34 protein-coding genes and 1 pseudogene are annotated in these 49,152 nt (G+C 74.9%); 23 read left to right on the top strand and 12 right to left on the bottom strand.

Going from position 1 to position 49,152, the window contains the following annotated elements; translation table 11 throughout:
• The first annotated feature begins 239 nt into the window (after positions 1 to 239).
• The 3 genes from ACWGSR_RS28480 (at position 240) to pepN (ending at position 5,304) form a co-directional block, all read left to right on the top strand.
• Entirely contained in the window at positions 240 to 1,256 is a 1,017-nt protein-coding gene (locus tag ACWGSR_RS28480; protein ID WP_376245943.1) for an aspartate-semialdehyde dehydrogenase, read from the top strand.
• 86 nt (positions 1,257 to 1,342) lie between these two features.
• A complete protein-coding gene (locus tag ACWGSR_RS28475) occupies positions 1,343 to 2,674 on the top strand; it encodes a TerD family protein (protein ID WP_453570279.1) in 1,332 nt (443 codons plus the stop codon).
• Between the two features lie 53 nt (positions 2,675 to 2,727).
• A complete protein-coding gene (gene pepN, locus ACWGSR_RS28470) occupies positions 2,728 to 5,304 on the top strand; it encodes an aminopeptidase N (protein WP_453570276.1) in 2,577 nt (858 codons plus the stop codon).
• Between the two features lie 95 nt (positions 5,305 to 5,399).
• Here pepN and alc read toward each other — a convergent pair whose 3' ends face one another.
• From alc to ACWGSR_RS28455, 3 genes are all read right to left on the bottom strand, one after another.
• Positions 5,400 to 6,524: an allantoicase gene (gene alc, locus ACWGSR_RS28465; protein ID WP_376245952.1), complete on the bottom strand. Its 1,125-nt coding sequence runs from the start codon at positions 6,522 to 6,524 to the stop codon at positions 5,400 to 5,402.
• A gap of 145 nt (positions 6,525 to 6,669) precedes the next feature.
• Positions 6,670 to 7,596, bottom strand: coding sequence for a LysR family transcriptional regulator (locus tag ACWGSR_RS28460; protein ID WP_376245955.1), 927 nt, complete (start codon positions 7,594 to 7,596; stop codon positions 6,670 to 6,672).
• Positions 7,597 to 7,605: 9 nt separating this feature from the next.
• A complete protein-coding gene (locus tag ACWGSR_RS28455) occupies positions 7,606 to 8,604 on the bottom strand; it encodes an EamA family transporter (protein WP_453570272.1) in 999 nt (332 codons plus the stop codon).
• 153 nt (positions 8,605 to 8,757) lie between these two features.
• Between ACWGSR_RS28455 and ACWGSR_RS28450 the strand changes: the two genes are divergently transcribed.
• Positions 8,758 to 9,300, top strand: a complete 543-nt coding sequence (locus tag ACWGSR_RS28450; protein WP_453570269.1) for a MarR family winged helix-turn-helix transcriptional regulator — start codon at positions 8,758 to 8,760, stop codon at positions 9,298 to 9,300.
• Between the two features lie 93 nt (positions 9,301 to 9,393).
• Here ACWGSR_RS28450 and ACWGSR_RS28445 read toward each other — a convergent pair whose 3' ends face one another.
• Genes ACWGSR_RS28445 through ACWGSR_RS28435 form a run of 3 tightly spaced genes read right to left on the bottom strand, consistent with a single transcriptional unit; the run spans position 9,394 to position 12,090 of the window.
• The gene (locus ACWGSR_RS28445) at positions 9,394 to 9,621 is read right to left on the bottom strand and encodes a hypothetical protein (protein ID WP_366374733.1); all 228 of its coding nucleotides are present in this window, start codon (positions 9,619 to 9,621) and stop codon (positions 9,394 to 9,396) included.
• A gap of 20 nt (positions 9,622 to 9,641) precedes the next feature.
• Entirely contained in the window at positions 9,642 to 11,891 is a 2,250-nt protein-coding gene (gene malQ, locus ACWGSR_RS28440) for a 4-alpha-glucanotransferase (protein WP_453570266.1), read from the bottom strand.
• A 1-nt stretch (position 11,892) separates the two neighbouring features.
• Positions 11,893 to 12,090 carry a hypothetical protein gene (locus tag ACWGSR_RS28435; protein ID WP_376245967.1) on the bottom strand — a complete coding sequence of 66 codons (198 nt, stop codon included), beginning with the start codon at positions 12,088 to 12,090 and terminating at the stop codon, positions 11,893 to 11,895.
• Between the two features lie 234 nt (positions 12,091 to 12,324).
• On the opposite strand from ACWGSR_RS28435, the gene ACWGSR_RS28430 reads away from it, so the two are divergent.
• Complete coding sequence (locus tag ACWGSR_RS28430; RefSeq protein ID WP_453570262.1) at positions 12,325 to 15,480, top strand: beta-N-acetylglucosaminidase domain-containing protein; 3,156 nt, start codon at positions 12,325 to 12,327, stop codon at positions 15,478 to 15,480.
• Positions 15,481 to 15,584: 104 nt separating this feature from the next.
• Here the strand turns inward: ACWGSR_RS28430 and ACWGSR_RS28425 are convergent, their stop codons facing one another.
• Positions 15,585 to 16,148 carry an HNH endonuclease gene (locus tag ACWGSR_RS28425; protein WP_366374738.1) on the bottom strand — a complete coding sequence of 188 codons (564 nt, stop codon included), beginning with the start codon at positions 16,146 to 16,148 and terminating at the stop codon, positions 15,585 to 15,587.
• A 244-nt stretch (positions 16,149 to 16,392) separates the two neighbouring features.
• On the opposite strand from ACWGSR_RS28425, the gene ACWGSR_RS28420 reads away from it, so the two are divergent.
• From ACWGSR_RS28420 to ACWGSR_RS28335, 18 genes are all read left to right on the top strand, one after another.
• Positions 16,393 to 17,469 carry a mechanosensitive ion channel family protein gene (locus tag ACWGSR_RS28420; protein WP_376246831.1) on the top strand — a complete coding sequence of 359 codons (1,077 nt, stop codon included), beginning with the start codon at positions 16,393 to 16,395 and terminating at the stop codon, positions 17,467 to 17,469.
• A 196-nt stretch (positions 17,470 to 17,665) separates the two neighbouring features.
• Positions 17,666 to 18,880, top strand: a complete 1,215-nt coding sequence (locus tag ACWGSR_RS28415) for an ROK family transcriptional regulator (protein WP_376246828.1) — start codon at positions 17,666 to 17,668, stop codon at positions 18,878 to 18,880.
• 37 nt (positions 18,881 to 18,917) lie between these two features.
• The gene (locus ACWGSR_RS28410; protein WP_453570257.1) at positions 18,918 to 20,264 is read left to right on the top strand and encodes an ABC transporter substrate-binding protein; all 1,347 of its coding nucleotides are present in this window, start codon (positions 18,918 to 18,920) and stop codon (positions 20,262 to 20,264) included.
• Positions 20,265 to 20,280: 16 nt separating this feature from the next.
• Positions 20,281 to 21,279, top strand: a complete 999-nt coding sequence (locus ACWGSR_RS28405; RefSeq protein ID WP_453570254.1) for a carbohydrate ABC transporter permease — start codon at positions 20,281 to 20,283, stop codon at positions 21,277 to 21,279.
• 3 nt (positions 21,280 to 21,282) lie between these two features.
• Positions 21,283 to 22,155: a carbohydrate ABC transporter permease gene (locus ACWGSR_RS28400; protein ID WP_376246819.1), complete on the top strand. Its 873-nt coding sequence runs from the start codon at positions 21,283 to 21,285 to the stop codon at positions 22,153 to 22,155.
• A 7-nt stretch (positions 22,156 to 22,162) separates the two neighbouring features.
• Entirely contained in the window at positions 22,163 to 23,428 is a 1,266-nt protein-coding gene (locus tag ACWGSR_RS28395) for a 6-phospho-beta-glucosidase (RefSeq protein ID WP_376246816.1), read from the top strand.
• A complete protein-coding gene (locus ACWGSR_RS28390; protein ID WP_376246813.1) occupies positions 23,419 to 24,429 on the top strand; it encodes an N-acetylglucosamine kinase in 1,011 nt (336 codons plus the stop codon). The genes ACWGSR_RS28395 and ACWGSR_RS28390 overlap by 10 nt, the downstream gene beginning before the upstream one ends.
• Before the next feature lie 322 nt (positions 24,430 to 24,751).
• Positions 24,752 to 26,209 (top strand): hypothetical protein, encoded by a 1,458-nt coding sequence (locus tag ACWGSR_RS28385; protein ID WP_453570249.1) that lies wholly within the window; start codon positions 24,752 to 24,754, stop codon positions 26,207 to 26,209.
• 11 nt (positions 26,210 to 26,220) lie between these two features.
• Positions 26,221 to 27,267 (top strand): glutamate ABC transporter substrate-binding protein, encoded by a 1,047-nt coding sequence (locus tag ACWGSR_RS28380; RefSeq protein WP_453570246.1) that lies wholly within the window; start codon positions 26,221 to 26,223, stop codon positions 27,265 to 27,267.
• A 60-nt stretch (positions 27,268 to 27,327) separates the two neighbouring features.
• Positions 27,328 to 28,623, top strand: coding sequence for a coiled-coil domain-containing protein (locus ACWGSR_RS28375; RefSeq protein ID WP_376244248.1), 1,296 nt, complete (start codon positions 27,328 to 27,330; stop codon positions 28,621 to 28,623).
• Between the two features lie 59 nt (positions 28,624 to 28,682).
• Positions 28,683 to 31,235, top strand: coding sequence for a tetratricopeptide repeat protein (locus ACWGSR_RS28370; RefSeq protein ID WP_453570334.1), 2,553 nt, complete (start codon positions 28,683 to 28,685; stop codon positions 31,233 to 31,235).
• Between the two features lie 2 nt (positions 31,236 to 31,237).
• On the top strand, positions 31,238 to 32,566 hold the full coding sequence (locus ACWGSR_RS28365; RefSeq protein ID WP_453570242.1) for a PP2C family serine/threonine-protein phosphatase: 1,329 nt from the start codon (positions 31,238 to 31,240) through the stop codon (positions 32,564 to 32,566).
• Positions 32,567 to 32,621: 55 nt separating this feature from the next.
• A complete protein-coding gene (locus ACWGSR_RS28360) occupies positions 32,622 to 33,938 on the top strand; it encodes a VWA domain-containing protein (RefSeq protein ID WP_376244254.1) in 1,317 nt (438 codons plus the stop codon).
• Positions 33,939 to 33,979: 41 nt separating this feature from the next.
• Positions 33,980 to 35,299 carry an FHA domain-containing protein gene (locus ACWGSR_RS28355; protein ID WP_376244257.1) on the top strand — a complete coding sequence of 440 codons (1,320 nt, stop codon included), beginning with the start codon at positions 33,980 to 33,982 and terminating at the stop codon, positions 35,297 to 35,299.
• Between the two features lie 83 nt (positions 35,300 to 35,382).
• Positions 35,383 to 35,787 carry a globin gene (locus tag ACWGSR_RS28350; protein WP_453570238.1) on the top strand — a complete coding sequence of 135 codons (405 nt, stop codon included), beginning with the start codon at positions 35,383 to 35,385 and terminating at the stop codon, positions 35,785 to 35,787.
• Between the two features lie 242 nt (positions 35,788 to 36,029).
• Positions 36,030 to 39,392 carry an FtsX-like permease family protein gene (locus tag ACWGSR_RS28345; protein ID WP_453570235.1) on the top strand — a complete coding sequence of 1,121 codons (3,363 nt, stop codon included), beginning with the start codon at positions 36,030 to 36,032 and terminating at the stop codon, positions 39,390 to 39,392.
• Positions 39,392 to 42,418, top strand: a complete 3,027-nt coding sequence (locus ACWGSR_RS28340; RefSeq protein ID WP_453570232.1) for an FtsX-like permease family protein — start codon at positions 39,392 to 39,394, stop codon at positions 42,416 to 42,418. Before ACWGSR_RS28345 ends, ACWGSR_RS28340 begins: the two co-directional genes overlap by 1 nt.
• The gene (locus tag ACWGSR_RS28335; protein WP_453570229.1) at positions 42,415 to 43,419 is read left to right on the top strand and encodes an ABC transporter ATP-binding protein; all 1,005 of its coding nucleotides are present in this window, start codon (positions 42,415 to 42,417) and stop codon (positions 43,417 to 43,419) included. The genes ACWGSR_RS28340 and ACWGSR_RS28335 overlap by 4 nt, the downstream gene beginning before the upstream one ends.
• Before the next feature lie 91 nt (positions 43,420 to 43,510).
• On the opposite strand, the gene ACWGSR_RS28330 is transcribed toward ACWGSR_RS28335, so the two are convergent.
• The 5 genes and pseudogenes from ACWGSR_RS28330 to ACWGSR_RS28310 form a co-directional block, all read right to left on the bottom strand.
• Positions 43,511 to 44,182 carry a hypothetical protein gene (locus ACWGSR_RS28330; protein WP_453570226.1) on the bottom strand — a complete coding sequence of 224 codons (672 nt, stop codon included), beginning with the start codon at positions 44,180 to 44,182 and terminating at the stop codon, positions 43,511 to 43,513.
• Positions 44,179 to 44,604 carry an acyl-CoA thioesterase gene (locus tag ACWGSR_RS28325; RefSeq protein ID WP_351968643.1) on the bottom strand — a complete coding sequence of 142 codons (426 nt, stop codon included), beginning with the start codon at positions 44,602 to 44,604 and terminating at the stop codon, positions 44,179 to 44,181. The genes ACWGSR_RS28330 and ACWGSR_RS28325 overlap by 4 nt, the downstream gene beginning before the upstream one ends.
• A gap of 7 nt (positions 44,605 to 44,611) precedes the next feature.
• Entirely contained in the window at positions 44,612 to 46,276 is a 1,665-nt protein-coding gene (ettA, locus tag ACWGSR_RS28320) for an energy-dependent translational throttle protein EttA (protein WP_053648792.1), read from the bottom strand.
• 406 nt (positions 46,277 to 46,682) lie between these two features.
• Positions 46,683 to 48,152 (bottom strand): Cys-Gln thioester bond-forming surface protein, encoded by a 1,470-nt coding sequence (locus ACWGSR_RS28315; protein ID WP_453570222.1) that lies wholly within the window; start codon positions 48,150 to 48,152, stop codon positions 46,683 to 46,685.
• 437 nt (positions 48,153 to 48,589) lie between these two features.
• Positions 48,590 to 48,956: pseudogene (locus ACWGSR_RS28310) on the bottom strand (single-stranded DNA-binding protein); the annotation flags it as partial.
• Positions 48,957 to 49,152: the final 196 nt, after the last annotated feature.

Genomic DNA, 49,152 nt, shown 5'->3' with positions numbered 1-49,152 from the left:
GGTGGCGCCCCGCACCCCCCCGCGCCCCCCGGGCGGGCCCCCGGGCGGGGTGTTTTGGGGCGCCCACCCCCCAACCCCGGGGGTGCGGGGGGGGGGGGGGGGGGGGCCCCCCCCCCCGCCCCTCCTCCGTTTCCGTCCCGGACCTTGGACAATGGATTGGACAAGGCGACCGTGGTCGCCCGCATGATGGACGAGCAGCACCCCCGCCCATACGTCCCCATGAGCACGGAGGAGTCCCCGTGAAGGTCGGAATCGTCGGAGCCACCGGTCAGGTCGGCACAGTCATGCGCACCATCCTGGCCGAGCGGAAGTTCCCGCTCGACGAGCTGCGGCTCTTCGCCTCCGCCCGCTCCGCCGGCACCGTCGTGGACGGCATCACGGTCGAGGACGCCTCCACCGCCGACTACACCGGCCTGGACATCGTGCTCTTCTCCGCCGGCGGCGCCACCTCCAAGGCCCTCGCCGAGAAGGTCGCCTCCCAGGGCGCCGTCGTGATCGACAACTCCTCCGCCTGGCGCCGCGACCCCGAGGTCCCCCTCGTCGTGTCCGAGGTGAACCCGCACGCGGTCAAGGACCGCCCCAAGGGCATCATCGCCAACCCGAACTGCACCACGATGGCCGCGATGCCGGTCCTCAAGCCGCTCCACGAGGAGGCCGGCCTCGTCGCCCTCGTCGCCACCACCTACCAGGCCGTCTCCGGCTCGGGCGTGGCCGGCGTGGCCGAGCTGGACGGCCAGGTCAAGGCCGTCGCCGAGGGCGCCGCCGCGCTCGCCCACGACGGCGGGGCCGTCGACTTCCCGGAGCCCGGCGTCTACAAGCGCCCGATCGCCTTCAACGTGCTGCCGCTGGCCGGTTCGATCGTCGACGACGGCTCCTTCGAGACCGACGAGGAGCAGAAGCTCCGCAACGAGTCCCGCAAGATCCTGGAGATCCCGGAGCTCAAGGTCTCCGGCACCTGTGTGCGCGTCCCGGTCTTCTCCGGCCACTCCCTCCAGGTCAACGCCCGCTTCGAGCGTCCGATCGGCGTCGAGCGCGCCCACGAGCTGCTGAAGGGCGCGGAGGGCGTCGAGCTCTCCGAGATCCCGACCCCGCTCCAGGCCGCCGGCAAGGACGCCTCGTACGTCGGCCGCATCCGCGTGGACGAGACCGTCGACAACGGCCTCGCGCTCTTCCTCTCCAACGACAACCTGCGCAAGGGCGCGGCGCTGAACGCCGTGCAGATCGCGGAGCTGGTCGCGGCCGAGCTGAAGGGCTGAGACCCCGCGGTACGCGTACCGGAGGGGCGGTCTCCCGTTGTGGGGAGCCGCCCCTCCGGCGCGTCCGGCCGTGCCAGAGTTCCCCCATGAACCGGATACCCGAGGGGGACGGCGTGCCGGTGCCCCCGCAGCCCCTCCATGTGGCGATCGGCTGGCAGACCGGGCACGGGGTGCCCGACGTGGACGTGTCGGCGCTGCTCCTGGGCCCCGCGGGGCGGGTGCGGGGCGACGCCGACCTGGTCTTCTACAACCACCCCGAGCACCCCTCGGGGGCCGTGCGGCACCTGGGCAGGTCGGCGCCCGGCGCGCCCGGCAGCCGGGCCGCCGACTGGCTGTGGCTGGACCTCGCGCGCGTGGAGCCGGACGTGGGCCGGCTGGTGGTCGCCGCCTCCGTCGACGGGGGCGGCTTCGGGCGGGTGCCCGGCCTCGACGTGCGGGTCACGGACGCGGCGGGGGCGCCCGTCGCGTACCGGGTGGTCAGGGAGGCGACGACGGAGACCGCCTTCGTCTTCGGCGCGTTCCACCGGTGGGGCGACGGCTGGCGGTTCCACGCGGGCGGCCGGGGGTACGGCTCCGGGCTCGCCGGGCTCGCGACGGACTTCGGCATCGTGGTGGAGCCCCCGCCGCCCCCGATCCCGGGACCGGGGTACGTGCCGCCGGCGGCTCCCCCGGCGCACGCGGTCCCGGCGGCTCCGGGGTACGCGCCGCCTTCTGCGTATGCGGCCCCGGTGGCCCTGACAGCCCCGGCGGCCCCGGTGGCCCCGGTGGCCCCGGCCCGGGAGTACCCGGAGTACCCGGAGTACCCGGATCACCGGGAGTACGAGCGCCCGGCGCCCCCGGCCCCGCCCGTCCCGTACGGCCCCGAGTTCCGGCCCGCCGTGTACCAGGGGCGCGGCAAGGAGACCGTGCACTGCGACCCGGGGCTGCCCGCGGGCTGCTGGGTGCTCCTGGAGGTGGAGTCGTACCACTCGCTCCTCACCACGGTGCAGTCCTGCGACGCCTACGGGCGGGCCGAGGACTCCCTGCTCATGGCGTACGAGGACGACGTCCGGGCCCGGACCGTCGCCCTCGTCCCGCGCTCCCGCCCGCTGACCCTGCGGGTGGACGCCGACGCCCCCTGGACGCTGCGGGTCCTCCCGCTCTCCCACGCGCGCCGCTTCGACAGCCACGTCGAGGGGATCGCGCACGACCTCGTGGTCTACGAGGGGCCGCCCGGGGTCCTCGACTTCCTGCACCACGGGGAGGGCCACTTCGCCGTGCACCGGCACGCCCCGCCGGAGGACCCGCTCCACGACGACGAGGAGCGGATCCAGCTGGTCAACGAGATCGGCGAGGTCCGGGTGAGCGCCCCCGTGGCGGGTCCCGGGCTGCTCCGGATCAGCGGCGACGGGCCGTGGAAATGTGCCGTGCGCCGCTGAGCCGCCGCGTGGAAGGATGGGGCCAATCGTCATGAAACAGAGGAGTTGACCGGGTGCCTGGTACGAACCTGACCCGTGAAGAGGCCCGGCAGCGGGCGGCGCTGCTGACCGTGGACGCGTACGAGGTCGAACTCGACCTCTCCGGTGCGCAGGAGGGCGGCACCTACCGGTCCGTCACCACCGTCCGCTTCGATTCCGCCGAGGCGGGCGCCGAGACCTTCATCGATCTCGTCGCACCCGCCGTCCACGAGGCCGTCCTGAACGGACACGCGCTGGACGTCGCCGCCGTCTTCCGCGACTCGCGGATCGCCCTGCCGCACCTGCGGGAGGGCCGCAACGAGCTCAAGGTCGTCGCCGACTGCGCGTACACCAACACCGGTGAGGGCCTGCACCGCTTCGTCGACCCGGTCGACGACCAGGCCTATCTGTACACCCAGTTCGAGGTGCCGGACGCGCGGCGCGTGTTCGCCTCCTTCGAGCAGCCCGACCTCAAGGCGACCTTCCAGTTCACCGTGAAGGCCCCGGCCGGGTGGAAGGTCATCTCGAACTCTCCGACGCCGGAGCCCAAGGACGGCGTCTGGGTCTTCGAGCCCACGCCCCGGATCTCCACGTACATCACGGCCCTGATCGTCGGCCCGTACCACTCGGTGCACTCGGCGTACGAGAAGGACGGGCAGACCGTCCCGCTCGGCATCTACTGCCGTCCGTCGCTCGCCGAGTTCCTCGACGCGGACCACATCTTCGACGTCACGCGCCAGGGCTTCGACTGGTTCCAGGAGAAGTTCGCGTACGACTACCCGTTCGCCAAGTACGACCAGCTCTTCGTGCCGGAGTTCAACGCGGGCGCGATGGAGAACGCGGGCGCGGTCACCATCCGCGACCAGTACGTCTTCCGCTCGAAGGTGACGGACGCGGCGTACGAGCGGCGGGCCGAGACCATCCTGCACGAGCTCGCCCACATGTGGTTCGGCGACCTCGTCACCATGGAGTGGTGGAACGACCTGTGGCTGAACGAGTCGTTCGCCACCTATACCTCGGTCGCCTGCCAGGCCGCCGTGCCCGGCACCCGCTGGCCGAACGCCTGGACCACCTTCGCCAACGCGGAGAAGACCTGGGCCTACCGCCAGGACCAGCTGCCCTCCACGCACCCGATCATGGCCGAGATCAACGACCTGGAGGACGTGCTCGTCAACTTCGACGGCATCACGTACGCCAAGGGCGCCTCGGTCCTCAAGCAGCTCGTCGCCTACGTCGGCCAGGACGAGTTCTTCAAGGGCGTGCAGGCGTACTTCAAGGCGCACGCCTTCGGCAACACGCGCCTGTCGGACCTGCTCGGCGCCCTGGAGAAGACCTCGGGCCGCGACCTGACCGCCTGGTCGAAGGCGTGGCTGGAGACGGCCGGCATCAACGTCCTGCGCCCGGAGATCGAGACCGACGCGGACGGCGTCGTCACCGCCTTCGCGGTCCTCCAGGAGGCCCCGGCGCTGCCCGCCGGCGCCAAGGGCGAGGCCGTCCTGCGCCCGCACCGGATCGCGATCGGCTTCTACGAGCTGGACGAGACCGGCCGCCTCGTGCGCACCGACCGCCTGGAGCTGGACATCGCGGCGGCCGGACGGACCGAGGTGCCGCAGCTCGTCGGCAAGGGCCGTCCGGCGGTCGTCCTCCTCAACGACGACGACCTGTCGTACGCCAAGGTGCGCCTGGACGACGTGTCGCTGGCCAACGTCACCGAGCACCTGGGCGACTTCGCCGAGTCGCTGCCGCGCGCGCTGTGCTGGGCCTCGGCCTGGGACATGACCCGCGACGGCGAGCTGGCCACCCGCGACTACCTGGAGCTGGTGCTCTCGGGCATCGCCAAGGAGTCCGACATCGGCGTGGTGCAGTCGCTCCAGGGCCAGGTCAAGGCGGCGCTCGACCTGTACGCGGCGCCGGAGTGGCGCGAGGCCGGGCTCTCCCGCTGGACCGAGGCGACGCTCGCGCACCTGCGCGCGGCCGAGCCGGCGAGCGACCACCAGCTGGCGTGGGCGCGCGCCTTCGCGGCGACCGCCCGCACCCCGCAGCAGCTCGGCCTGCTCGCGGCGCTCCTGGAGGGGCGCGAGACGATCGAGGGCCTGGCGGTGGACACCGAGCTGCGCTGGGCGTTCGTGCAGCGGCTCGCGGCGACCGGGGACTACGACGAGGCGGAGATCGCCGGCGAGCTGGAGCGCGACCGCACGGCGGCGGGCGAGCGGCACGCGGCGACCGCGCGGGCGGCCCGTCCGTCGGAGGAGGCCAAGGCCGAGGCCTGGGCGTCGGTCGTCGAGGACGACAAGCTGGCGAACGCCGTGCAGGAGGCCGTGATCGGCGGCTTCGTCCAGTCCGACCAGCGCGAGCTGCTCGCCCCGTACACCGCGAAGTACTTCGGGGCGATCAAGGGCGTCGCGGAGACCCGCAGCCACGAGATCGTGCAGCAGATCGTGGTCGGTCTCTACCCGAGGCTCCAGGTGTCGCAGGAGACGCTGGACGCGACGGACGCGTGGCTCGCGGAGCACCAGCCGGCCCCGGCGCTGCGGCGTCTGGTGACGGAGTGCCGCGCGGGCGTCGAGCGCGCCCTGAAGGCGCAGGCGGCGGACTCGGCGGCGGCGGTCTGAGACCACCGGCAGGCCGTACGTGAGTACGTGAGTACGTGAGTACGTGAGAAGGGGCGCCCTCCCCGGTGGGGCGCCCCTTCTCCCCGTCCTGGCGGTCAGCCGCCGAGGGCCGTGAAGCGGGCGCGCAGATCGGCCGCGCCCTGCTCCGTCAGCGTGCCGTGGAGGCGCATCCGGGCGACGCCGCCGTCCGGGAAGGCGTCCAGGCGCACATGGGTGACCACGGCCCGCGCGGGCAGCTTGAAGCGGTGCGGGGTGTCGGGCTGGAGCCGGGTCCTGGGGATGATCTCGAACCACTCGCCCGTCTCGCCGTTGCGGCCCTGGAGGGCGATCCAGCCCGCCGAGTTGCCCTTGAGGTAGGCGGTGTCGATCTCGACGGCGCGGACGGCGCCCTGGGCGGCGAGCCGGAAGCGCACCCAGTCGTTGGTGTCGCGGACCCGGCGGCGGCGGTTCTCCCAGCCGTCGTCCATCTTGCGGGAGGTACCGGGCAGGATGATCTGGGTGGGCGAGGAGTAGAACCGGTCCGAGGCGTCCTCGTACGTGCCGCCGTTCAGCACGGAGACCAGGTCGAGGGTGCCGAGGAGCTCCAGCCACTCGGGGTCGGGCACGACCTCGCCGTGGACGCGGAGGCGGGCGACGCCGCCGTCGGGGTGCTGGCAGAGGCGGACGTGGGTGAAGCGGCGCTCGACGTCGATCGCGAAGCCGTTGGCGGCGTGGCCCCGGACGGGGGTGGGCGGGACGAGCTCCTCCCACTTCGCGTCGAGGAGTTCGGCCGGGCTCGGGCTGCCCTCGACGGCGGCGGCCTGGACCGACACCTTCTGCGGGTAGTTGCCCCGGAAATGGGCGGTGTCGACGACGATCCCCCGGACGACGCCGGGGGCGCCGAGGCGGACGATCGCCCAGTCGTGGTCCTCGGGGGCGGGGAAAACGTTCCCGGCGTCGGCGCCCCGGCGGCGGCGGGTCTCCCAGCCGTCCATGATCTTGCCCTTGTGGCCGAAGTGCTCGGGGTCGAAGACGGCGCGCTCGCGGACGAGGAGGTTCTCCCGCTCGGCGAAGAACTCGTCGTTGGCGGCGACGACCCCGGCGCCGAGGCGGCGGTCGGCGAGGTCGACGAGCTCGGTGAAGGGGAAGTCCCCGGTGCGGTAGTCGGCGTAGGGGTCTCCGCCGGAGTAGGGGGCGGCGTCGTTGGCGTGCGGGTCCTGGTTCTCGTCGAAGCTGCTCATGGACCGACCTTCCCGCGTCCGCCCCTTCCAGGTCCATCGAATGTTTTCGATGATTCCTTTCAGCTGTGCTGAACGGTTTCGCGTTCCGCCGCCGCCCGCCGGTCAGTCGTGCCGGACGGTCTCGCGTCCCGCCGCCGCCCGCCGGTCAGCCGTGCTGAACGGTTTCGCGTCCCGCCGCCGCCCGCCGGAGCGCGGCGAGGACCCGGGCCACCGCCGGGCCCTCCTCCGCCCCGCTCCGCACCGCCGCGACGACGTGGCGGCGCGGCTGGTCGGCGGAGAGGACGCGCATGACGACCCCGGTGCCGCCCCGGCGTTCGGCGGAGGCCATGCGGGGCACGAGCGCGACGCCCATCCCGGCCTCGACCATGGCGAGGATCGCGGTCCAGCCCGAGGCGCTGTGGGCCTGCTCGGGCGTGAAGCCGGCGGCCTCGCAGGCGGCGGTGGTGATCTCGGACCAGGGGCCGGAGCCGCCGTAGATCCAGGGTTCGGCGGCGAGGTCCGCGAGCCGCAGGCCGGGGGCGCCGGCGAGCGGGTGCCCGGCGGGCAGGGCCACGTCGAGCGGATCGGCGAGCAGCGGCGTCCGGCCGAACTTGGGGTCGCGGGCGGAGGGCGCGTGGGCGGCGAGCGAGAGGGCGAGGTCGACCTCGCCGGCCGTGAGCAGTTCGTACGCCTCCGCCGCCTCGGCCTCCCGGACCCGGACGTCGAGCCGGGGGTGGGCGGTCCGCAGGTGTCGTACGGCGGGGACGACGAGCGCGGGCACGGCGGTGGGGAAGGCCGCCACCCGCACCCGCCCGGCCTCGCCCCGCAGATGGGCGTCGAGTTCGGCGTCGGCGCGCTCCAACTGCGCGAAGACCGCCTCCGCGTGGCGCAGCACCAGATGGGCGGCGTCGGTGAGCCGGACCCGGCGGCCCTGGGCCTCCAGGAGCGTCACCCCGAGCTGCTTGGCGAGGTTGGCGAGCTGCTGCGAGACGGCCGAGGGGGTCATGAGCAGGGCCTCCGCGGTCGCGGTGACGGTGCCGCGGTCGCGGAGGGTGCGGAGGATCCGGAGCTTCTTGATGTCCCACTCGGTCATGGGCGCAACCTATCGGGGCGCCTCGCAGACCTCCGGTTCGGCCGAGGCCTCCGGTTCGGCCGAGGCCTCCGGCTCCTTCCGTTCGCCCGCGCCGAAGACTTCCGCCGGGGGCCCGGGCGTACGGGGGGTGAGCTGGCCCGCCAGGGTGGCGCCGAGGGCGATCGCGACGCCGAGGAGCTGGACCGGGCCGAGCGCCTGGCCGAGCGCCGCCCAGCCGATGATCGCGGCGGTGACCGGCGAGAGGGGGCCGAGGAGGGTGACCGAGGAGGCGCCCAGCCGCTCGATGCCGCGGAACCAGAGGACGTACGAGACGGCGGTGTTGCCGAGCGCCAGGTAGGCGTAGCCGGCCAGGTTCGTACCGGTCAGGGCAGGCGGGGCGCCCTCGGCCAGGAGGGCGAACGGCAGGATGACGAGGCCGCCCGCGGTGAGCTGCCAGCCGGTGGCGGCGAGGGCGCCGACGCCCTCGGGACGGCCCCAGCGCTTGGTGAGGACGACGCCCGCCGACATGGAGAGGGCGGAGAGCAGTCCGGCGACCACGCCGACCAGGTCGAGCGCCGCCCCCGCCTTCAGGACCACGAGGCTGACGCCGAAGGCCGCGGCGACGGCGGTGACCAGGGACCTGACGGTGGGCCGGTCGCCCAGCAGGAGGGCGGCGAGGCCGACGACGAAGAGCGGGCCGACGGAGCCGACGACGGCGGCGACCCCGCCGGGGAGCCGGTAGGCGGCGAGGAAGAGCAGCGGGAAGAAGGCGCCGATGTTGAGGGCGCCGAGGGCGGCGGCCTTCCCCCACCAGGCGCCCTTCGGGAGCGTGCGGGTGAGCGCCAGGAGCAGGAGTCCGGCGGGCAGGGCGCGCATCAGACCGGTGAAGAGGGGCCGGTCGGGCGGCAGGAACTCGGTGGTGACGTAGTAGGTGGAGCCCCAGGAGATCGGGGCGAGGGCGGTCAGCGCGACGAAGGCGGCCTTGCGGGACGCGCCCGTCTCGCGGGACGTGGTGGTCTGGTGGGACATGCGGGTTCCCCCTGGGTGCGAGTGCCGGTGCGCCGGGGTGCGGAGACCCCGGATTCGCTTGGCACTAATTAACTTAGCACTAAGCTATTTACTCGCAAGGTTTTTCTGCCGGCCGCCTCGTACGGGAGCCGTGCGGAAGGGGAGACTGGGCGCATGGACACGAAGACCCCCGGCCCCGGCCGAGCCGACGGCCCCGGACCCGGCCCCGCCCACGACGCCGTCGACGCCATCACCGACCAGTGGGCGGCCGTCCGGCCCGACCTGGACACGGTCCCCATGGCCGTCTTCGGCCGGATCTACCGGCTGTCCGACGCCATGGGCGACCGGGTGGCCCGGGCGTACGCGCCCCACGGCGTGGCGCGCGGGGAGTTCGACGTGCTCGCGACCCTACGCAGGTCGGGGGCGCCGTACACGCTCTCGCCGCGCGAGCTGTCCGCCACGCTGATGATCACCACGGGAGGTATGACGGGCCGCCTCGACCGCCTGGAGAAGGCCGGGCTGCTCAGCCGCAGCCCCGACCCGAACGACCGGCGCGGACTGCGGGTCACCCTCAGCGAGCGCGGCAGGGAGCTGGTGGACCGGGCGGTCGCGGACGGCCTCGCGGAGCAGCGGGCGGCCCTGGAGGCGGCGCTCGGCGCGGAGGAGGCGGAGCAGCTGGCCGGGCTGCTGCGCAGGCTGCTCGCGGCCACGGTCTGACGAGGGCGCGGGCGCGCGAAGGCGCCGCACGGTACGTCGGTACCGTGCGGCGCCCTCGACGAAGACGGAGGAAGGAGTCGCTCCTTCTCGGAGTTACGCCTTCTTCGACTTGTCGAGCACCATCACCAGGCCGGTGATGACCAGGAACAGCGCCAGCGGGGCGGCCACGAACAGGCCGAGGGTCTCGATGACCTCCAGCTTGGGGGCCGGGTCGTCACCGTCGTCGCGGGTGAGCGCGAGCGCGGGGGACGACATGAGCAGCATCATCAGCGTCGTACCGGCCGCGACGGCGCCGGCGCGCAGGGCGTTCTTCTTGTCCACGGTGCAAACGTAGCGAACGCCTAAACGCGCCGCGCGCCCGGGGGTGCCGTACGGGCGTGCAGCTCGCTCAGGAGGGCGTGCGCCCGGGGCGAGGCGGCCAGCCGCTCCAGGGTGAGCGGCTGCCCGTCGGGGCCCGCGACCGGCAGCCGCCAGTTGGGGTACTCGTCCCAGGTGCCCGGCAGGTTCTGCGGTCTGCGGTCGCCCACGGCGTCCGGCAGCCACACCCCGACCATCCGGGCCGGGGTGGCGAGCAGGTACCGGTGGACGGCCCGGATCTCGGCCTCCTCCCCCGGGCCCTCCGGGAGCAGCCCGAGCCGCTCGAACAGGCCGCGCCACTCGGCGGTCTCGGCCCGGTCCGCCACCCGCGCGCGCTCCAGGTCGCCTGGGAGCAGCCCGAGCCGGTGCCGCAGCACGACGTGGTCGCCGGAGAGCCGGGCCGCGGTGGAGGGCAGGTCGTGGGTGGTGGCGGTGGCCACGCACTCCGCGCGCCACTCCTCCGGGGGCAGCGGGTGGCCAGTGCCCGTCCAGTCCCGCTCGAACCAGAGCACGGAGGTCCCGAACACCCCGCGCCGGGCCAGCTCCTCCCGGACCCCCGGCTCGACCGTGCCGAGGTCCTCGCCGATGACCAGGGCCCCGGCGCGGTGCGCCTCCAGGACGAGGACGGCGAGCATCGCCTCGGCGTCGTACCGGACGTACGTGCCCTCGGTGGGCTCGCGGCCCTCCGGCACCCACCAGAGCCGGAAGAGGCCCATCACGTGGTCGATGCGCAGCGCGCCCGCGTGGCGCAGGAGTTCGCGCAGGAGTCCCCGGTACGGGGCGTAGGCCGCGGCGGCGAGGGCGTCGGGCCGCCAGGGCGGCAGGCCCCAGTCCTGGCCGCGGGAGTTGAAGGCGTCGGGCGGGGCGCCGACCGACATGCCGGCGGCGAAGGCCTCCTGGCCGGCCCAGGCGTCCGAGCCCTCCGGGTGGACGCCGACCGCCAGGTCGTGGACGATCCCGACCGCCATCCCGGCCTCGCGGGCGGCCCCGGCCGCATCCGCGAGCTGCCGGTCCGTCAGCCAGGCGAGCCGGCAGTGGAAGTCGACCCGGGCGGCCAGGGCCGGATCGGCGCGCACGGCCGCCTCCGCCGCGCGCGGGGTGCGCAGGGCGTCGGGCCAGGCGCGCCAGTGGGGGCCGTGCCGCTCCGCGAGGGCCTGGTAGGTGGCGTGGTCCTCCAGGGCGCGGCCCCGCCCGGCCAGGAAGTCGTGGAAGTCGGCGCGCCTCCCGGGGCCGAGCTCCACGCTCGCGAGGAGCAGCTCCAGGGCCCGCCGCTTGACCTCCCAGACCGCGTCCCGGTCGATCAGGGCCCCCTTGCCGAGGACCCGCTCGCGCAGCTCGGCCGCGTCGGCGAGGATCCGGTCCAGCTCCTCGCGGCGCTCGGGGCCGATCAGGGCGTACTCGGGGATCTCCTCGATCCGCAGGTGGACGGGGTCCGGGAAGCGGCGCGAGGAGGGGCGGTACGGGGAGGGGTCGGTGGGGGCGCCGGGCACGCCCGCGTGGAGCGGGTTGACCTGGACGAACCCGGCGCCGTGCCGCCGGCCCGCCCAGGTGACGAGCTCGCGCAGGTCGCCGAGGTCGCCCATGCCCCAGGAGCGGTCGGAGAGCAGCGAGTAGAGCTGGACGAGCAGTCCGTAGGCGCGCCGGTCCGGTCCGGGCACGCGCGCGGGGCTCACGATCAGGGTGGCGGTGGCCGTGCGCCCGTCGGGGGCCTCGGCCTCGACCGCGTGGACGCCGAGGGGCAGCCCCGACCAGTCGTCGCCGAGGACGACGGCGCCGTCCTCGGTGGTGACCTGGAGCCGGGTGCCGGGCGGGAGGTGGGACGGGGGGCGGAGGGAGTCCCCGTACGCGCCCGTTCCCTCGCGCGCGCCGGCGACCGGTCCTTCGCCCGCTTCCCCGCGTACCTCCGCGACCGGTCCTTCGTCCGCTCCCCCGCCCGTCCTCCCGCCCGTTTCCCCGAGCGGGTCGGTGCCGGGGGCGCGGTCCCCGCGCGTGCCGGGGTCCTCGCTCCCGGCCCCGGTCCGCCAGTGGACCAAAGTCGGGGGCAACAGGCTCTCCCGGTCGGCCCGTTCCGCCGCCGCGAGGGCGGCCGCGACCGCCTCCGGCGTGGACGCGTCCACGCCCAGGGCGGCGAGGACGGCCACCACGGTGGCCTCGGGCACGGGCACGTCACCGCCGTCGGCGGGGCCGTGGACGGTGGCGACGCCGTGACGGGCGGCGAGACGGGCCAGGGTCACTTCACACTCCGGGGGACTCCGGGCCGCCCGCGTTGACGGGGGCGGTGGGTTCGCTGGTCAGGTGGGCCTCCGCGGTCAGCGGGGGCTCGCTGGTGAGGGGGGACGCTTCGGGCAGGGGCGGCTCGCTGGTCAGCGGTTCGCCGACGGGCGCCGTCTGCTGCGGAATCCGTATCCGTCCGTGGCGGGCGGTCGTGGTCACGGGGGTCTCCCGGTTCGTCTCGACAGGTGGGACCTGGACAACGACTGAGACCTACCCACCGCACCTCGTTTTACCGGCGCGAAGCGGTGGAGTGGCGTCACCCCGCCGACGACGCACCGGGCAAAGCCGACACATCGGCCATGCGCATTGACACTCGCGTACGACGGGTGGTGGGCTCGTGACCCACTCGTGACCAACCGGCGGAGCGGCCGGCCCCGCCGAAGGGAGACACCCGTGCACCTCGGGCGCAGGAAGCGGACGGCGACAGCCGTCGCCGCCGCGGTCATCGGCGGCCTCCTCGGCGGCGTCCCCGGCGCGGCGCAGGCCCTCCCGAGGGTGCCCGCGGCCCCGGCGGCCCCCACGCCCGCACGGACCCCCGCCCCTCCCCCGGCGGACGCCGTCCGGCAGGCCCCCGCGCGCGTGCCCGCCGTCTGGCCCCGGCCGCAGTCCCTGGCGGCCGCCGGGCCCTCCGTACGGCTCGGGGACGAGGTGACGCTGCTCGCGGACGCGGACGCCGATCCGTACGCCCTCGACGCGCTGCGCGGGCTGCTGCGGGCGGCCGGGGTGCGGACCGTCCACACCGGACTCCCGGGCCGGGGCCCGGTGGTCCGGGCCGCCGGGCCCGCCGGGGAGGGCGCGGAGGAGGCGCTGACCGCCCTGGGCGTGCCCGAGCGCCTCGACCTGCCGCGCGGCGGCTACCGGCTCGCCACGGGCCGGTTCCGGGGGCGGGACACCGTGGTCCTGGACGGGGTCGGCGAGGACGGCCTGTTCCACGCCGTGCAGACGCTGCGTCAGCTCCTCGGCTCCGGCCGGGAGGTGCCCGGGGTCGTCGTCCGGGACTGGCCCGGCACGGCCGAGCGCGGTGTCACCGAGGGCTTCTACGGGCGCCCGTGGACCCTGGAACAGCGGCTCGGGCAGCTCGATTTCCTGGGCCGGACCAAGCAGAACCGCTATCTGTACGCGCCCGGGGACGACCCGTACCGCCAGCTCCAGTGGCGGGAGCCCTACCCGGCCGCGCAGCGGGCGGAGTTCCGCGCGCTCGCGGAGCGGGCCCGGGCCAACCACGTGACGCTCGGCTGGGCCGTGTCGCCCGCCCAGTCCATGTGCCTGGCCTCGTCCGCCGACGTGGCGGCGCTGACCCGGAAGCTCGACGACATGTGGGCGCTCGGGGTGCGCTCCTTCCAGCTCCAGTTCCAGGACGCCTCGTACGACGAGTGGCACTGCTCGCGGGACGCCGACGCCTTCGGGCGCGGTCCCGAGGCGGCCGCCGCCGCCCACGCGCGCGTGGCGAACACGGTCGCCCGGCACCTGGCCGAACGGCACCCGGACGGCGAGCCGCTGACGGTGATGCCGACGGAGTACTACCAGGACGGGTCGACCGCGTACCGGGCGAAGTTCGCCGAGGCGCTGGACACGGGCGTGCGGGTGGCGTGGACCGGGGTCGGCGTCGTGCCGCGCACGATCACCGGCGGCGAGCTGGCCGGCGCCCGGAAGGCGCTGGGCCATCCGCTGGTCACCATGGACAACTACCCGGTCAACGACTACGCGCAGGACCGGCTGTTCCTCGGTCCCGCGACGGGCCGGGAGCCGGCCGTGGCCGCCGGTTCCGCCGCCTTCCTCGCCCACGCCATGGAGCAGGCGGCGGCCTCCCGCGTCCCGCTGTTCACCACCGCCGACTACGCCTGGAACCCGAAGGGCTACCGGCCCGAGGAGTCCTGGCGGGCCGCCGTCGACGACCTCGCGGGCCCGGACCCGGCCGCCCGCGGGGCGCTGCGGGCGCTCGCCGGGAACGGCGCCTCCTCGATCCTCGCCCCGGCGGGCGAATCGGCCTATCTGAAGCCGCTCCTGGCCGCCTTCTGGGAGGCGCGCGGCGGCGCGGACACGCGCGCGCGTGAGGAGGCGGCGCGGGGGCTGCGGGACGCGTTCACCGTGATGCGGCGGGCCCCCGAGCGGCTGGCGGGCACCGCGGGCGGTGCCCTCGGCGACGAGACGGGGCCGTGGCTGGAGCAGCTCTCCCGGTACGGCCTGGCGGGCGAGACGGCGGTCGACATGCTGCTCGCCCAGGGGCGCGGCGACGGCGCGGCGGCCTGGCGGGCGCAACGGGGGCTCGAAGAGCTGCGGAAGGCCCTGGGCACGAGCCGGGTGACGGTCGGCGCGGGGGTCCTCGACCCGTTCCTCACGCGCGCGCTGAAGGAGACGGCGGCCTGGACGGGCGCCGACCGGGCCCCGGCGGCGCGGGCCGAGCGGGCCACCGGCTCGTACACCGTGCGGCTCGACCGGGCCCGGTCCGTGGAGGCCCTGACGGTCCTTGCCGCACCGGGTCCGGAGGGCGGCCGCGCGGGCACGGACGCGCGCGTGGAGGCGTACGTCCCCGGCGAGGGCTGGCGGCCGCTCGGCCCGCTGTCGCCGTCGGGGTGGACGCAGACCGATCTGAAGGGGCTGCGGGCCGAGGCGCTGCGGGTCGCGTGGAGCGAAGGGGGCCCGGCCCCCGAGGTGCGGTCCCTGGTGCCGTGGTTCGCGGACGGGCCGCGCGCCGACGTCGCCCTCGCCCGCGCGGAGACGGACGCGGAGATCGGCGGCCCGGCGCAGCGGGTGGACGTGGAGCTGACGGGCCGGCGCGCGGGCGGGGTGCGCGGGCCGCTGACGGCGAGGGCCCCGAAGGGGATCGCGGTCCGGCTGCCGGAGCGGGCCTCGGTGGAGCGCGGCGCCCGGACCCGCGTCCCCCTGGAGGTGTCGGTGGCGGCGGACGTGCCGGTCGGCTCGTACCGGGTGCCGGTGTCCTTCGCGGGCGAGGAGCGGGTCCTGACGGTCCGGGCCTTCCCCCGTACGGCGGGCCCGGACCTGGCCCGGACGGCGCGGGCCTCCTCGTCGGGCGACGAGACCGCCGACTTCCCGGCCTCCTCGGCGGCGGACGGCGATCCGGCCACCCGCTGGTCCTCCCCGGAGGAGGACGGCGCCTGGTGGCAGCTGGAGCTGCCCGCGCCGGCCCGGATAGGGCAGGTGGTGCTGCACTGGCAGGACGCGTACGCCTCCCGCTACCGCGTCCAGGTCTCGGCGGACGGCCGGGTGTGGCGCACGGCGGCGACGGTCACGGAGGGCAGGGGCGGCCGGGAGTCGGTCCGGATGGACGCGGCGGACACGCGCTTCCTGCGGGTCCAGGGCGAGAAGCGGGCGACCCGCTTCGGCTACTCGCTCTGGTCGGTGGAGACGTATGCGGTGGCGCCCCCGGAGAAGCCGGGCAAGCCGGAGAAGCCGGAGGACCCGGGGAAGCCGAAGGCCCCCGAAGAGCCCGAGAAGGGGCAGCCCGAGAAGCCCGTGACGGCTCCGGAGGCCCCCGGAGCCCCCGAGACCGCGCCCCCGGGCACGCCCGGGGAGCGGCCCGCTCCCTAGGGGTGTCCGGCGGATCCGGCCATGATCCGCCGGACACCCCCTGGGCGCGCGCCGCTCCGTGCCGCAGGCCGTGCGAAGGCTCCCGCGTACGCGAAAGGCCCGGCTCAACCCGTCGTGAGCGCCCCTACGGGGGTCTCCGCGACGGAGTCGATCCGGGCCATCACGTCCTCGGCGCCGTACGGCTGCAAGTACGGCAGCCAGCGGGGGTCCCGGTGGCCGGTTCCGATGATCCGCCAGGCCAGGCCGGTCGGCGGGGCCGGTTGGTGGCGCAGCCGCCAGCCGAGCTCGCGCAGGTGCCGGTCGGCCTTGACGTGGTTGCAGCGGCGGCAGGCCGCCACCACGTTCTCCCAGGCGTGCGTGCCCCCGCGGCTGCGCGGGATCACGTGGTCGACGCTGGTCGCGACGCCCCCGCAGTACGCGCAGCGCCCGCCGTCGCGGGCGAAGAGGGCCCGGCGGGTCAAGGGAACGGGCCCCCGGTAGGGGACCCGCACGAAGCGCTTCAGTCGCACCACGCTGGGCGCGGGGACGACTTGGGTCTCGCTGTGCAGGAAGGCGCCGGACTCCTCGAGGCAGAGAGCCTTGTTCTCCAGGACGAGGACGAGTGCGCGGCGGAGCGGTACGACGCCGAGCGGCTCGTACGACGCGTTGAGGACCAGGACATGCGGCACGGATGCCTCCTATGGCGCCGGCGGCGCGTGGCTCGCGCCGGGACGAACTGCTCTCAGTTTCTCCTCATGCCTGGTCGGAGCGCCACCACGTATCGCGATCGGGGTGACGGGGCCCGGAGTGTTCTCGACCACACCGGCCGCACGCGCACCTCCCCTTCCCTCCCTGGTGAGGTCCGTCTCTCCGCCGGACGGGACCACGGGACCACGTCCGGCGCCCCGTTACTGTGGATGGCCTGCGTACGCGATGCCTGGAGGTTGTCCCGTGTCCTGGTCCGCCCTGGCGGCTGCCACCGAACCCGAACCGATGCCGGTGACCCTGGACGAGGCCGCGGAGCGAGCCACGAACGCCGCCACCTGGGTGGAGGAGAACTGGTCCACCTGGCTGAACACCGGCCTGCGCATCCTCCTCATCCTGGTCGTCGCGCTCCTCCTGCGGATGGCAGTCCGCCGGGCCCTGACGAAGCTGATCGAGCGGATGAACCGTTCGGCGCAGGCGGTGGAGGGGACGGCCCTGGGCGGTCTGCTCGTCAACACCGAGCGGCGGCGGCAGCGCTCGGAGGCGATCGGGTCGGTGCTGCGCTCGGTGGCGTCCTTCCTGATCCTGGGCACGGCCGGGCTGATGATCCTCGGCGCCTTCAAGATCGACCTGGCGCCGCTGCTCGCCTCGGCCGGTGTGGCCGGTGTGGCGATCGGCTTCGGCGCGCGGAACCTGGTGACCGACTTCCTGTCCGGCGTCTTCATGATCCTGGAGGACCAGTACGGCGTCGGTGACTCGGTCGACGCGGGCGTGGCCTCCGGCGAGGTCGTCGAGGTGGGCCTGCGGGTGACCAAGCTGCGCGGGGAGGACGGCGAGATCTGGTACGTGCGCAACGGCGAGATCAAGCGGATAGGGAACCTCAGCCAGGGCTGGGCGACGGCGGCCGTCGACGTGACGGTCCGGCCGACGGAGGACCTGGACCGGGTGCGGTCGGTGATCACCGAGGCGGCGGAGGCCATGGCCAAGGAGGAGCCGTGGAACGAGCGCCTGTGGGGTCCGGTGGAGGTGCTCGGCCTGAACGAGGTGCTGATCGACTCCATGACGATCCGGGTCGCGGCGAAGACGATGCCGGGCAAGGCGCTCGGCGTGGAGCGCGAGCTGCGCTGGCGGATCAAGCGGGGCCTGGACGAGGCCGGCATCCGGATCGTGGGCGGGCTCCCGGCCCCGGTCGAGGAGTCGGCGGCCGACCCGACGGCGGGCATGGCGGCCCCCTCGGTCTTCGGCAACGCGACCTCGCCGCAGTCGGCGGCGGCGACCCCGCTGCCGAAGGACCTCTCCAAGTAGATTCCGGCGTCATCCGTTCCAACCACCGCGAGGCCCCCGCGGGCAACGATTCCGTTGCCTTCGGGGGCTTCCCGCGTTCCCGGGCATTCGTGCGTTCCCGGGTATTGACGGGCCGGTGACGGGCGAATTATTTTCCTTCCACTCAATAGGAAACTTTCCTAACAGTGCAGACAGTGCAAGGGCAGGTGCGCACCCCATGGCCGGTACGACCCCGGGAACCCCCGGCACACCACGCGTGCTGCGGGCCATGAACGACCGCGCCGCCCTGGACCTGCTCCTGGAGCACGGCCCGCTCTCGCGGACCCGCGTCGGCAAGCTCACCGGGCTCTCCAAGCCGACCGCCTCCCAGCTCCTCGCCCGCCTCGAAGCGGCCGGGCTCGTCGTCGCCACCGGCACCACCGAGGGCCGCCCCGGGCCGAACGCCCAGCTCTACTCGGTGAACGCGCGCGCCGCGTACGCCGCCGGGCTCGACGTCACCACCCGCCGCATCCGCGCCGCCGTCGCCGACGTCACCGGCGAGATCGTCGGCGAGTCCGAGCTGCCCACCCCCGGCCGCTCCGCCGCCGGGGTCGTCGGCCAGGTCACCGAGGTCCTCGACGGGGCCGTGAAGGCGGCCGGGATCGCCCGCGCGGACGTGCGGCGCCTGGTCATCGGCACCCCCGGCGCCTTCGACCCGGCCACCGGACGCCTGCGGTACGCCTCCCACCTGCCCGGCTGGCACTCCCCCACCCTCCTGGAGGAGCTGGCCGCCGCCCTGCCGATGCCGTTCGAGTACGAGAACGACGTCAACCTCGTCGCCCTGGCCGAACAGCGCCTGGGCGCCGCCCGGGGCCACTCCGACTTCGCCCTGCTCTGGAACGAGGAGGGCATCGGCGCCGCCCTCGTCCTCGGCGGGCGGCTGCACCGGGGCTTCACCGGCGGCGCCGGCGAGGTCGGGTTCATGCCCGTGCCCGGCACCCCGCTCGTGCGGCGGGTCGCCCAGGCCAACTCCGGCGGCTACCAGGAGCTCGCCGGGGTCCAGTCCGTGCCCCGGATCGCCCGCGCCCTCGGCATCGACACCCCCGAGCAGCCGTACGTGCCGGTCGCGTCCGGGCTGCTCGCGCGCGCCGCCGAGGAGGAGGCCGGGAACCCCGCGCACGCGGCCCTCCTCGACCGGTACGCCGAGCGGGTCGCCGTCGGCCTCTCCTCCCTCGTCGCCGTCCTCGACCCCGAGCTGATCGTCCTCTCCGGCGAGGTCCTCGTCGCCGGCGGCGAACCCCTGCGCGCCCGCGTGCAGTCCGCGCTCGCCGACCTCGCCGCCTCCCGGCCGCGCCTGGTCCTCGCCGCCGTGCACCGGCGCCCCGTCCTGCGCGGGGCCCTCGAAAGCGCCCTCGCCGCCACCCGCGACGAGCTCTTCGACACGTCCCGCTGACCCCGCTTCCCCTCCGCCCGCCCCAGGGAGAACCCCCATGCCCGTACGCCCGCGCAGAGCCGCCGTCGCGCTCGCCGCCACCGCCTCGATCGCCCTCCTCGCCTCCGCCTGTACCGGCTCCGCGGACAGCGCGGGCGCCGACGACCCGAACGCCGAGACGACGATCACCTTCTGGCACGGCTGGGCGGCGCCCGCCGAGGTCAAGGCGATCGAGGCCAACGTCGCCCGCTTCGAGAAGGCCCACCCGAACATCAAGGTGAAGCTCGTCGGCGGCATCAACGACGACAAGCTCGGCCAGGCCCTGCGCGCGGGCGGCTCGAACGGCCCGGACGTCGTCTCCTCGTTCACCACCTCCAACGTCGGCAAGTTCTGCGCCTCGGGCGCCCTGGCGGACCTGAAGCCCTTCATGGAGAAGTCGAAGCTGGACCTGGACAAGACCTTCCCGAAGGTCCTCCAGGACTACACGCAGTTCGAGGGCCGGCGGTGCAGCCTGCCGCTGCTCTCCGACGCGTACGGGCTCTACTACAACAAGGACGCCTTCCGGCAGGCCGGACTCGACCCCGAGGCGCCGCCGAAGACCTGGTCCGAGTTCACCGAGGTCGCCAGGAAGCTGACGAAGCCCAAGGGCGACTCGTACGAGCGGCTCGGCTTCATGCCGACCTACCTCGGCTACGAGACGGTCGTCTCGCACTACATGTCGCAGTGGAAGCACGGCGGGTACTTCGACCGGGACGGGAAGTCGACCGTCGCGAAGGATCCGGCGTTCGCCGAGATGATGACGTACCAGAAGTCCCTGGTGGACGCCCTCGGCGGGTTCCGGAAGCTCGACAAGTACCGCACCGCGTTCGGTGACGAGTGGGGCGCCGAGCACCCCTTCCACACCGGCCAGGTCGCCATGCAGCTCGACGGCGAGTGGCGGCTGAGGTTCGCCGAGGCGGCGAAGCCCGGCTTCGAGATCGGCGTCGCGCCGCTGCCGGTCGCGGACGACGAGGTGGCCGAGTACGGCAAGGGCTACCTCTCCGGCACGATCATGGGCATCGCGCCGCAGAGCCGGAAGCAGAACGCGGCCTGGGAGCTGGTGAAGTACATGACCACGGACACCGACGCCGTGGTCGCCTTCGCCCAGGACATCGGCAACGTGCCCTCCACCCTGGAGGCGCTGAAGTCCCCGAAGCTGAACTTCGACCCGCGCTTCAAGACCTTCCTGGACATCGCCCGGCACCCCGCCTCCACCACCTCGGACGGCGCGGTCAACGGCTCCGCCTACCAGGACACCCTCCAGAAGTTCTCCCAGCGGTACGAGAAGGGTCAGGTCACCGACCTGAAGAAGGGGCTCGCCGACACCGCGGCCCAGATCGACCGCGACATCGCCGCGGCGAAGTGACGGCCGGACACCGCCCATGAGCACGGACACCCTGCCCGCGAAGGGGACGGCCGCCCCGGCCGCCCCCTCCCCCGGGGGACGGAACACCCTGCGGTCCAGGCGCCGCCGCGACGCGCTGCGCACCCTGGCGTTCCTGTCGCCCTGGCTGATCGGATTCGGCGTCTTCTTCGTCTATCCGCTCGTCTCCACCGTCTACTTCTCCTTCATGCGGTACGACGGCCTCAACCCGCCCGAGTGGCGGGGCCTCGGCAACTGGTCGTACGTCTTCACCGACTTCCCGCAGTTCTGGCCGGCCCTGCGCAACACCCTCTGGCTCTGCGTCGTCATGGTCGCCTGCCGGGTCGTCCTCGGCCTCGGCGTCGGCCTGCTGATCACGAAGATCAAGACGGGCACCGGAATCTTCCGGACCCTCTTCTACCTGCCGTACCTGGCCCCGCCGGTGGCCGCCACGCTCGCCTTCGTCTTCCTGCTCAACCCCGGCACCGGACCGGTCAACGCGCTCCTGGAGGCGGCCGGCCTGCCCGCCCCCTCCTGGTTCAACGACGCGTCCTGGTCCAAGCCGGCCCTCACGATCCTCGCCGTGTGGGGCGTCGGCGACCTCATGGTGATCTTCATGGCCGCGCTGCTCGACGTGCCGAAGGAGCAGTACGAGGCCGCCGAACTGGACGGCGCCTCGCCGTGGCAGCGGTTCCGCCACATCACGCTGCCCACCATCTCGCCGATCGTCCTCTTCGCGGTGGTCACCGGGATCATCGGCGCGATGCAGTACTACACGCAGCCGATCGTGGCCTCCAAGGTCGCCTCGGGCGTGATGGGCGGCTCCGGCGTCACCTTCGTCCCCGGCTACCCGGACGACTCCACGCTCACCCTGCCGCAGCTCGTCCACAGCCTCGGCTTCAGCCAGTTCAACTACGGCGCCTCCTGCGTGGTCGCGCTGGTGCTCTTCCTCCTCTCCATGGCCTTCACCGCGCTCCTGATGCGCCGACGCGGCGGCCTGATCGGCTCGGGTGACTGAACCATGACCCTCACGGCCACCGCCCCGACCCCGGCGGGGAAGCGGGCCCGCCGCAAGGCGCTGCTGCACTGGATCGCCGTGCACGCGCTCGGCGTCGCCGCCGCCCTGTTCTTCGTCCTGCCGTTCGTCTTCGTGTTCCTGACCTCCCTGATGAGCGACCAGCAGGCGCTCACCCGGGACCTGACGCCGAACTCCTGGCACTGGGACAACTACGTCCGGGTCTTCGAGACCGAGGGCTTCCTGACCTGGTGGCGCAACTCCCTGCTGTACGCCGGGCTCGGCACCGTCCTCGTCGTGGTGTCCTCGGTCCCCGTCGCGTACGCCCTCGCCAAGTTCCGCTTCCGGGGACGGCGCCTGTCGATGCTGCTCGTCATCTCGATGATGATGCTGCCGCCGCAGGTAGTGATCATCCCCATGTACCTGTTCTGGGCGAAGCAGATGGACCTCTCCGGCACCCTGTGGCCGCTGATCGTCCCGCTGGCGTTCGGGGACGCCTTCGCCGTCTTCCTGCTGCGCCAGTTCCTCCTCACGATCCCCGACGAGTACGTGGAGGCGGCGCGGATCGACGGGTGCGGCGAACTGCGCACCCTGCTCAGGGTCGTGGTCCCGATGGCCAGGCCGGGCATCGCCGCCGTGGCCCTCTTCCAGTTCTTCTTCTGCTGGAACGACTACTTCGGACCGCAGATCTACGCCTCCGAGAACCCCGGCGCCTGGACCCTGAGCTACGGCCTGGAGTCCTTCAAGGGCGCGCACCACACCGACTGGAACCTGACCATGGCCGCGACCGTCCTGGTCATGGCCCCCGTGATCCTCGTCTTCTTCTTCGCCCAGAAGGCGTTCGTCGAGGGAGTCACACTGACCGGAGTGAAGGGCTGAACCACACATGAAGCTCACTGTCGTGGGGGGCGGTTCCACCTACACCCCCGAACTGATCGACGGGTTCGCGCGGCTGCGCGACACCCTGCCCGTCACCGAACTCGTCCTCGTCGACCCGGCGGCCGACCGGCTCGACCTGGTCGGCGGGCTCGCCCGGCGGATCTTCGCCAGGCAGGGGCACGAGGGGCGGATCACCACCACCTCCGACCTGGACGCCGGGGTCGAGGGCGCCGACGCCGTCCTGCTCCAGCTCCGGGTCGGCGGGCAGGCCGCCCGCGAGAAGGACGAGACCTGGCCGCTGGAGTGCGGCTGCGTCGGCCAGGAGACCACCGGCGCCGGCGGCCTCGCCAAGGCGCTGCGCACGGTCCCGGTGGTCCTGGACATCGCGGAGCGGGTCCGGCGCGCCAACCCGGACGCCTGGATCATCGACTTCACCAACCCCGTCGGCATCGTGACGCGGGCGCTGCTCCGGGCCGGGCACAAGGCCGTCGGCCTGTGCAACGTGGCCATCGGCTTCCAGCGCAAGTTCGCCGCGCTCCTGGACGTGGCCCCCTCCGACGTGCACCTGGACCACGTCGGGCTCAACCACCTGACCTGGGAGCGGGCGGTACGGATCGGGGGCCCCGGGGGCGAGGACGTGCTGCCCCGGCTGCTCGCCGGGCACGGCGACGCGATCGCCGCCGACCTGCGGCTGCCGCGCCCGGTCCTGGACCGGCTCGGCGTCGTCCCCTCGTACTACCTGCGCTACTTCTACGCGCACGACGAGGTGGTGCGGGAGCTGGGCGAGAAGCCCTCGCGGGCCGCCGAGGTCGCCGCGATGGAGAAGGAACTCCTGGAGATGTACGGGGACCCGGCGCTCGACGAGAAGCCGGCCCTGCTCGCCAAGCGCGGCGGCGCCTTCTACTCGGAGGCGGCCGTGGACCTGGCGGCGGCCCTCCTGGGCGGGGGCGGTTCGCCGTACCAGGTGGTGAACACGTACAACAACGGCACGCTGCCGTTCCTGCCGGACGACGCCGTGATCGAGACGCAGGCGGCGGTCGGCCCGGAGGGCGCGGTGCCGCTGGCGGTCGCGCCGGTGGACCCGCTGTACGCCGGTCTGGTCGCGAACGTGACGGCCTACGAGGACCTGGCCCTGGAGGCGGCGCTGCGCGGCGGCCGGGACCGGGTCTTCAAGGCGCTGCTCGCGCACCCGCTGATCGGGCAGTACGCGTACGCCGACGGCCTCACGGACCGGCTGATCGCGCACAACCGGGAGCACCTCGCGTGGGCGTGAACGGGACCTTCCCCGCGGCGGGGGCGGAAACGCTCCTCGCGGTCGACGCGGGGAACAGCAAGACCGACGTCGCGGTCCTCTCCCCGGACGGCTCCGTCCTCGGGGCGGCCCGCGGCGGCGGGTTCCAGCCCCCGCTGGTGGGGGTGGCGACGGCGGTGGACGGGCTCGTGGAGATCGTGGGGCGGGCCTGGGCGGCGGCCGGCGGCCCGGCGGACCGCCCGCCGGTGTTCGCCCACGTCACCGCCTGCCTCGCCAACGCCGACCTGCCCGTGGAGGAGCTGGAGCTCGAACGGGCCCTCCACGCGCGGCACCTGAGCCGGTCGATCCGGGTGCACAACGACACCTTCGCCGTCCTGCGGGCCGGGGTCGACGAGCCCCGGGGCGTGGCGGTGGTGTGCGGGGCCGGGATCAACTGCGTCGGAATGACCCCGGACGGGCGGACCGCCCGCTTCCCGGCGATCGGGAAGCTCTCCGGGGACTGGGGCGGCGGGGGCGGCCTGGCCGAGGAGGCGCTGTGGTGCGCGGCGCGCGGCGAGGACGGGCGCGGCGAGCCGACCGAGCTGTCGCGGGCGCTGCCCGCGCACTTCGGCCTGGAGACCATGTACGCGCTGATCGAGGCGCTGCACCTGGGCCGGATCCCGATGGAGCGGCGGCACGAACTGGCGCCCGTGCTCTTCCGGGTGAGCGCGGCGGGCGACCCGGTCGCGCTGTCGCTCGTGCACCGGCTGGCCGAGGAGGTCGTGGCCATGTCGTCGGTGGCGCTCGGGCGGCTCGGGCTGCTCGACGGGCCGGCGCCGGTGCTGCTCGGCGGCAGCGTGCTCGCCGCCCGCCACCCGCAACTGGAGAAACGCATCCTCGAACTCCTCGCGGAGCGGGCCCCGAAGGCGACGGTCGGCTTCGTGACGGCGCCGCCGGTCCTCGGGGCGGGACTCCTCGCCCTGGACGCGTGGCGGGCGGCCCCGTCGGCCGCGGCGCGACTGCGGGAGCACTACGGGGCGTGAGGGGAGCGCGGGCACGCGGCGTGAGGGAGTACGGGTGCGGGGCGTCCTCGCCGGTCCGGCGGGGGCGCCCCGCACGCATGTTCACCTGTTCGGGCGACGTCCGGACCGGAACCGATTCCCGACCGGGGACGTATTCAAGGTGAGGGGGTTCTCCCGCGGACACGTGGGAGGCATGGGGCACGATAGGAGCCGGCAGGAACAAGATCCAGTCAATCCCGGTGTGCGGAAGGGCCCGTGCGGCCATACTGCTCGCCGGGTGGTCCTCCACCGGAGCCGGCGCTCCGGGGCGGACCGGCTCGTCGGCGACCGAGGGGGAGGTCACGTGACACAACCGCCGAACCCGCCCGCCGGACCGGCGGCGCGGAGCACGGACCCGGCGCCCGCGCGCCCGGCCGGCGTGCCCGCCCAGCCGTCGCCCGCCCGGACGCCGTCCGCGCCCGTGCCGCCGACGGCTCCCGCCGCGCCGCCCACGGGGCGCGGGGCCTGGGCCGTGGGGCGGGAGCTGCTGCGGACGGCCGCGACGACCGAGCCGGGCCGGCTCAGGATCCTCGGGGCCGTACTGGCGCTGCTCGTCGTCGCGTTCGGGGCCGTCACCGCCCTGGAGGTCACCGGCCGGACCTCCGCCGCCGACGACGTCGTGGGCCGCAGCCAGCCGCTGAGCGCCGACGCCGCCGCCCTCTACCGCTCCCTCGCCGACGCCGACACCACCGCCGCCAGCGGCTTCCTCGCGGGCACCCTGGAGCCGGCCGGATCGCGCGAGCGGTACGCGAAGGACATCGCCACCGCCTCCCGGCTCCTCGTCAAGGCGGCGGCGCACACGGACGGTTCGCCGGAGGCGGCCCGCGAGATCACCACGCTCGGCGAGCAGCTGCCGCGCTACACGGGCCTCGTGGAGCGCGCCCGGGCCGCCAACCGGCAGGGCCTGCCGCTGGGCGGCGCCTATCTGCGGTACGCCAACCAGCAGATGACCACCGTCCTGCTGCCCGCCGCCGAGCGGCTGTACGCGGCGGAGACGGAGCGGCTCCGCCGGGACGACGACTCCGCCCGCGCCTGGCCCCTTCTGTCGCTCGCGGTCGGCCTGGTCGCCCTCGCCGCCCTGGGCTGGGCCCAGCGCCGCACCTACCTCCGCACCCACCGGGTCTTCAACCACGGACTGCTCGCCGCGACCGCCGCCGCGGGCGCCGTCCTGCTCTGGCTCCTGGCCGCGCACACCGTCGCCCGGTCCGGCCTGGAGGACGCGCGGGCGCACGGGCAGGAGTCCCTCCAGGTCCTCAACACGGCCCGGATCAGCTCGCTCACCGCCCGCGCCAACGAGAACCTGACCCTGGTCGCCCGGGGCGCCGTCCTCACCGAGGACGGCAAGAACGACAAGTACGAGGCCGAGTACGCGGCGAGCATGGACGCCCTGACGAAGGCGCTCGCCTCGGCGCGGAAGCTCGCCGACGACGAGGCCGGCCGGGGCCCGGTCGACGAGTCCGCCGCCCGCGCGGGCGAGTGGCAGCGGCGCCACGGGGACGCGCGCGCGAAGGACGACGCGGGCGACTACGAGGGCGCCCTCGACCGGATCGTCGGCGCGAAGGGGTCAACCGGGCAGTCCTTCGACCAGGTCGACGCGGCCCTGGAGCGGGCCCTCGGGCACGAGCAGGCCGAGTTCACCCGCTCCGCCGGGGACGCCCGGGACGCGCTGACGGCGCTGCCCCCGGGCGCGGCGCTCCTGGGGATCCTGGGGGCGGCGGGCGCCGTGCTCGGCGTCAACCGCAGACTGTCGGAGTACCGGTGAGAGGGGGAGGGATGTCCGAGGACACGGAGCCGCTGGTGCGGCGGGCGGCGCGGCGGCTGCGCGGCTGGGGCGGAGTGGCGGCCATGGCCGTGGCCTGCGGGCTCACCGCCTCGCTCACCCTGCTCCCGCTCGCCCGGGAGGGGAGCGACGCAGCGGCGCCCGGGACGGCCGGTGACGTCGGTGCCGGCGCGAACAGCGGCACGGGGGTCGGCGTCCAGGTCAAGGCGGACACCTGCCGGAACCCGGAGGCCTCCCTCACCCCCTCCACGGAGGACGGCCCGTCGGTCCGGGCGGTCAAGGAGCGCGGGAAGCTGATCGTCGGCGTCGACCAGTCCAGCTACCGCTGGGGCTACCGGAATCCGGAGAAGGGCGTCCTGGAGGGGTTCGACATCGCCCTCGCCCGGGCGATCGCCAAGGACCTCCTCGGCGACGAGGACGCCGTCATCTTCCGGGCGATCCCCACCAACCAGCGGATCGCCGCCCTGGACGGCGGCAAGGTCGACCTCGTCGTGCGCACCATGACGATCAACTGCAAGCGGATCGAGCAGGTCGCCTTCTCCACCGCCTACTTCCAGGCCGGGCAGCAGGTCCTGGCGCCCAAGCGCTCCGACATCACCGGCTACGACTCCTCGCTGCGCGGCAAGCGGGTCTGCACCGCCGAGGGCTCCACGGCCCACGAGGCCCTGGAGGAGAACTCCTTCGGCGCCGTCTTCAAGGACGAGGGCGACGGCACCAAGGACGACGCGGACCTGCTGACCGTCCCCAACCAGCTGGACTGCCTGGCCAGGCTCCAGCTCGGCGAGGTGGACGCCGTCGTCACCGACAACGCCCTCGCGGCCGGCCAGGCCGCCCAGGACCCGGCGGTCGAGCTGAAGGGGAAGCCGTTCACGAAGGAGTACTACGGGGTGGCGGCCAGGCTGGGCCACGACGACCTGGTGCGCCGGGTCAACCACGTCCTGGTGGGGTACCGGCAGGGGCCCTGGCAGGCGGCGTACCGGCAGTGGCTGGAGAAGGACCTGCCCGGGATACCCGGGCCGCCCGCTCCCCTGTACAAGTAGCCGCCGCGTGCGGCCCCTGCACACCGAGAGTCCTTGTACACATGGCGGAAGAGGTGACCGATGGGCGTCGCGGGACCCCCTGGGCCGGTGATGGACCGGGACGAGGTGGACCGTGCGCTGGCGCGGCTCGGCGCCGAGCACAAGGCTGTCGAGGACTCGCTGCTCGCGCTCCAGGACCACGCGGGCCGCAGGCTGCTCGAAGGGGCCGGGCTGACCGGCACGACCCGGGAGCGCTGGGCGGCGGCCGAGCGGACCATCACCCTGCTCTGGACCTGCTTCGACGTGTACACCGACGCCCTGCGGGAGGCCCGTGAGGTGCGCGCGCGGCGCCGCTGGCCCGGCCGGGAGGAGCTGGTGGAGCTGACCGACCGGCTGCGCGGCGAGAGCGTCCTCGTCCCGGGCGGCGCGGGCGAGGAGGCGCTGCTGTCCGAGCGCTTCACCCTGGAGGGCCTGGTGCGGCGGATGAACGAGCTGTACGCCTCTTCTCTCGACCTGGTCGTCACCGCCGACGCCGTCTGGTCGGCGCTGCCCGCCCGGATAGACCTGCTCGCCGCCGAGCTGGGCCGGACGCGGTCCCTCGCGCACTCGGTGGGCGTGCGGCCGGGCGAGCACCCGGCCGGGGACGAGCTGGAGGAGATCACGGCCGAGCTGGGCCTGCTGCGCTCCCAGGTGGTCACGGACCCGCTGGCCTTCTGGCGTCCGGCGGCGGGGAGTTCGGCGCCCGGCGGGGGCCGCCCGGACACCGCGCGGTACGACCGGGCCGCCCTGGCCCTGGAGGACGTGCGGCGCGAGATCGAGGCCGTCCTCGCGGTCCGGCAGGACTCCGAGGACCGGCTGCTGCGCCTGCGGGACGTGCTGTCGCGGGCGGACCGGACGCTCGCCGAGGCGCGGGCCGCGCGCGGCGAGGTGCTCGCGAAGATCGCGGCCTCCGAGGTGCCGGCCGTCAGCGGTCCGCCGACGGCGCTCCAGGAGCGGCTCGTGGCCGCCGCCGAGTACCGCAGGCACGCCCGGTGGCACCGGCTGTCCCCGCTCCTGGACTCCCTGGAGCGGGAGGCGGAGGAGGAACTGCTGCGGGCCCGCGAGTCGTTGACGGCGGTCACCGCGCCGCTCGCGGTCCGGGCGGAACTGCGCGGCCGCCTCGACGCGTACAAGGCGAAGGCGGCGCGGCTCGGCGCGGTGGAGGACCCGCTCCTGGTCGAGCGGTACGACGCGGCCCGGCGGATGCTGTGGAGCGCGCCCTGCGACCTGCGGGTCGCGGAGCAGGCGGTGCTGCGCTACCAGCGGGCGGTGGCGGAGGTGCTCTCCGGGCCCGAGGACGCGGGGAACGCGGAAGGCACGGGAGGACGACAGTGGTGAGCGGGGAGACGGGCGCGGGGAACTGCCAGCGCCCTTCGTGCGAGGGCTCGTACGAGGACATGGGCGGCGGCGAGCTGTACTGCGACACCTGCGGGCTCGCGCCGGTCGTGGCGCCCGGCGGGCTGATCGGCTCGACGCCGACCGGGGTGGCCGTGCCCGGCCGGTCCTCCCGCACGGGGACGGGGACCGGCGGGCCGGACTCCGCCTCCTCGCGGAGCGGTTCGCGGGCCTCCTCGCGCGCCTCGTCCCGCTCCTCGACCTCGCGCCGGTCGGTCTCGGGGCGCCTGTCGCGCTCGCTCTCGGGGAGCTCCACGGGCCGTTCGGTGTCGGTGCGCAGCTCCGGCTCGTCGACCGGGCAGTCCGCCCGGAACCGGCTCGGCGCGGGCCTGGTCACGATCCCGGAGGTGCCGCGCCCCGACCCGCGGGGCGCGGTGATGGAGAACCCCGAGGTCCCCGAGCGGAAGCGGTTCTGCTCCCGCTCCGACTGCGGGGCCCCGGTGGGCCGGGCGCGGGGCGAACGGCCGGGCCGCACGGAGGGCTTCTGCACCAGCTGCGGGCACCCGTACTCCTTCGTGCCGAAGCTGCGTTCCGGGGACATCGTCCACGGCCAGTACGAGGTGGCGGGCTGTCTCGCGCACGGCGGTCTCGGCTGGGTGTACCTGGCCGTCGACCGGGCCGTCTCGGACCGGTGGGTCGTCCTCAAGGGCCTGCTCGACACCGGCGACCAGGACGCCATGGCGGCGGCGATCTCCGAGCGCCGCTTCCTCGCCGAGATCGAGCACTCCAACATCGTCCGGATCTACAACTTCGTCGAGCACCTCGACCAGCGGACCGGCTCCCTGGACGGCTACATCGTCATGGAGTACGTCGGCGGCAAGTCGCTCAAGGAGATCGCCAACGGGCGCCGGACGCCGGACGGACGGCGCGACCCGCTGCCGGTGGAGCAGGCCTGCGCGTACGGGATCGAAGCCCTGGAGGCGCTCGGGCACCTGCACAGCCGGAACCTGCTGTACTGCGACTTCAAGGTCGACAACGCCATACAGACCGAGGACCAGCTCAAGCTCATCGACATGGGCGCGGTCCGGCGGATGGACGACGACGAGTCGGCGATCTACGGCACCATCGGCTACCAGGCGCCGGAGGTGGCCGAGGTCGGCCCCTCGGTGGCGAGCGACCTGTACACGGTGGCGCGCACGCTCGCCGTGATGACCTTCGACTTCCAGGGCTACACGAACGTCTTCGTGGACTCGCTGCCGGACCCGGGGAACATCGCGGTCTTCCGGACGTACGAGTCGTTCTACCGCTTCCTGGTCCGCGCCACCGACCCGGACCCGGCGCGCCGGTTCGCCTCCGCGCAGGAGATGGCCGAGCAGTTGACGGGCGTGCTGCGGGAGGTGGTGGCGCTCCAGTCGGGGCGGCCCCGGCCGGCGCTCTCGACGCTGTTCGGCACGGAGGTGCGGGTCACGGACACGGAGCTGTTCGCCGAACTGACGGACGACGTGTCCCTGTTGGGGGCCCGGCGGGCCCAGCGGGTCCGGGGCGGCCGGAAGGCGCGTCCGGGGCCGGGGACCGCCGGTGCCGTGGTTTCACCGAGAGCCGGTGCCGGAGCCGGAGCCGGAGCCGTGGTTCCGCCGGGGGCGGGGGCCGGAGCCGTGGTTCCGCCGGGGGCCGGGCTCGGGGGGCTGCTCGCGCCGCTCGACACGCCCGCCACCGCGCTCGCGCTGCCCGTGCCGCACGTCTCCCCGGCCGACCCCAACGCCGGTTTCCTCGCGGGTCTGGCGGCCGCCGCGCCGGGCGAACTGCTCGGGGCGCTCCAGGCCGCGCCCGCGCCCTCCGTCGAACTGCGGCTCCGCACGCTGCGGGCCCAGCTGGAGCTGCGCGACCTGCCGGCCGCCGCCCGGACGCTCGCCGGTCTGGAGGAGCGGGACCCGGACGACTGGCGGGTCGTCTGGTACCGGGGCGTCACGTCGCTGGTGACCGGGGACCACGAGCACGCGGCGCTCGCCTTCGACGCGGTGTACGACGCCTTCCCGGGCGAGCCGGCGCCGAAGCTGGCCCTGGGGATCTGCGCCGAGGTCCTCGGCCAGCTCGACAACGCCGCCGAGTACTACCGCCTGGTGTGGGCGACCGACCCCGGTTTCGTCAGCGCGGCCTTCGGCCTCGCCCGGGTGCGGCTCGCGGCGGGCGACCGCGCCGGGGCCGTACGGACGCTGGAGTCCGTGCCGGAGGCGTCGATCCACTACACGGCGGCCCGGGTCGCGGCCGTGCGGGCGCGGCTGCGGCGGCGCCCGCCGTCCGAGCCGCTCGGCGCCGACCTGACGGCCGCCGCGGCGCAGGTCTCGGCGCTCCGGGGCTTCGGTCTGGACGCGGTGCGCCGGGAGCGGTTGTCGACGGAGGTCCTCGGAACGGCCCTCGACTGGGTACTCTCCGGGAGTCCCGGTGCGGCACCGGGCGGCGGCGCGCTGCTGCTCGGGAGCGAACTGGACGAGCGCGGACTGCGCTTCGGCCTCGAACGCTCGTACCGGGTGCTGGCCCGGCTCGCCCAGCAGGGCGGGGAAAGGATCGAACTGGTGGAGCGGGCCAACCGCTTCCGCCCCCGGACGTGGGTGTGAGGATGTCCCAGAAGCCGAAGCCGTCGCACGGACTCGCCGCCTGCCCGGGCTGCGCGGAGCCGCTGGACTCGGGTGACCGGTTCTGCGGGGCGTGCGGTTACGACCTGTCGGCCGTCCCGGCCGCCGGGGACGGTCCCGACCGCCCGACCGTGGCGATCGGCACCCCCGTGAACTGGCCGGACGCGCCGCCGCGCGAACCCGGTTCGCTCTCGACCATGACCCAGCACCCCGGTGACCTGCCGGGCACCGACTCGGGCGGCCACGACCTGCCGACCGCCGCCCCCACCGGTGACTTCGAGCTGGCGGCGCCCGATCCCCGGGCGGCCGTACGGGTCGACGATCCGGTACCGGCCCCCGCCGCCGCGCAGGCACCGGCCCCGGACCCGGCCCCGGTACGGCAGGCACCGGCGGAGGCGGCGCACGGTCCCGTGCTCTGCGTGGCCTGTCGGGCCGGGCGGGTGGACACCGACGGGTACTGCGAGAACTGCGGGCACGCGCAACCCCGCGAGCGCGACCACATGGAGCGGGAGCTCGGCGGCGTGGCCGCCGTCAGCGACCGGGGGCTGCGCCACCACCGCAACGAGGACGCGTTCGCCGTCTCCTCGACCACCCTGGCCGACGGCTCCCCCGCCACCCTCGCCGTCGTCTGCGACGGCGTCTCCTCGGCGACCCGGCCCGACGAGGCCTCCGCCGCCGCCGCGGAGGCGGCCGGCGCCGCGCTGCTCGCCGCGCTGCCCCGGGGCACGCACCCGCAGCAGGCCATGCACGAGGCGATCGTCGCCGCCTCCCGGGCCGTGAACTCCCTCGCGGAGAAGGCGGCGGACGGCGAACCCCCGCGCAACGCGCCCGCGTGCACCATCGTCGGCTCCGTCGTCGCGGACGGCCTGCTCGTCGTGGGCTGGGTCGGCGACAGCCGCGCCTACTGGGTGCCGGACGACCGCGCCGCCCCGGCCGCCCGGCTCACCGAGGACGACTCGTGGGCAGCGCAGATGGTCGCGGCGGGCCTGATGAACGAGGCCGAGGCGTACGCGGACGAGCGCGCCCACGCGATCACCGGCTGGCTCGGCGCCGACGCGTACGAACTGGACCCGCACACGGCCGCGTTCAAGCCGGACCGCTCCGGCGTGGTGGTGGTCTGCACGGACGGCCTGTGGAACTACGCGGAGGGCCCCGAGGACATGGCCCGGGTCGTCCCGGCCGACGCGGCGGACCGCCCGCTGCACGGTGCCCGGGTCCTGGTCGGGCACGCCCTGGACGGCGGGGGCCACGACAACGTCACGGTCGCGCTCGTCCCGTTCGCCGTCCCTCCCCAGGGGGCGGGACCCGCCTGAGCGGCCGCCGGTCCCGTCCTTCCAGCCCACCGCCGTTGTCCGAGGAGCCGAACAGATGGCGAACTTCTCCAAGTCGACCGTGCCCCAGTTCTCGGTGGACGTGTACCAGAACGAGTTCCTGCCGGAGGGCGGCAGGGACGTCAGCGCGATCGTCACCGTCACCTCGACCGGCGGCGGCACCGTCGGCACGGGCGCCCACGGCTCGGCCGGTGTCGTGATCATGGTCGACTGCTCCGGTTCGATGGACTACCCGGCCACCAAGATGCGCGGGGCGCGGGAGGCGACCGCCGCCGCCGTCGACACCCTGCGCGACGGCACCTCCTTCGCCGTCGTCGCCGGCACGCACGTGGCCAAGGAGGTCTACCCGGGGAACGGAGGGCTCGCCGTCGCCGACGCCCGCACCCGGGCCGAGGCCAAGGAGGCGCTGCGCCGGCTCTCCGCGAGCGGCGGCACCGCGATCGGCACCTGGCTGCGGCTCGCGGACCGGCTGCTCTCCTCCGCCGACCTCACCATCCGGCACGGCATCCTGCTCACCGACGGGCGCAACGAGCACGAGTCCCCGGAGGAGCTGCGGGCCGCGCTCGACGCCTGCGCGGGCCGCTTCACCTGCGACGCGCGCGGGGTCGGCACCGACTGGGAGGTCAAGGAGGTCACCGGGATCGCCTCGGCGCTCCTCGGCACCGCCGACATCGTCGCCGACCCGGCCGGCCTCGCGGCCGACTTCACGGCGATGATGGAGCAGGCGATGGGCAAGGGCGTGGCGGACGTCGCGCTGCGCCTGTGGACCCCGGTCGGGGTGGAGATCGCGTTCGTGAAGCAGGTGGCGCCGACCGTCGAGGACCTCACCGGGCGGCGCACGGAGGCGGGGCCGCGCGCCGGGGACTACCCGACGGGCTCGTGGGGCGACGAGTCCCGCGACTACCACGTGAGCGTGCGGGTGCCGCGGGCCGCGGTCGGCCAGGAGATGCTGGCGGCCCGGGTCTCCCTGATCGCCCCGGACCCGGCGGGCGGCGACGCCCGCCCGCTGTCTCAAGGACTGGTACGGGCGGTGTGGACGGACGACCTGGCCATGTCGACGTCGATCAACCCGCAGGTGGCGCACTACACGGGCCAGGCCGAGCTGGCGGACGCCATCAAGCAGGGACTGGATGCCCGCAAATCGGGCGATCAGGACGGCGCGACGGCCAAACTGGGCCGTGCCGTGCAGCTCGCGGCGGCCTCCGGCAACGCGGATACGGCGAAACTGCTTTCGAAGGTGGTCGACGTGGTCGACGCGGTGGCGGGTACTGTGCGTTTGAAGGCGAAGGTCGCCGAAGCGGACGAGATGACACTCGAGACCCGCTCCACGAAGACCGTTCGCGTCAAGAGGTAGCCCGGCCGCCGGGCCGGACGACGAGAGGGGGAAGCACCGACATGCCGACCTGCCCGAACGGACACCAGTCGGTCTCCGACGACTGGTGCGAGGTCTGCGGCCATCGCATGGCCGGGGCGGGTGCGCCGACGGGTGCCGTACCGCCGCCTCCCCCGCCGCCGCCCCCCGCGTACGGATATCCCGGCCCCGGCGACCACGGTCCGGGCCCCGGCGGCCCCGGTGACCACGGTCCCGGTCCCGGCCGGCCTCCGGCGGGTCCCCCGCCCGCCGCTCCCGGCGGCTTCGGCCCCGGCGGCGACCCGAACGCCACGGCCCAGGCGGAGCTGTGCCCGCAGTGCCGGACGCCGCGTGAGCACATGGCGCCGTTCTGCGAGGAGTGCCGCTGGAACTTCCTCACGAACACGGCCACCTCGTACACGCCGGTGGCCCCCTCCAACATCCCGCCGCGCCAGCCCGGACCGCCGCCCGGCCTGAACCTGCCGCCGGGCTTCCAGACCCCGCCGCCGGGGCCCCCGCAGCAGCAGGACCCGTTCGGCTACCAGGGCTCGCGGCCCTCGCAGGTGAACCGGCCGGCGGAGCCGCTCGGCGCCGAGCCCACCCACCACCAGGCACCGCCGCAGCGCCCGCAGGCGCCCCAGCAGCCCCAGGCGCCCCAGCAGCACCGGCAGCCGGAGCCGCCCCCGTACCTCCAGGCGCCCGCCCAGGCCCCGGCGCCGCCCGCGCCGCCGCAGCCGCACGCGGACGACGACTGGCTCCTGCCGCCGCCGTCGCAGCACCAGCCGCCGCAGGCGCCCCCGCAGCAGCACCAGGCACCGCAGGCACCGCCTCACCAGGCGCCCCAGCACCACCAGGGCCCGCCGCAGCCTCCCGTGCACCAGGGGCCCCCGCCGCAGCAGCACCAGGCCCCCCAGCAGCACCAGGCGCCGCCGCAGCAGTTCCAGCAGCCGCAGGCGCACCGGAGCTGGAGCGCGGTCATCGGCCCGGACCGCGCGTACTTCATGGCGATGATGCAGCGCAGCGGCCCGGAGGCCACGGGCCTGAACCTGCCCGCGTACTCCCCGGACAAGCACCTGCCGCTCCAGGGCAACCAGGTCTCCATCGGCCGCCGCCGGCACTCCACCGGCGAGTCCCCCGACATCGACCTGTCGGTGCCGCCGGAGGACCCGGGCGTCTCGCACCAGCACGCGGTCCTGGTGCAGCAGCCGGACGGCTCGTGGGCGGTGGTGGACCAGAACTCCACCAACGGCACCACGATCAACGGCGGCGAGGAGCCGATCCAGCCCTACGTCCCCGTCCAGCTCCAGGACGGCGACCGGGTGCACGTCGGCGCCTGGACCACGATCACGATCCGCCTGGGCTGACCCCGCGACGACCGGGGGCCGGGGCCGGGACCGGGGGTCCTAGACCTCCGGTCCTCGGCCGGGGCATCTGAGACGATGGAGCGGTGAGCGAGATTCCCGGGGAAACGGCACAGGAGCAGACCTTCTACGAGCAGGTCGGCGGCGAGGAGACGTTCCGCCGTCTCGTCCACCGCTTCTACGAGGGCGTCGCGGAAGACCCGCTGCTGCGCCCGATGTACCCCGAGGAGGACCTCGGCCCCGCCGAGGAGCGCTTCGCCCTCTTCCTGATCCAGTACTGGGGCGGGCCCCGCACCTACAGCGACCGCCGGGGCCACCCCCGCCTCCGGATGCGCCACGCCCCGTTCGTCGTCGACCGGGCGGCCCACGACGCCTGGCTCCGCCACATGCGGGCCGCCCTGGACGAGCTCGGCCTCGCGCCCGAGTACGAGGCGGAGCTCTGGCGGTACTTCACCTACGCCGCCGCCTCGATGGTGAACACGGCCGGCTGACCACGCCGCCGGAGGCGCCCCGTGTCCGTTCGGGCACGTCCGCGGGTGCGTCCGGGCAACCCCGCCGCACGGAAGGGCGCATTCCGGAGCCGGAACACCGGATAACGGTCACGATCGGATCAAGGTGGCCCCGCAAGCGGTTTCCAGCCGTGCGTGCCCTCTGAAAGCATCCGGAAGAAGTTCCGGTGGCGTTCGAAGAGCGTTCGACGCGCGCACCGTGATCAGGGCGGCCAGGGGGACGGGTGACGGGGTTCGTATTTCTGCGTGTCAGGGCGCACCGGCTGCTGCTCGCCGCCGCGCTGCTCTCCGTGCTCCTGACCACCTCGGTCCTCGCCACCCTCGCCGCCCTCTCCGGCGCGATCGGGGACGCCGCGCTCCAGGCGGGTCTGCGCGGCCGGTCCGCGGCCGCCGCCTCGCTCCTGGTCGGCGGCCAGGTGCCCGCCGAGAAGCGGGCCGGAGCCGACGCCGCCGTGCGCGACGGGATGCGGAGGTCCTTCGACGGGCTGCCGGTGACCGTGCGACGGCTCGAACGCTCGGGGCCGTACGCGCTGCCCCGTAGCCTCCAGTCCGCCGCCGCCCGCGAGGGCGAACCCGACCTCACCCACTTCGCCGCGCTCGACCGCTCGCGGCTCTCCCTCGCCCGGGGCTCCTGGCCCACGGCCGCCCGGCCCGGCGGCACGGTCGAGACCGCGCTGCCCGAGGAGGCGGCCCGGCGCCTCAAGGTCGGCCCCGGCACCGTCCTCGACCTCACCGACCGGCTCACCGACCGGAGGGTGAAGGCCCGGATCACCGGCGTCTACCGGCCCGTGGACACCTCCGACCTGTACTGGCAGCTCGACCAGGCCGGCGGCCGGGGCGTGCGGACGGTCGCGTTCACGACGTACGGGCCGCTGCTCGCCGACCCGGCCGTCCTCGCCTCCGGGGCGCTGAGCCACGGCGACACCTCCTGGCTCGGCACCGCCGACTTCACCGGCTTCACCACGGACCGGATGGACGCCCTGCGCGCCGCCGCGACCGAGGGCCCGAAGGCCCTGGCCGAGAACCGGACCGCGTTCGGCGCGACGGTCTCGGCGACCACCGCGCTGCCCGCCGTCCTGGACCGGACCGGGCGGGCCCTGCTCGTCTCCCGCTCCACCCTGCTGATCGTCGCCGTGCAGCTCGTGCTGCTCGCCGCGTACGCGCTGCTGCTCGTCGCCCGGCTGCTCAGCACCGAGCGCTCCGGCGAGACGGCCCTGCTGCGGGCGCGCGGCGGCTCGCGGCGCCGGATCGCCGGGCTCGCCGCCGCCGAGGCGCTGCTGCTCGCCCTGCCGGCGGCGCTCGCCGCCCCGCTCCTGTCCGGCCCGCTGACCGGGCTCTTCGCCGAGCGGTCCGCGCTCTCCTCGCTCGGGGTCCGGCTCGACACCTCGCCCTCGCTCCAGGTGTGGCTGGTCGCCGCCGTGGTGGCGCTGTGCTGCGCGGCGGCCGTCGTGGCGCCCGCACTCGCCGCCGGGGACGGCGCGGCCGTCTCGCTGCGCAAGGCCCGCTCGGCCTCGCTGCCGGGCCCGGTGCGGGCCGGGGCGGACCTCGGGCTGCTCGCCGTCGCCGCCGTCGCGTACTGGCAGCTCCAGCGGCCCGCCGCCGCGGGCGGCACCCTCGGCGCGGACGGGGGCGGCGGGGGCTCGATCGACCCGGTGCTCGTCGCCGCGCCCGCCCTCGCCCTGCTCGCCGGGACCGTCCTGACGCTGCGGCTGCTGCCGCCCGCCGCCAAGCTGGCCGAGCGGCGTGCGGCCGGCGGGCGCGGACTGTCCGCCGCCCTCGCCGGCTGGCAGTTCAGCCGCCGGCCGCTGCGGGGCGCGGGCCCCGTCCTCCTGCTCGTCCTGGCCGTGGCGATGGGCATGCTGGCCATCGGGCAGAGCGGCTCGTGGGAGCGTTCGCAGCGCGACCAGGCCGACTTCAGGACCGGGACGGACGTCCGCGTCCTGAGCCCCGGGCCCGGCGAGCCCACGCAGACCGAGCGGCTCGCCGCCGTGCCGGGCGTCGCGGCCGTGGCGCCCGTGCACCGCACCACCATGGACGTCTCCGGCCGGAACGCCACCGTCCTCGCCGTCGACACCCGCGACGCCGCGGGCGGTCTGCTGCTGCGCCCCGACCTCGCCGGGACCACGGCCCCGGCCCTGCTCGCCCCGCTGGCCCCGGCGGCCGGCCCCCGCCCCGGGCTCGCGCTGCCCGCCGGGACCCGGACGCTCGCCGTGGACCTGCGGGCCGCCGCGCCGGAGGGCAGCGGGGCCTCCCGGGTCACGGCCGTCCTGGAGGACCCGAGCGGCGTCCCGTACCGGCAGACCCTGGGCACGCTGCCCTCCGACGACCGCGTCCACCGGCTGGCCCTGGACCTCGGCGCCCTCACCGCCGCGCCCGGCGGCGACGCGGGCCGCGGCTCCGGCGGCCTGCTCACCCTCACCGGCCTGGAGTTCGACGGCGTGATCGCCACGGGCCCGCACCACACCCGCACCGTCCGCGTCGAGGGCCTCGCCACCACCGGGGCGGACGGCGGCACGCGGACGCTCTCCCCCGCGAAGGTCCTCGGCGGCTGGTCGTCCGGCGTCGAGCAGACCGAGAGCGGCGCGGGACGGAAGGGCGGCAACGCGGGCGGCAACCCCGGCCCGGCCGGGCCCGGCGGATCCGCGCCGTACTCCGTCTCGTTCGGGGTGCGGGGCGCCGAGGCCGGCAACCTCCGCGCGGCGCCGGAGGAGTACGCCCTGCGGATGGCGGCCCCCGCGCCGAAGCCGCCCGAGCGGCTGCCGGCCGTGGCCACCGGGGCCTTCATGACGGCGACCGGCGCCGAGCCGGGCGACACCGTCGAGGTCACCCTCGACGGCCGGCGGGTCCGCGTCGTCGTCGACCGGGTGGTCGAGGAGCTGCCGACCACCGGTCCGGCCGCCCCCACGGCCTCCGCCGGCGCGTCGGCGACCGCCCCGGCGGACGGCGGCGCGCTCCTCCTCGACCTGGTCACCGTCAACCGGTACCTGGCCGGGTCCGGCGACGGGACCCTGTCCGTGCCGGCCACCGAGTGGTGGCTGACCACCGCCCCGGGGAGGACGGCCGAGGTCGCCACCGCCCTGCGGGCCCGCCCCGACGCGGACCCGACCCAGGTCCTCGTGCGCGACGAGATCGCCGCCGAACTCCTCGGCGACCCGCTCGGCGCGGGCCCCAACGCGGCCCTGATGGCGGTGGCCGCGGCCGCCGCCGCGCTCGCCGCCGTCGGCTTCGCGGTCGGCTCGGCCGGCGCGATGCGGGAGCGGTCCGCCGAGTTCGGGGTGCTGCGGGCGCTCGGCACGCCGCAGCGCCGGCTCGCCCGGCTGATCGCCGCCGAACAGGGGCTGCTCATCGGCATCGGCCTGCTCGTCGGCACCGGGCTCGGCACGGTCCTGGCCCGGGCCGTCGTCCCGCTCGTCGTCCTCACCGGCCAGGCCGCCCGGCCCGTCCCGCCGGTCCTGGTCGAACTGCCCCTCGGCCAGGTCGCCCTGCTGCTCGCGGGGGTCGCCGCGCTCCCCCTGGCCATCGTCGCCACGATCGCCCTGCGCCGCACGGACCCGGTCGTGACCCTGCGCCACCAGGGGGCGAGCTGATGCCGGCGCAGGACGAGCACGGGACGCCGGACGGGGTCCGGGGCCCCGACGCGGACGAGACGCCGACGCCGGGCGCCCCCGGACCCCTCGACCGGGCCCCGGACGAGACGCCCGCCGCCCCAGGCGGGGGCGGCACCCACCAGCCCGACGTACGCAGGAAGGCCCCCGACATGCCGCCCTCCCGGCCCGACGAGCCTTCCGGGCGCGGCCGCCCCTCCGGGACCGGGCGTCCCGCGCCGCCCGGCAGGCCCGCCCCCGTCGTGGCCCCCTGGGTGCGGACCCGGTTGCGGACCGCGCCCCGGGCCGCCGCGGCGCTCGCGCTGCTCGTCCTGGTCACCGCCTACCTCGCGGCGGCGCTGCCGCGGGCCGTCGACCGGTACGAGACGGAGGGCCTCCGGCACGACGTCGCGACCGCCGCACCCCGCGACAGCGTCCTCGAACTGAACGCGCCGCTGCCCGTCACCACCGCGGCCGAGTACGGGGCGAACCTGACCTCCGCGGCCCTCCGGAAGCGGAGCGAAGCGCTGCGGGCCCTGCTGCCCGACCCGATCCGGACCGACCCGGCGCAGGCCGTCCACGGCGTCCGCACGATCGACCGGGTCGAGGGGCTGGACCCCTGGCTGCCCCGGCCCGACGGGCTCTCCCCGCAGTTCGTGCTCTCCTCGCCCTCCGACCTGACCCGCCACGCGACGCTCCGGCAGGGCCGGCCCGCCGGGGGCACCGCCCTCCGTCCGGAGGCGGTCGTGACCGCGAAGACCGCCGAGGCCCTGCGCCTGAAGCCCGGCTCGGTCGTGCACGTGCCGAGCCTGAGCGGTGAGCCGCTCGCCGTCACGGTCACCGGCGTCGTGGAGCCGCGCGGCCCCGAGACCGCCTACTGGGCGGTGGAGCCGCTGCTGCGGACCCCCGCGCTCGCCCCGCTGGTCGAGGAGGAGGTGAAGTACTACTGGCAGGCGGCCCTCCTCCTCTCCCCCTCCTCGGCGTCCTCGGTGCTCGCCACCGTCGGCGAGAAGGAGGTCTTCTTCCGGTTCGTGCCGACGGCCGGCCACCTCACCGGACGGGACACCGACCGGCTCTCCGCCGCCCTCGCCTCCGCCGACGGCGGCCCCGACCTGGTCAGGATGCGCGAGGCCATGGGCGGCAACGGCGCCCTCACCACCGGTCTCGACGAGATCGTCGACGCGTACCGCTCGATGCGCGACGCGATCGCCCCGGTCGTGGCCGTCGCCGTCTTCGGGATCGGCGCGGTCGCGGCCGTCGTCCTCGCCATGACCGGCGGCCTCTTCACCGCCCGCCGCGACGGCGAACTCGCGCTGCTCCGCTCCCGGGGCGCCTCCCTCACCGGCATCGGGCTTCGGCTGCTCGGCGAGACCTCGGCGGTCGCCGTGCCCGCCGCCGCACTCGCCCTGGGCCTCGCGGTCCTGACGGTCCGCCCGCCCGGCGGAGGGCCGGGAGGGGCCGACGGGATCCCCCTCGGCCCCTCCCTCCTCGCCGCCTCCGCCGTCGCCCTGGTCGCGATGCTCGTCCTGCCGCTGCGGGCGGTCGTCCTGCACCGGCGCCCCCGGCTGCACGGCGGCCGCGACGACCTGCTGACCGCGCGCCCCTCCCGGCGCCGCACGGTCCTCGAACTCACCCTGCTCGTCCTGGCCGTGGGCGCGGTCGCCTCGCTGCGGCTGCGCGGCGCGGGCGACTCCGGCGACCACCTGGTGAGCGCCGCCCCCGTCCTGGTCGGCCTGATCGCCGCCATGGTGCTCGTACGGGTCTATCCGCTGCCGCTGCGGTGGCTGGCCCGCCCGGCCCGGCGGCTGCGCGGGGCCGTCGGTCCGCTGGCACTGGCCCGCGCCGGCCGCTCGTCCTCGACCGGCATGCTCCCGCTGCTCGCCCTCGTCCTCGCGCTGACCACGGCGGCCTTCGGCGGCTCCGTCCTCGCGGGCGTCGCCGACGCCCGCGACCGGGCCGCGCTCCTGGCGACCGGCGCGGACGCCCGGATCGACGGCTCGGCCGAGTGGACCCCGCTGCCGGCGGGCCTCGCCGAGGACGTGCGCGGCACGGCGGGGGTGCGGGACCTGGCGCCGGTGCAGATCGAGTACGGGGTGGACCTGCCGTCCCACGAGGGCACCACCGCCCGGGCGATGAGCGCGCCGCTCGTGGGCGTCGACCCCGCCTCGTACGCCCGCCTTGCGGAGCGGACCGGCTTCGGCGCGTTCCCGGCGGAGCTGCTGGCCTCGACGGGGAAGGGCGGGGAGGGCACCACGGGCGACACCGGCCGGGTGCTGCCCGCGATCGCCTCGCCGTCGGTGGCCGAGCGGCTCGGCCGCGAGCCGATGGAGGTCGTGGCGGCGGCCGGGACGTTCAGGGTGAAGGTGGTCGGCGTCCGGCCGGCCACCCCGGCCCTGCCCGGCGAGGACTTCCTCCTCGTCAACGGCGCCGACCTCACCCGCCGGGCGGCCACCGCGCTGCTCGTCACGGGACCGGTGGACGGGGCCGCGCTGCGGGGCGCCGTGCGGGAGCGGTCGGACGCCTTCGTGGTGAGGCTGCGGAGCGAGGAGCGGGCCACGTACGTGGACTCGCCGCTCCAGACGGGCGCCGAGCGGATCTACCTGGGCGCGATCGGCGCGGGCGCCGGCTACGCCGTGGTGGCCGTGCTGCTCTCGCTCGCGCAGAGCGCTCCGGAGCGGAACGCCCTGCTCGCCCGGCTGCGGACGATGGGCCTGACCAGGAAGCAGGGGCGGCGGCTGCTCGGTCTGGAGGCGCTGCCGCAGGCGGTCCTCGCGGCGCTGGGCGGCGTGCTGGTGGGCTGGGCGACGGTGCCGCTGCTCGCGCCGGGCATCGACCTGTTCCGGCTGGCGCTCGCGACGGCCCCGGGCCTCGCCCGGCTCGACGGCGCCCCGCTGCGGGCGGACCCGTGGTCGCTGCTCGTCCCGGCCCTCGCCGTCGTGCTCCTGACGGCCCTCGCGGCGGTCGGGCAGGCCTGGTGGGCGGGGCGCAGGGGCTCGATCAAGGAACTCAGGGCAGGAGACGCACGATGACGGAGACCGGGATCCGGGACGGGGCGGCGGGAGCCGGGGCGGCGGAGGCCGGTTCGGCCGGGGCCGCGACCCTCGAAGAGCTGGAGCGGCGGGCGACGGCGCGGCGCGACCGGCCCTCGTACGGCCATGACGCGCTCATCGCCTGCGACCGGCTCGTCCGCATCTTCACCACGGACGGGGTGGAGGTGCAGGCGCTCCAGGGCCTCGACCTCCTCGTGAAGGAGGGCGAGCTGATGGCCCTGGTCGGCGCGTCGGGCTCCGGCAAGTCGACGCTGATGAACATCCTGGCGGGCCTGGACGTGCCGACCGCCGGCGCGGCGCGGGTCGCGGGGTGCGACCTGCTCGCGATGGACGGGAAGGCGCGGCTGCGCTACCGGCGCGAGGTCGTCGGCTTCGTCTGGCAGCAGACCGCCCGCAACCTGTTCCCCTATCTGACGGCCGCACAGAACGTGGCGCTCCCCATGCAGTTGCGGGGCCGGTCGAAGGCGCGGCAGAAGACGGAGCGGGCGGAGGAGCTGCTCGCGATGCTGGGCATCGCGGAGATCCGCGACCGGCGGCCGCACCAGCTCTCCGGCGGCCAGCAGCAACGGGTGGCCATCGCGGTGGCCCTGGCCAACAACCCGGCCGTGCTCCTCGCCGACGAGCCGACCGGCGAACTGGACTCCGCCACCGGCGAGCAGGTCTTCGCGGCCTTCCGCCGCGCCAACGAGGAGCTGGGCACGACGATCGTGATCGTCACCCACGACCAGGCGGTCGCCTCCGAGGTGCGCCGCACGGTCGCCATCCGCGACGGCCGCACCTCCTCGGAGGTGCTGCGCCGCACGGAGGTCGACGACCAGGGACAGGAGTCGCTGGTGGCCCGGGAGTACGCGATGCTCGACCGCGCGGGCCGCCTCCAGCTCCCGGCGGAGTACACCAAGGCGCTCGGGATGGAGCACCGGGTGGCCCTGGAGCTGGAGCAGGACCACATCGGGGTCTGGCCGGACGACGCGGAGCGCTGAGGGACCGAGGGGCGGGCCCGGGGCGGTACCGGTTTCGAGGGCCCGGGGCCAGGGGCGGTGCGGGCCTGCCGGCCGGAGCCGGGGCCGCCGGTCAGCGCCCCGGCGCCACCGGCAGGGCCATCGGCACGGTGCGCAGGGCGACGGAGCCGTACGGGGTGCGCAGGCGCAGCCAGGGGCCCGAGGCGAACAGCGCGACCGGGCCCTCCTCCGCCCCGGCGGGCGGCAGGAAGCCGAGGGACTGGGCGGCGTGGACGGCCCGCAGGGGCAGTCCGGTGGCGCCGAGGGTCCTGGACCAGATCTCGCGGCCGATCCGGTCGCGCTCGGCGCGGGTGCGCCGCTCCTCGGGCAGTTCCTCGTCCCGGGCGCGGAACTCGGCGACGGCCGCCGCGACCGCGCCCCGCATCTCGGCGGCGCCGGGGAGGCCCTCGACCGGCCGCCAGCCGGAGCGCGGCGGCAGCACGCCCGCCCAGGGCGGCCCGGTCACGGCGTCGGGAACGACCGCCTTGCCCGCCGTCTCCTCGATGCCGTCGAGGAGTTCGCCGGCGGAGACGGTGACGTCGAGGTCCACGGCGTCGACGAGCCGGGCCGTGCGGATCGCGAGCACCTCGAACGACGGCGGCCGTCCGAAGACGGCCAGCGCCCCGCCGCCCGCCTGGAGGCGGACGGCGGCGGCCCGGTCGTAGTGGACGAGCCGGGCGAGGAAGGCGGCGAGGGCCGCCGCCTCCCGGGCGTCGGCGAAGTGCAGCGGCGCGAGGACGGTCATGCGGCGGCGGTCATCCCGTCGTCCACGTACTCCTCCAGGAAGGCGCGCTCCTCGGCGCTGATCCGCCGGGGCCGCTGCGCCTCCAGGTCGAAGGGCACGACGACCGTGGACGCCCGTACGTACACGGTGTCGGGGTCCTTGATCTCGTACGCGATCGTCAGCGACGCCGCGCCTATCTTCGTGACCCACGACTCGACGGTCACCGGCTCGTGCCGGTGGACCAGCGGCCGCACGTAGTCGATCTCGTGCCGGGCCACGACGGACCCGCCGGAGAACGACGGGGAGCCGTTCCCCGGCGCCAGGCGGAACATGAAGTCGATCCGCGCCTCTTCCAGGTACCGCAGGAAGACGACGTTGTTGACGTGCCCGAAGGCGTCCATGTCCGACCAGCGCAGGGGGCAGCTGTAGATGTGCCTCGCCATGGGACCGTCAGCCCCGGGTCAGCTTCTTGTGGGTGGCGCGGTGCGGACGGGTCGCGTCCGGGCCGAGCCGCTCGACCTTGTTCTTCTCGTACGACTCGAAGTTGCCCTCGAACCAGAACCACTTGGAGTCGCCCTCGTACGCCAGGATGTGCGTGGCGACCCGGTCGAGGAACCAGCGGTCGTGGGAGACGACCACGGCGCAGCCGGGGAAGTCGAGGAGCGCGTTCTCCAGGGAGGACAGGGTCTCGACGTCGAGGTCGTTGGTGGGCTCGTCGAGGAGCAGCAGGTTGCCGCCCTGCTTGAGGGTGAGCGCGAGGTTGAGGCGGTTGCGCTCACCGCCGGAGAGCACGCCGGCCGGCTTCTGCTGGTCCGGGCCCTTGAAGCCGAACGCGGAGACGTAGGCGCGGGACGGCATCTCGACCTGGCCGACGTTGATGTAGTCCAGCTCGTCGGAGACGACGGCCCACAGCGTCTTCTTCGGGTCGATGTTGGAGCGGCCCTGGTCGACGTAGGAGATCTTGACGGTCTCGCCGACGCGGATGTCTCCGGAGTCGGGCTTCTCGAAGCCCTGGATCATCTTGAAGAGCGTGGTCTTGCCGGCGCCGTTCGGGCCGATGATGCCGACGATGCCGTTGCGCGGCAGGGTGAAGCTGAGGTCGTCGATGAGGACCTTGTCGCCGAAGGCCTTGGAGAGGTTGTTGACCTCGACGACGACGGAGCCCAGGCGCGGGCCCGGCGGGATCTGGATCTCCTCGAAGTCCAGCTTCCGCATCTTGTCGGCCTCGGCGGCCATCTCCTCGTAGCGGGCGAGGCGGGCCTTGGACTTGGCCTGGCGGCCCTTGGCGTTGGAGCGGACCCACTCCAGCTCTTCCTTGAGGCGCTTCTGGCGCTTCTCGTCCTTGCGGCCCTCGACCTTGAGGCGCTCGGCCTTCTTCTCCAGGTAGGTCGAGTAGTTGCCCTCGTACGGGTGGGCGCGGCCGCGGTCGAGCTCCAGGATCCACTCGGCGACGTTGTCGAGGAAGTACCGGTCGTGGGTGATGGCCACGACGGTGCCCTTGTACTGGGCGAGGTGCTGCTCCAGCCAGTTCACGGACTCGGCGTCGAGGTGGTTGGTGGGCTCGTCGAGCAGCAGGAGGTCGGGGGCCTCCAGGAGCAGCTTGCAGAGCGCGACGCGGCGCTTCTCGCCGCCGGAGAGGTTGCCGACCGGCCAGTCGCCGGGCGGGCAGCCCAGGGCGTCCATGGCCTGCTCCAGCTGGGCGTCCAGGTCCCACGCGTTGGCGTGGTCCAGGTCGTCCTGGAGCTTGCCCATCTCCTCCATGAGCTCGTCGGTGTAGTTCGTCGCCATCTCCTCGGCGATCGCGTTGAACCGGTTGAGCTTGCCCTTGACCTCGGCGACGCCGTCCTCGACGTTCTCCAGGACCGTCTTGGACTCGTCGAGCTTCGGCTCCTGCATGAGGATGCCGACCGAGTACCCAGGCGACAGGAAGGCATCGCCGTTGGAGGGCTGCTCCAGGCCGGCCATGATCTTCAGCACGGTGGACTTACCGGCGCCGTTCGGGCCGACCACACCGATCTTCGCACCGGGCAGGAAGCTCAGCGTCACGTCATCGAGGATGACCTTGTCGCCGTGCGCCTTGCGCGTCTTGCGCATGGTGTAGATGTACTCAGCCAAGAGAAACCGTCCGGCAAGGAGTGAGTGGGCAGATACACCCATCTTGCCTGACCGCCGCCCCCGGGCGGAAACCGGTAAGCCCGCCGGCGGGGGCGCTCGGGGGCGGGCGCCGGGCGCGGGAGGGGCGGTACGGAGGGTTTTCGGCCTCCGGACGTGCGACGACCCCGGCCGCGGGCGCGGTCCGGGGTCACGCGGGATCACGGGGCGGGCGCCGTGTGACGCACATCACGCTGCGGGGTCGGGGAGCGGGCGCGGAGTCGGGTGCCGGGTGCCGGGCGGGGGTCGGGTGCCGGGCGGGGTCGGGCGCCGGGCCGGCGCCGGGTGCAGGGCCCGGCATCGGGTGCGGGGCCCGGCACCGGGTGCGGGGCCCGGCATCGGGTGCGGGGCCCGGCACCGGGGCCTCGGATCAGTCGTCGGTCGTCTTCTTCTTGCGGAGGAGGAACATCGCGCCGCCGCCGACCACGACGAGCACGGCGGCGATGCCGGCGATCACCGGGGTGGCGCCGGAGCCGCCGGTCGCGGCGAGGTCTCCGCCGCCGATGGCGGTGCCGGCGCCGCCGCCCGCGGTGTCACCGCCGGTGGTGCCGCCCGTGGCGCCCGTGGCGCCCTTGACGGACGGGGCGGGAGCCGGGGTGGAGGGCGTCGCGCCGGGGGTGGGCGCGGAGGGCTTCGGCTCGGGAGCGGCCGTGTCGCAGTCCAGGACGCCCTCGAAGGTCTGCTCGAAGCCGTTCGGGCCGGTGAGGGTGAACTTGTACGCCTCGTCCTCGGCGAGCCCGACCGGAACGGTCTTGGTCTCGCCGGCGGCGACCGTGTGGGTGGTGCCCTTCAGTTCGAAGGTCCAGTCCTCGTCGCCCTTGTTGGAGGCGAGGACCTCCAGGCCGCCCTCGGCGCAGTCCTTGGCGACCGTGACGGCCGGGACGGCGCCCTTCTCGGCCCAGGTCGCGGCGGCCTCGGCGGTGACGGTGGAGCTGCTGGAGCCGGCCAGGACCATGGTCTGGCTCCTCTCCCTGACGCTGACGAAGGCGCGGCCGAGCGGAACCTTCGTGGTGGCCTCGGCCCTGATCCCGGCCGTGCCGTCCTCGGTCCCCCGCGGCACGTCGACGAAGACCTCGGCGCCGTCCCGGGCCCCGGTGACCGGCTTGCCGTCCTTGTCGACGACGCCGGTGCCGGCCGGGGCGCCGGGGACCACGGAGAGGGTGGCCTCGGCGGCGTTGGTGGAGACCTTGATCGGGCCGAGCCTGTCGCCGGCCCTGCCGGAGACGGAGGCCGGGGACAGACTGAGGGAGGACTTGGGCTCCCGCGCCTTGACGGCCTTGCCGAACAGGTACTCGGTCACCTTCCGCGCGTTCCCGTCGACCGGCGTCGCGTCGACCTTGTCCGAGTAGCGCCAGATCGCGGCCTGCGTGGCGGCGGCGGCGGTCTCCCGGGTCAGGCCCTTGACGCCGGCCTTCTCGCCGAGGGCGGCGACCGGGATGTTCGGGTAGGAGTTCTCCAGGATCCAGAGGATCTTGCCCGCGTCGGGGTTGTCGTGGAGGGACGACTGGTCCCAGCCGACCTCCTTGTACTCCTTGTCCTCGTAGGCGTTGGTCCGGAAGTCGATGCAGTAGGTCTGGAGGTTTCCGCCGTTCTCGACCTTCATCTCGAAGAGGCCGCCGCTCTTCTCCCAGACGCGTTGCTCGCCGTCGACCTTCTCGGTGACCCTCACCTTGGCGGAGATCTTCAGCCGGCCGAGCACGGTGGAGGCGCCGCCGTTGTCGGCCGGGCCCTTCGCGGCGGCGGAGCCCGCGACGCCCGTCACACCGGCGGCGACGAGCCCCGAGACCAGAGCGGCGGCGGCGAGGCGACGTACGACGTCCCGCCCACGAACTGAAAACATCCGATTCCCCTCCGGGCGAGCCGCTCCGCGAACAGCGTTGTTCCGTGCGGGAGGAGCGCGCGCCGACAGACTCACAGACTCGATGGGCTCACGTGCCACATGAGTACCCGGGAATCCTAGGGACGCGAAAGAGCCGGGTGCCCGGCCGTATGGTCAGGCAACCATTCCGTCTCGGAATCGTTATCACGCGGCACGAGTTGGTCGACAAGTCGCCATGACGGAACGTCAGGAAGCGGTTACCAGCCGGCCTTCGACGTTCGTTTCCTCGCCTTTTCCTCCGATTCCCGCCCCCGAAGCCGCTGTTTCCGCCGCCCCTCGCGCCTCCTCCTCCGCTTCGGCCACGGCCTCCGCCACCGCCTCCGTCCAGGGGTCCGCTTCCGGCGCCGGCCCGAGCGCGGGCCCGTCGCCGGGGTGCGGCCCCAGGTCCGGTCGCGCCCGGGACTCGGCCCGCGCCGCGCGCCGGAAGGCCGCCGTCCCCCGGGTCAGGTCGTGGCCCACCGCCAGCGCGTCCACGTCCACGAAGGTCTTGCGCTGCCCGTCGCGCTCGTCCTCCCGGACCCGCAACCGGCCGTGCACCACCAGCGGTTCCCCGACCGAGACCGAGGCCGCGAGGTTGGCCCCCAGGGAGCGCCAGGCCGAGACCGTGTAGAAGCTGGTGTTCCCGTCGGACCAGAGGTTCCGCTCCCGGTCCCAGCGGCGCGCGGTCACCGCGAACCGGAACCGGGCCACCCCGCCCGTCACCGTCTCCCGGTACTCCACCGCCGTCGCCACGTTGCCGACGAGCGTCACGGTCGTGTCGTTCATGGTCCCGCCCCCATCCGTCTCCGCCGGACGCCCTTCGGCCGGGCGCCCTTCGGTCCTCATGGTGGGGCGGGCCGGCGAACCCCGCCGGAGCCTGTGGAAAACCCTGCGGCAGCGGACGACCGCCTTACCCGGAAGGGTGAAGACAGGGGGGAGGGAAGAGAGGCCCGGGGCGGTGCGGGGGGGGCTCCCCGCACCG

This window comes from Streptomyces sp. NPDC055632 (assembly GCF_053618675.1).
The sequence above is the reverse complement of the archived record's forward strand: the minus strand, read 5'-3'. Positions and strand labels throughout refer to the sequence as shown.

Excerpts from the sequence above, each read along its gene's own strand:
- ACWGSR_RS28475 (WP_453570279.1), top strand. The coding sequence starts at position 1,343 with ATGAACCGGATACCCGAGGGGGACGGCGTGCCGGTGCCCCCGCAGCCC.
- alc (WP_376245952.1), bottom strand. The coding sequence starts at position 6,524 with ATGAGCAGCTTCGACGAGAACCAGGACCCGCACGCCAACGACGCCGCC.
- ACWGSR_RS28460 (WP_376245955.1), bottom strand. The coding sequence starts at position 7,596 with ATGACCGAGTGGGACATCAAGAAGCTCCGGATCCTCCGCACCCTCCGC.
- ACWGSR_RS28455 (WP_453570272.1), bottom strand. The coding sequence starts at position 8,604 with ATGTCCCACCAGACCACCACGTCCCGCGAGACGGGCGCGTCCCGCAAG.
- ACWGSR_RS28450 (WP_453570269.1), top strand. The coding sequence starts at position 8,758 with ATGGACACGAAGACCCCCGGCCCCGGCCGAGCCGACGGCCCCGGACCC.
- ACWGSR_RS28420 (WP_376246831.1), top strand. The coding sequence starts at position 16,393 with ATGCCTGGAGGTTGTCCCGTGTCCTGGTCCGCCCTGGCGGCTGCCACC.
- ACWGSR_RS28415 (WP_376246828.1), top strand. The coding sequence starts at position 17,666 with ATGGCCGGTACGACCCCGGGAACCCCCGGCACACCACGCGTGCTGCGG.
- ACWGSR_RS28410 (WP_453570257.1), top strand. The coding sequence starts at position 18,918 with ATGCCCGTACGCCCGCGCAGAGCCGCCGTCGCGCTCGCCGCCACCGCC.
- ACWGSR_RS28405 (WP_453570254.1), top strand. The coding sequence starts at position 20,281 with ATGAGCACGGACACCCTGCCCGCGAAGGGGACGGCCGCCCCGGCCGCC.
- ACWGSR_RS28400 (WP_376246819.1), top strand. The coding sequence starts at position 21,283 with ATGACCCTCACGGCCACCGCCCCGACCCCGGCGGGGAAGCGGGCCCGC.
- ACWGSR_RS28395 (WP_376246816.1), top strand. The coding sequence starts at position 22,163 with ATGAAGCTCACTGTCGTGGGGGGCGGTTCCACCTACACCCCCGAACTG.
- ACWGSR_RS28380 (WP_453570246.1), top strand. The coding sequence starts at position 26,221 with ATGTCCGAGGACACGGAGCCGCTGGTGCGGCGGGCGGCGCGGCGGCTG.
- ACWGSR_RS28375 (WP_376244248.1), top strand. The coding sequence starts at position 27,328 with ATGGGCGTCGCGGGACCCCCTGGGCCGGTGATGGACCGGGACGAGGTG.
- ACWGSR_RS28370 (WP_453570334.1), top strand. The coding sequence starts at position 28,683 with ATGGGCGGCGGCGAGCTGTACTGCGACACCTGCGGGCTCGCGCCGGTC.
- ACWGSR_RS28365 (WP_453570242.1), top strand. The coding sequence starts at position 31,238 with ATGTCCCAGAAGCCGAAGCCGTCGCACGGACTCGCCGCCTGCCCGGGC.
- ACWGSR_RS28360 (WP_376244254.1), top strand. The coding sequence starts at position 32,622 with ATGGCGAACTTCTCCAAGTCGACCGTGCCCCAGTTCTCGGTGGACGTG.
- ACWGSR_RS28355 (WP_376244257.1), top strand. The coding sequence starts at position 33,980 with ATGCCGACCTGCCCGAACGGACACCAGTCGGTCTCCGACGACTGGTGC.
- ACWGSR_RS28340 (WP_453570232.1), top strand. The coding sequence starts at position 39,392 with ATGCCGGCGCAGGACGAGCACGGGACGCCGGACGGGGTCCGGGGCCCC.
- ACWGSR_RS28335 (WP_453570229.1), top strand. The coding sequence starts at position 42,415 with ATGACGGAGACCGGGATCCGGGACGGGGCGGCGGGAGCCGGGGCGGCG.
- ACWGSR_RS28330 (WP_453570226.1), bottom strand. The coding sequence starts at position 44,182 with ATGACCGTCCTCGCGCCGCTGCACTTCGCCGACGCCCGGGAGGCGGCG.
- ACWGSR_RS28325 (WP_351968643.1), bottom strand. The coding sequence starts at position 44,604 with ATGGCGAGGCACATCTACAGCTGCCCCCTGCGCTGGTCGGACATGGAC.
- ACWGSR_RS28315 (WP_453570222.1), bottom strand. The coding sequence starts at position 48,152 with ATGTTTTCAGTTCGTGGGCGGGACGTCGTACGTCGCCTCGCCGCCGCC.